36 protein-coding genes (2 of these 36 cut by a window edge) are annotated in these 57,671 nt (G+C 33.5%); 16 read left to right on the top strand and 20 right to left on the bottom strand.

The window, feature by feature from the left end:
* From GBH57_RS11840 to htpG, 4 genes are all read right to left on the bottom strand, one after another.
* Nucleotides 1–7,153, bottom strand: the 5' portion of a protein-coding gene (locus GBH57_RS11840) for a BspA family leucine-rich repeat surface protein (protein ID WP_151674700.1). It extends 908 nt beyond the left edge of the window; the window shows 7,153 of its 8,061 coding nt (coding positions 1–7,153); it begins with the start codon at nt 7,151–7,153; its stop codon lies beyond the left edge, outside the window.
* 147 nt (nt 7,154–7,300) lie between these two features.
* Complete coding sequence (locus GBH57_RS11835; protein ID WP_151674699.1) at nt 7,301–12,346, bottom strand: M36 family metallopeptidase; 5,046 nt, start codon at nt 12,344–12,346, stop codon at nt 7,301–7,303.
* 348 nt (nt 12,347–12,694) lie between these two features.
* Nucleotides 12,695–16,609, bottom strand: coding sequence for an HYR domain-containing protein (locus tag GBH57_RS11830; RefSeq protein ID WP_151674698.1), 3,915 nt, complete (start codon nt 16,607–16,609; stop codon nt 12,695–12,697).
* Between the two features lie 295 nt (nt 16,610–16,904).
* The gene (gene htpG, locus GBH57_RS11825; RefSeq protein WP_151674697.1) at nt 16,905–18,794 is read right to left on the bottom strand and encodes a molecular chaperone HtpG; all 1,890 of its coding nucleotides are present in this window, start codon (nt 18,792–18,794) and stop codon (nt 16,905–16,907) included.
* A gap of 480 nt (nt 18,795–19,274) precedes the next feature.
* On the opposite strand from htpG, the gene GBH57_RS11820 reads away from it, so the two are divergent.
* Entirely contained in the window at nt 19,275–20,282 is a 1,008-nt protein-coding gene (locus GBH57_RS11820) for a 3-oxoacyl-ACP synthase III family protein (RefSeq protein WP_151674696.1), read from the top strand.
* A gap of 677 nt (nt 20,283–20,959) precedes the next feature.
* Nucleotides 20,960–21,322, top strand: a complete 363-nt coding sequence (locus tag GBH57_RS11815; protein ID WP_151674695.1) for a CoA-binding protein — start codon at nt 20,960–20,962, stop codon at nt 21,320–21,322.
* On the opposite strand, the gene GBH57_RS11810 is transcribed toward GBH57_RS11815, so the two are convergent.
* Nucleotides 21,293–22,756 (bottom strand): sodium:solute symporter, encoded by a 1,464-nt coding sequence (locus GBH57_RS11810; protein WP_151674694.1) that lies wholly within the window; start codon nt 22,754–22,756, stop codon nt 21,293–21,295. The genes GBH57_RS11815 and GBH57_RS11810 overlap by 30 nt on opposite strands.
* A 192-nt stretch (nt 22,757–22,948) precedes the next feature.
* Here GBH57_RS11810 and recR point away from each other — a divergent pair, with 192 nt between their 5' ends.
* From recR to GBH57_RS11795, 3 genes are all read left to right on the top strand, one after another.
* Entirely contained in the window at nt 22,949–23,569 is a 621-nt protein-coding gene (gene recR / locus GBH57_RS11805) for a recombination mediator RecR (protein WP_151674693.1), read from the top strand.
* A gap of 4 nt (nt 23,570–23,573) precedes the next feature.
* The gene (locus GBH57_RS11800) at nt 23,574–24,692 is read left to right on the top strand and encodes a glycosyltransferase family 2 protein (RefSeq protein WP_151674692.1); all 1,119 of its coding nucleotides are present in this window, start codon (nt 23,574–23,576) and stop codon (nt 24,690–24,692) included.
* A 74-nt stretch (nt 24,693–24,766) separates the two neighbouring features.
* Nucleotides 24,767–26,080, top strand: a complete 1,314-nt coding sequence (locus GBH57_RS11795; protein ID WP_151674691.1) for a dihydrolipoamide acetyltransferase family protein — start codon at nt 24,767–24,769, stop codon at nt 26,078–26,080.
* Between the two features lie 77 nt (nt 26,081–26,157).
* Here GBH57_RS11795 and GBH57_RS11790 read toward each other — a convergent pair whose 3' ends face one another.
* The 6 genes from GBH57_RS11790 to GBH57_RS11765 form a co-directional block, all read right to left on the bottom strand.
* Nucleotides 26,158–26,724, bottom strand: a complete 567-nt coding sequence (locus GBH57_RS11790) for a hypothetical protein (RefSeq protein ID WP_151674734.1) — start codon at nt 26,722–26,724, stop codon at nt 26,158–26,160.
* A gap of 65 nt (nt 26,725–26,789) precedes the next feature.
* Nucleotides 26,790–28,793: an excinuclease ABC subunit UvrB gene (gene uvrB, locus GBH57_RS11785; protein WP_151674690.1), complete on the bottom strand. Its 2,004-nt coding sequence runs from the start codon at nt 28,791–28,793 to the stop codon at nt 26,790–26,792.
* A 92-nt stretch (nt 28,794–28,885) separates the two neighbouring features.
* Nucleotides 28,886–30,586 carry a phytoene desaturase family protein gene (locus tag GBH57_RS11780; RefSeq protein WP_151674689.1) on the bottom strand — a complete coding sequence of 567 codons (1,701 nt, stop codon included), beginning with the start codon at nt 30,584–30,586 and terminating at the stop codon, nt 28,886–28,888.
* 98 nt (nt 30,587–30,684) lie between these two features.
* Entirely contained in the window at nt 30,685–31,545 is an 861-nt protein-coding gene (locus GBH57_RS11775) for an OmpA family protein (RefSeq protein WP_151674688.1), read from the bottom strand.
* 116 nt (nt 31,546–31,661) lie between these two features.
* Nucleotides 31,662–32,660 (bottom strand): glycosyltransferase family 2 protein, encoded by a 999-nt coding sequence (locus tag GBH57_RS11770; RefSeq protein ID WP_151674687.1) that lies wholly within the window; start codon nt 32,658–32,660, stop codon nt 31,662–31,664.
* Nucleotides 32,661–32,663: 3 nt separating this feature from the next.
* Complete coding sequence (locus tag GBH57_RS11765; RefSeq protein ID WP_151674686.1) at nt 32,664–33,125, bottom strand: type I restriction enzyme HsdR N-terminal domain-containing protein; 462 nt, start codon at nt 33,123–33,125, stop codon at nt 32,664–32,666.
* Nucleotides 33,126–33,216: 91 nt separating this feature from the next.
* Here GBH57_RS11765 and holA point away from each other — a divergent pair, with 91 nt between their 5' ends.
* Nucleotides 33,217–34,218: a DNA polymerase III subunit delta gene (gene holA / locus GBH57_RS11760; protein WP_151674685.1), complete on the top strand. Its 1,002-nt coding sequence runs from the start codon at nt 33,217–33,219 to the stop codon at nt 34,216–34,218.
* Nucleotides 34,219–34,462: 244 nt separating this feature from the next.
* Here the strand turns inward: holA and GBH57_RS11755 are convergent, their stop codons facing one another.
* The gene (locus tag GBH57_RS11755) at nt 34,463–34,834 is read right to left on the bottom strand and encodes a DoxX family protein (RefSeq protein WP_151674684.1); all 372 of its coding nucleotides are present in this window, start codon (nt 34,832–34,834) and stop codon (nt 34,463–34,465) included.
* A gap of 282 nt (nt 34,835–35,116) precedes the next feature.
* Between GBH57_RS11755 and GBH57_RS11750 the strand changes: the two genes are divergently transcribed.
* The 9 genes from GBH57_RS11750 (at nt 35,117) to GBH57_RS11710 (ending at nt 51,525) form a co-directional block, all read left to right on the top strand.
* Complete coding sequence (locus GBH57_RS11750) at nt 35,117–38,470, top strand: choice-of-anchor I family protein (protein WP_151674683.1); 3,354 nt, start codon at nt 35,117–35,119, stop codon at nt 38,468–38,470.
* A gap of 220 nt (nt 38,471–38,690) precedes the next feature.
* Nucleotides 38,691–39,593 (top strand): 1,4-dihydroxy-2-naphthoate octaprenyltransferase, encoded by a 903-nt coding sequence (gene menA / locus GBH57_RS11745; protein WP_151674682.1) that lies wholly within the window; start codon nt 38,691–38,693, stop codon nt 39,591–39,593.
* A gap of 156 nt (nt 39,594–39,749) precedes the next feature.
* Complete coding sequence (locus tag GBH57_RS11740; RefSeq protein WP_151674681.1) at nt 39,750–40,430, top strand: metal-dependent hydrolase; 681 nt, start codon at nt 39,750–39,752, stop codon at nt 40,428–40,430.
* 12 nt (nt 40,431–40,442) lie between these two features.
* The gene (locus GBH57_RS11735; RefSeq protein ID WP_151674680.1) at nt 40,443–41,477 is read left to right on the top strand and encodes an o-succinylbenzoate synthase; all 1,035 of its coding nucleotides are present in this window, start codon (nt 40,443–40,445) and stop codon (nt 41,475–41,477) included.
* A gap of 3 nt (nt 41,478–41,480) precedes the next feature.
* On the top strand, nt 41,481–42,446 hold the full coding sequence (locus GBH57_RS11730) for a CPBP family intramembrane glutamic endopeptidase (RefSeq protein WP_151674679.1): 966 nt from the start codon (nt 41,481–41,483) through the stop codon (nt 42,444–42,446).
* A gap of 135 nt (nt 42,447–42,581) precedes the next feature.
* Nucleotides 42,582–43,658: an AMP-binding protein gene (locus tag GBH57_RS11725; protein WP_151674678.1), complete on the top strand. Its 1,077-nt coding sequence runs from the start codon at nt 42,582–42,584 to the stop codon at nt 43,656–43,658.
* A gap of 161 nt (nt 43,659–43,819) precedes the next feature.
* Nucleotides 43,820–47,260: a DUF2135 domain-containing protein gene (locus tag GBH57_RS11720; protein ID WP_151674677.1), complete on the top strand. Its 3,441-nt coding sequence runs from the start codon at nt 43,820–43,822 to the stop codon at nt 47,258–47,260.
* 207 nt (nt 47,261–47,467) lie between these two features.
* A complete protein-coding gene (locus GBH57_RS11715; RefSeq protein WP_151674676.1) occupies nt 47,468–49,417 on the top strand; it encodes a vWA domain-containing protein in 1,950 nt (649 codons plus the stop codon).
* Nucleotides 49,418–50,187: 770 nt separating this feature from the next.
* The gene (locus GBH57_RS11710; protein ID WP_151674675.1) at nt 50,188–51,525 is read left to right on the top strand and encodes a M24 family metallopeptidase; all 1,338 of its coding nucleotides are present in this window, start codon (nt 50,188–50,190) and stop codon (nt 51,523–51,525) included.
* A 44-nt stretch (nt 51,526–51,569) separates the two neighbouring features.
* Here GBH57_RS11710 and GBH57_RS11705 read toward each other — a convergent pair whose 3' ends face one another.
* Entirely contained in the window at nt 51,570–52,100 is a 531-nt protein-coding gene (locus GBH57_RS11705) for a sigma-70 family RNA polymerase sigma factor (protein ID WP_151674674.1), read from the bottom strand.
* 248 nt (nt 52,101–52,348) lie between these two features.
* The gene (locus tag GBH57_RS11700) at nt 52,349–52,861 is read right to left on the bottom strand and encodes a VOC family protein (protein ID WP_151674673.1); all 513 of its coding nucleotides are present in this window, start codon (nt 52,859–52,861) and stop codon (nt 52,349–52,351) included.
* Nucleotides 52,862–53,019: 158 nt separating this feature from the next.
* Here GBH57_RS11700 and GBH57_RS11695 point away from each other — a divergent pair, with 158 nt between their 5' ends.
* Nucleotides 53,020–53,295: a winged helix-turn-helix transcriptional regulator gene (locus GBH57_RS11695; protein WP_151674733.1), complete on the top strand. Its 276-nt coding sequence runs from the start codon at nt 53,020–53,022 to the stop codon at nt 53,293–53,295.
* A gap of 89 nt (nt 53,296–53,384) precedes the next feature.
* Here the strand turns inward: GBH57_RS11695 and GBH57_RS11690 are convergent, their stop codons facing one another.
* The 6 genes from GBH57_RS11690 to GBH57_RS11665 form a co-directional block, all read right to left on the bottom strand.
* On the bottom strand, nt 53,385–54,203 hold the full coding sequence (locus GBH57_RS11690; protein WP_151674672.1) for a DUF6503 family protein: 819 nt from the start codon (nt 54,201–54,203) through the stop codon (nt 53,385–53,387).
* 228 nt (nt 54,204–54,431) lie between these two features.
* Nucleotides 54,432–54,758, bottom strand: a complete 327-nt coding sequence (locus GBH57_RS11685) for a DMT family transporter (protein WP_151674671.1) — start codon at nt 54,756–54,758, stop codon at nt 54,432–54,434.
* A 31-nt stretch (nt 54,759–54,789) separates the two neighbouring features.
* Nucleotides 54,790–55,509, bottom strand: coding sequence for a 3-ketoacyl-ACP reductase (locus tag GBH57_RS11680; protein WP_151674670.1), 720 nt, complete (start codon nt 55,507–55,509; stop codon nt 54,790–54,792).
* A gap of 173 nt (nt 55,510–55,682) precedes the next feature.
* Nucleotides 55,683–56,741 (bottom strand): ACR3 family arsenite efflux transporter, encoded by a 1,059-nt coding sequence (gene arsB / locus GBH57_RS11675; RefSeq protein WP_151674669.1) that lies wholly within the window; start codon nt 56,739–56,741, stop codon nt 55,683–55,685.
* Nucleotides 56,742–56,743: 2 nt separating this feature from the next.
* Complete coding sequence (locus GBH57_RS11670; protein WP_151674668.1) at nt 56,744–57,376, bottom strand: arsenate-mycothiol transferase ArsC; 633 nt, start codon at nt 57,374–57,376, stop codon at nt 56,744–56,746.
* 18 nt (nt 57,377–57,394) lie between these two features.
* Nucleotides 57,395–57,671 carry the 3' portion of a DUF6428 family protein gene (locus tag GBH57_RS11665; RefSeq protein ID WP_151674667.1) on the bottom strand. The gene runs 191 nt beyond the window's last position, so only the last 277 of its 468 coding nucleotides appear in the window; its start codon lies beyond the right edge, outside the window — the gene reads right to left on this strand; the stop codon is at nt 57,395–57,397.

Raw genomic sequence — 57,671 nt, 5'->3', positions numbered from 1 at the left:
TGCTTCCGCCATCAATATCTAAGGCTGTTATTGCAGCCATACCGTTTTCATCTAATTCAATAGTAATATCTTGACAGTTAACGATAGGTGCTTCATTATCTTCTACAGTAACTATGGCAGTGCAAGTTGAAGACAATCCACTAGCATCAGTTACTGTTAGAATTACTTCATTTTCCCCTACATTACTGCAGTCAAATGTATTGATGTTTATTGTTGTTGTGACATTTCCGCAGTTATCTGTGCTACCGTTGTCAATGTCAGCAGGAGTTATTGAAATAACTCCAGTAGCATCCAATTGAACAGTTATATTTTGGCAATTAGCAACTGGTGCTATATCGTCAATAACTGTAACTGTAGCAATACACGTATTTGTATTTCCGAAATTATCTGTAACTGTAAGTGTAACTAGATTATCACCTACATTAGAACAATCAAAAGTTGCAACGTCAATTTCAAGTGTAGGAACACCACAATTATCTGTGCTTCCGTTGTCAATGTCAGCTGGAGTAATAGAAGCAACTCCTGTAGCATCTAATTGAACTGTTATGTTTTGGCATACTGCTTCTGGAATAAATATATCCTCCACCGTAACTATTGCGGTACAAATACTTTCTAATCCTGAATCATCAGTAACTGTAAGAGTGACTATATTATCACCAATATTTGAACAATCAAATGTTGAGATATCTATTGTTGTTGTAATATTTCCGCAGGAATCGATACTTCCTCCATCAATATCAGCAGCTTCAATAGTTGCTATTCCTGAAGCATCTAGTTGAACAGTGATATCTTGGCAATTAGCAGTTGGAGTAGTAACATCGTTAACTACTAAATTAAATGAGCAACTTACTTGGTTTGTGCCATCATTAGCGATTACAGTAATAACTGTAGTTCCGCTAGAAACAATTGCTCCTGCTACAGGAAATTGTGTAACAGTAAGTGTGCTGCAATTATCACTAGCAGTTACCATTGTAGTATAATCAGGAATAGTAAATGAACAGAAAGAATCTGCATCTACTATTTGCTCATCAATACAAGTTAGGGTAGGCGGAGTGTTATCAATAACTGTGATTGTAGTGGTACAACTACTGTTTAGTACGCCGTCACTTACCGTCAAAGTAACATCAGTTATTCCTAATGGATAAGGACCTTCAGGTAGTATTGTAAAAGTTAATGCTTCTCCTTCAGGGTCGGTAGAGCCACCATCAAAATCTAATGATACTGCTTCGCCCATACAGTCTGAATTTGCAGAAACAATAACCTCTTGGCATACTGCAACTGGAGGTGCATTACAGGCGAACAATGGATCTGTAACAGTAACTATTGTTGTACACATTGTTGTAAGTCCGTTTCCATCTGTAGCAGTTAACGTAACAGTATTGTCTCCTAGGTTATCACAGGTAAATTCTGTAATGTCAATCATAACACTAACGCCACAATTATCAGTAGCGCCTAAGTCAATATCAGCAATTATAATACTTGCCATTCCCGAAGCGTCTAATTCAACTGTAAAATTATCTGCGCAGTTTACTACTGGCGCAACAGTATCTAAAACTTCAATTTCAAATGTGCATGAAACTGGGTTTGTACCATCGGTTACATCAATAGTGACTTCAGTAATTCCAATTCCAACCAAAGTTCCAGCGGCTGGAGATTGAGTAATACTTGGGCTTGAGCAATTATCTGAAATGTTTGCTAAAGCAGTATAATCTGGTATTGTAAACATACAATCTGCTTGTATTTCTTCGGTTTGATTATCTAAGCAATCTATAATTGGCGCTACGTTATCTTCAACAGTTACGGTAGCTTGACAAGAAGCAATATTTCCTTCATTGTCCGTTACAGTAAGCGTTACAGTATTAGATCCAATATTCGAACAGTCAAAACTAGTTGTATCAATAGTTAATATAACTGGTCCATCTGGGTCTGAACTTCCGCCATCAATATTAGCAGGTGTAATCGTTACAGAACCACTTGCATCTAACTGAACTGTGATATCCATGCACATTGCAATAACATTTGAAGGTGTTTCAGTAGTGAAAGATTCTTCGGTACAACTAGCAGCATCGCCTACATTATTATAAGGAGTTATTCTCACATAATAAGTGCGGTCCTCATCAAGATCTGTGATAAAATCATACGTAGTAATGTTCTCTACGTCTATTGAATTCAAGACTTCAATACCTCCAGGAGTAGTACCTACAGATAGTAAATAACCAGTGGTATTAGGTACTGCCATCCACGTTAAGTTTGTATCTAAAGGAACATCCATAGTCCCATCAAGCGGGCTTGTTAAAGTTGTACAAATAGGAGGGACTGGTATTATTTCGGTTGTGAAACTTTCTTCTGTACAACTTGCTGCATCATCTACTTCATTAAAAGGAGTTATTGTAATATAAATAATGGAGTTTTCTGGGAGATCGTTTAATAAATCATAAGTTGTAACATTTCCAACATTAAAATTATCAAGAATATCAATACCTCCTGTTGTAGTACCTACTGAAATTTTATAACCGTCAGCATTGCTAATAGGATTCCAACTTAGGTCTGTGTCGACAGCAACATCTACAGCTCCATCCAAAGGACTTGTTAGTGAAGTACATGCTGGAATAGTGGGAGTAGGACTATTTATTATTGTGAATATTTCTGAAGTACAACCCATTGCTTCACCAGTATCGTTATAAGGAACAATAGTTACGGTAACTACTTCACCACCACTAAAGTCATTAATAAAATTATAAGATGTTTGGTCAACTAATACAATATCAACAACATTGTTAGTGTTTGTCGGTACTGAAGTAGCAGTAAGTCTATAGCCTCTTGCAAATACCGCTGGTTCCCAAGATAAGTTTGTATTTACAGGAACATCAATTTCTGTGTTAAACGGAGATATTAATTGTGTGCATTCTGGGATTGGACAATCTAAAACATCTCCAGAAAATGTCCATCCATAGTTTGCAATAATTGATTCACGTTCTTCAAAAGCATCACAATAAGGAACATTTAAAGCTCCTAATGTAAGTCCTAGAGGTACATCTTGTTCTGCCCAAGCAATAACTGTATTATCATAATTCATTCTAGACATCCCAGAATTATCAAGCATCTGGCTGAGGTTTGTAGTTTGTGACAAGTTCCAGTCACCCAAATATTGATCAAAAGCTGAAGCTAATCTAAACATAGCTCTCATTTCAACTTCTTCTAAATCCCATTCACTTAATTCTTGATTAAACATGGTTGCATTTTGAAACATTCTAGACATATTAGTCACGTTTCTAACACGCCAATTGTTTAATGGTTCATTAAAAGCAATTGCGTCTTCAAACATTTCCTCCATAGTTGTTACCTCTCTAGTATTCCAAGAGTTAATGTTTTGGTTAAATAAAGAAGCACCTTTAAACATTCGTTCCATAGTTTGAACAGAAGCTACATTCCAATCGTTCAATTCCTGATTATATGCAATAGCATCTTCAAACATCGATTCCATGTTAGTTACAAAAGATGTGTCCCAAGTATTTATAGGTTGATTAAAAGCACTTGCACCATTGAACATTTTTTCAGTTGTTAATATTTCGCCTGTATCCCAATCTCCAAGAGGTTGGTTGAAAACAGTGGAGTTTTCAAACATTGATCTAGTATTAGTTACGGAGGAAACGTCCCAATCATTAATATTTTGATTGAAAACTTGAGCGCTTTCAAACATAGATTCCATAATAGTAACAGAACTTACATTCCAGTTCTCTAATGGTTGATCAAATAATTGCGCACGTTCAAACATGGAAGTTGTATTAGCAACTGCGCTTACATCCCAGCCACCAATAGGCTGATTAAATGCTTGAGCGTCTTCAAACATCGAAGTCATATTCACTACAGAATTAACATTCCAAGGAGCTAAAGGTTGGTCAAATAAAAATGCATCCTCAAACATGGAGGTCATATTAGTAACTTGAGAAACATTCCAAGCACTTATATCTTGATTGAAAACCAAACTTGAATCAAACATATAGGACATATTTGTTACAGTAGCTACTTCCCAATTGTTTAAAGGTTGATCAAAAGCTACAGCATTTTGAAACATCGAACTCATATTAACACAAGAAAATGTGTTCCAGTCGTTAAGTGGTTGGTTAAAAACATTAGTACTTTGAAACATTGATCTCATTGTGAGAACATTTTCAACATTCCAAGAATTTAATGGTTCGTTAAATGCATCGGCATTTGAAAACATGGCATCCATGTTTGTTACATTTTCAACATTCCAAAAATCAATATTTTGATTAAAAGCAGTAGCGTTTTCAAACATACGGTTCATGGTTGTAACACTAGAAACATCCCATAAATCTAGGGGTTGATTGAAATTTGGGGTATATCTAAACATATATCCCATATCAATTACATTTTCAACATTCCAATCATTAAGTGGTTGGTTAAAAGCTTGAGGTTGACCGTTTCCATCAAACATTCTGTACATATTAGTAACACTACTAACATCCCAAGAATTAATAGGCTGATTAAAGTCTCGAGCAACTAAAAATAATCCACTCATATTAGTTACGTTTGACACATCCCAACTATTTAATGGGCTATTAAAAACAAATGCAGCCGCAAATAAATTAGACATGTTAGTCACGTTTGAAACATTCCAATTATTAATATCTGCATCAAAGAGAAAACATTGATAAAATGTAGATCTCATACTTTCAACCTGTGATAAATCGGGAACATCACTTGCGTTATATGTCATATTTTGACAATTGAGAAATGATTGATCCATACTTTGCCATTGTTGAGAACCCCATTGATCAATAGTTATTAATTTTATATTATCTGTATTTGAATAATTAAAATAATGTGCAGGGTAATCTCCTATAATCGATACAGTATATGTTCCAGGTGTATCGTAAGTGTGTGTAATAGTTTGTGTTACATTATTATTAAATTGATCATCACCCCAGTCAATAGAATAATTATAGGTGTAACTACTGTTTTTTGATATTTTAAGTTGATTTACAGGAGTAGTATTACTATCTGTTGTACTTGTATTATAAGTTAATTTAAAAGCTTCCGGACTATTGATCCAAGATTCAATAATAGTATAAGTTTCAGTAATACAATCCTCTGCCGCTCCTTCACCATTAAAAGGAACTACTTTTGCAGTAACAATATCTCCAGGAGTAAAATCTACAGGAAAATCGTATGTTGTAATTAAACCAACATTTACATTGTCTAATAGTGTTGTAACAGTACCGCCGGTATCTTTTGTTACAGTTAGGTAATATCCTGTTGCAGCAGTTACTTCCTCCCATACAAGATTAAAATTCTCTGGAACATTAATGTCACCGTCTTCTGGTGATATAATGTCTGTACACAAAACAAAGCTACAGTTAAATACGTCATCTAATATTGTCCAACCTTGATTGTCGATTAAATCTTGTCTAGCAAATCTACCATCACAATAAAGTAAAGTGTTCGCTCCAAGTGTTAATCCATCAACAACATCCTGTGCAGCCCAAGCAATTAAGGTATTATTATAATTAGTTTCTGAAAGGCCACTGTTATTTAGCATCTGCGATACGTTAGAAACAATAGTCATATTCCAAGAACCTAGATTTTGATCAAATGCAGAAGCATTTCTAAACATTCTAGTCAAGTTAATATTGGTGTTGAAAACCCAAGAATCTAATAATTGATTAAATGAGTTTGCATTTTGAAACATAGAGTTCATAGAACTTACATTAGCTACATTCCACGCATTAAGTGGTTGGTTAAAACTTACAGCTGAGTCAAACATCTCTGCCATATTTGTAACGCTTGATACATCCCATCCTTCAATAGGTTGGTTAAATGCACTTGATGTATCAAACATACCAGCCATAATTGTAACGCTTGATACATCCCAATCACCAATTGGTTGATTAAATGATGATGATTCAAACATATCACTCATATCTGTTACACTACTTACGTCCCAAATGTCTAATGGTTGATCAAATGCTGTTATACTAGAAAATATACCAGCAAACATATTAGACATATTAGTTACGCTCGATACATCCCAACCATTAAGAGGCTGGTTAAAACTGTAATTTCGTTCGAACATACTGGCCATATTGGTAACACTACTTACAATCCATATCTCAATATTTTGATTAAAAGGGGTACTTCTAAACATCCCACTCATATCAGTGACATTTCCTACCTGCCACAAGTCTAAAGGTTGGTTGAAAGGAGTACTGCCAAACATTTCGTTCATTAATGTTACTTGCGAAACATCCCAACTGTTTAGAGGGAAAGCCATGTCAGAAGCATAAAACATAGAACTCATATTAGTTACTTGCGATACATTCCAGTTGTTTATATTTTGATTAAAATCGTTAGCAGACCTAAACATAGAAGCCATTGTAGTAACAGATCCTGTATTCCAGTTATCTAAAGGTTCATTAAAATTATTCGCATCGTCAAATGTATATGACATATCAGTGATGCTATTTGTAGTCCAAGCATCTAAAGGTCTATTAAACGTATCACAGTCTTGAAACATACCAGAAATGTTTGTAATAGTACTAACATCCCATCCATTTAGAATACCATTAAATAAAGTGGCATTTCTAAACATATTTTTTAAACTTGTTACTTGAGATAAATCTGGTGCTGCAATAGCATCAAAATTAAGATTTTGACAACCATAAAATGCATTCTCCATACTCTGCCATTGTATGTTTCCCCAAGAAATAATTTCTATAATTTTTCTTCTATCTCCAGTTCCATTAAAATAGATAGCAGGGAATGTACCCGTAATGCTTACCGTGTAAGTATCTGGTGTTGCATATGTGTGAGTAATTGCTCCAGTTACACCTGTATCCATCATTCCATCACCCCAATCTATGGTATAGTTGTAGTTTGTAAATGCAGGATTTATTGGTATTGTTATTTGATTATCTGCTGAGGTTCCTATTTGTTCCGTGTCCCAAACACTAACAAATGGTATTGTTTGAGTTACAAGAACCTCATCAAGTGAAATGTGTACGTTTTTAGCTGAAATTTTAGTTTCATTTAATATTTCGGCTAAACTGAAATTAAGTGTTGTTGCTGAAATACTACTTGTAATAAATAGAAATAAAAATTGAAGGGAAGTTCTAAAGTAAAAAACTTTCATAGGGGGGGGATTGTAAAGGTTCGTTTTCAAAGTTATTAAAATTCTAAGCGACAGACTTTTCAAACAGAATGTTTCTATTAAAAAAGAAAATAATAAAAAAAAAATCCACCTCTTTCAAGGTGGATTTTAAATACTTAATAATAGATTTTATTCTTTAATCAATTGTTTAGTAATCTGTCCTATTTCACCTTCAATTAGAACAAGATATGTTCCTGATTGTAATGAAGCGATATCAATTGTTTTAGATTGACTAATTAACCCATTTTCTGAAATTACTAATCTTCCAGTAATATCGTAAATCGCAACTTTTTCCACTAGAGCATTTTGTGGGTTATCAATTGTAACTTTTTGATTTGCTGGGTTAGGGTAGAGAGTTATTGTATTTAATGCAACGGTATTTGTATCAGTTCCTAAAACAATTTCAACTGTTAACTCAAATGAACATTCTGCTTCAAAACCGTTATCATCTTGAACCGTGATTGTGATTATATGAGTTCCTGCATCAAGTAATGTTCCTGGAATAGGGTCTTGCTCATAAATTGTTATTGGATTGGTACAGTTGTCAGTAGCGATAGCTTCGCCTAAAGCAAAATAATCAGGAAGTTGGTAAGGACCATTTATAGAAGTGACTGTTTGATCTTCTGGGCAAACAACCTCTGGAGCTAAACCGTCAACTACATTTACAAATGCAACACAACTATCAGTATCTCCAGCAGCATTTGTAACTGTAAATAATACTTGGTTTGTTTCGCCTATATCATCACAATCAAATATATCCTGCGATATCGATAATCCGTCGAAACAACGTATTCCGGTAGATCCATTATCAAAATCTGAAGGTGTTACAATACCTGTTCCATCTTCACCTAATGTAACAGTTACGTTTTGACAAACTGCATTAGGAGCAAAAATACCTTCGGTAACAGTAACTATTGCTGTACATTCTGAAATGTTACCACTTCCATCTATTAAGGTTAAAACAACATTGTTATCACCTACATTAGAGCAATCGAATGTAGATACATCAATTTCCATCGAAACTATTTCACAATTGTCTGTGCTACCTCCATCAACTTCAAATGCTTCGATTTCCGCCATATAATCTTCATCGAGTGCAATCGTAATATTTGCACAAATAGCAACTGGAGCTACATTATCTATAATGGTAACCACAGCATCACATTCTGATGTATTTCCATTGTCATCTGTAACTAATAAAACAACATCATTAGTACCAATGTTATCGCAATTAAATGTAGTAACATCTATTTCAACTGTTACATTTCCGCAGTTATCAAAACTACCATTGTCAATCTCACTTGCTTCGATAGTTGCAATTCCATCAGCATCTAATTCTACTGTTATGTTTTGGCAAATTGCTGTAGGAATAATATTGTCTACTACAGTTACAGTAGTATCACAACTCGTACTGTTTCCATTTGCATCAGTAACTGTTAGTGTTACTGTATTGTCACCAACCATAGTGCAATCGAATGAAGTTACACTTGCGTCAAATGAAACAGTATCACAATTATCTGTACTTCCGCCATCAATCATATCACCAGTGATAGTAGCCATTCCCATTTCATCTAATTCTATTGTGATAGGAGCACAAATAGCTTCTGGAGCTATAACATCTTCAACAGTAACAACTGCCGTACAGCTATCTTCGTTTCCATCACTATCTACTACTGTAAGTACAACATTGTTATCTCCTATATTAGAACAATCGAAAGTATCAATATCAATAGTTGCGTTTGTGCTTGAGCATACAGTACCTGCGCCGCCTGTAACATCAACTGCTGTAATTGTTACCATACCTGATGCATCTAATTGCACTGTTATATTTTGGCAAATAGCTTCAGGGATAGTGGTGTTTTCAACAGTAACAGTAAATGAACATTCAGTTATATTTCCGCAGCCATCAACTATTTCTAATACGTTAGTTGTTGTTCCCACAGGGAAATCGCTACCTGATGGCAGACCACTAATTACATTAATAGTAATATCTCCGCAATCATCAGCCTCCATAAGATCGAAATTAACTAGTGCTGTACATTGACCAGCATCAGTATCTACCACTATGTTTTCAGGACAAACTACTGTTGGAGCTATAGTATCTACAGTAGTAATGATTTGAACACAAGAGTCAATATCATTTCCACAGCTATCTTCAGCAAACCAAGTACGAGTAATTATTTGAGTGTTACCGCAAGTATCCTCTACAGAATCTGAAAAAGTAATCATTGGATTAGGGTCACAATTTGAAACTGCTGTTGCGGTACCAGTGTTTGCAGGCGACGTATCTTCTCCACATTCAATAGTAACATCTTCTGGGCAAGTTATAGCTTGACCACCATCCATATTTTCAATTACGTTAACTACTGCAACACACGTTGCAGTTTGACCAGTATCACTAGTTACAAGTACATCTACGTTGTTTAATCCAATATCTGGTATTGTAAATGTAACAGTTGTTGCTAATGGTGTTCCTGCTGTAACTGTATAACCACCGCACTCAAGTAAAACACTTTCTAATAATTGATCTGCATTTATTGTAGCAGTTCCATTAACGTCTAAGGTAACATCCAGTGGTACTGAATTAATTTCAGAAAAATAATCTATTCTCCAATTGTTTAAAATTCCGGGGTCTCCATTAAATGTATCTTGAATAGTCAAAGTCCAAGTACCGAGTGTACTTTCGCCATTAAAACCAGCTAAAGCATTGCTAGGTATGTAATCAAGTTGGTTGTAAGCTATTGGGTTGCCACATATTAATGGGTTTGTTGATTCATCGTCTAATAATGTAATTAAATCATTACCACTACATCCATCAGCATTTCCATCAAAAATAACCACTGGAGTTAATGCTGGAGAAATTAGTGTTATAATCATATCTTCAACATAAGTGTGCTCTATATCTAAAGCAACGTTGAGGTCAGTAATATTAAAATCTTCAGTAATTTCGATTGTAGTTGAAACTGTTGTCAAATCTTCAATATTTAATGCTGGACTATTTTCTGCAGAACCATCAAGTACTGTAATTCCAGATCCTATACAAATAAGAACTGGCGGTTCATCAGTTACTAAAATGTCATCCATTAATATTCCAGGAGCACCTGTACAAAAGTCGATTGTGCTATAACTTACAGTAACATTTCCTGCTCCAGCGACACTAGGGTCAAATGTATAAGTAGTTCCGTTTCCATCATCTGTGATACCAGCACCACTATAAACTCCACCTGTAGGTGAACCACCACCTAATCCGGTTACTATACCACCAGCAAGGCAAATTTCATCGATAACCTCTAATGAGGAAAAAGAAGGAGGGAGGTCAAATGCTTCTGTACCATCACTTCTACTATTACTACTTCCTTGCGAGGCGCTAAAACCTAACCCTCTACGAGCGAATGCAGCCCATATTTCACAAGCGTGACTTCCTCCGTATAGTGCTTCGTCCGCAGCTAATATTGCATCACGACCATCAACAAAACCAGGAGAACAAGGTTGTAGCTTTAATCCTTCAGTAACGAGTGCTAATGCTGTATTGTTTCCGCCAGTACCATTATAAATATCTGGGTCAAAACCTTCAACGGCGATAATTTCCCAAGTCATTTCCCATAGCATTTCAGCCCAAACAGATCCAACTCCGTGAGGAATAGACTCTGTGTTAATATCATCGTATGTATGTGAGTTGATAGCAAAGTCAGTACTGTAAGGGAACGTTCTAATTCCGTTTCCATTAGGTCCTTCTCCTATTAGCCAAGTACCCATTGGTCTTGCATCAGTTGCTACATCAGCAGCGTCAATAGTTAACATTAAAGCATAATAGTCACTCCAACCTTCACCCATTTGTTCATCATTAAATAAACAATTGGCATTATTTGCTCCACCTGTTAATCTTGTTGTTACACCGTGAACATATTCGTGGACAATTACACCGTTATCTACATCTCCATCTCTGTCTCCACAAACATACATTTGCATAGTAGGCGATGCACCATCAGGCCCAGTTCCCATATTTGCGTTACAAGTTCCTGATCCATCCTGTGCTTCAGCATTTACAGAGTCATTTCCTAATCCTCCGTTGCCATATGTGTTTTCTTGAAAATTTCCAGATGCTGAATCAAAACCATATTGATAAGTTACATCGTGAATAATGTTATTCCAGTAAAATAAGTTTGTAATAATTCCAGATTCAGATTGGTCACCAACGGTATATGTAGGATTTATTGGAAAGTTGAAACTAAGTGCTGCTCCACCGTCAGGACTAAATCCTGCATTGTCGCCATCTTCGTAAGCAAATACATTATTTCCTCTTGTGATTGTAAATTCTGCTCCTGCAGTTCCATCTGTATCGTGCCAGCCAAAAGGAGAAGCAATGGCATTATCAGGATCTACTACCACACTTGCGGCTCCAAAGTTAGGAGACTCTATAGGCATTGGGTAAACGAAGTAGCTACCAACTAAAGCAGTTTCATCTTCTATTGTAATTGCGGTATTGTTTAAAGGTCCAACAAAAGCTGTTTCATTGTTATTGTGTGCGTGGTCCTCATGATTACCTAATATATTACACGAGAGTGTCCAGTTGTAGCTTGCTAAAATAGTTCCATTAGAGGCATCAACTATATAGTTGAACCAATTAGTACTTGATGTTTCGTAGATTGATAGATCCCAAGCTAAGTTGGTATTATTATTTTCATCTTTAAAATATACTAGTTTAGCAGGAATGTCAAGTTTTGAAATTCCAGCTTTAGAATAAAGGGATTTTCTATTTGTTCCTGTTGGAGTTTCAATTACACTTAAAGAATTTAAATTATATCCTTTATTCTGTGCTACAGCAGCAATTGCTTGTGAAGCAGTTAATGATGCTGAGGATGATTTTACTGTTGCTGTAATATTATCTACAAAACTATTATAAGTTTTTAATGCTGAACCATCTGCTCTAAGGTGAATACTAGATTCTGTGCCTAAAACTTCGATACCATTGATAGCTTGTCTAAGGTAAACATGTCTAATACCACTTGTAGAGCTTGTATTTTCTTTAGTGATAACAAACGAATTATCTTTTTTTTCAATTAATTGTTTGAGCGAGATATTAGAAATTCCTTGTTCGGCTTTGCTATGTTTTTGTGAAAAAGCACTGAAACAAACTAGGATTAATAATAGTGAGAGTAGTTTTCTTAATTTCATATATGGAATTTATAATGATCTAATATAGCATTTCCTAAAATTGCTATCTCACGAAAATAGAGATTATTGTCGTGTATAAAAAATTGTGGTTTAGATTAATAATTAATATTCAATTAATTACAATGTATTTTACTTCTAGATAAAGTTAATTAACTAATAGCTTTAAATGCATGAAAGGGATATTTTTATGAGAAAATTTTGCTGATTTTAATAGCATTTAGTGTAATATGTAGATGCCGAAATTTCATGTGCATTACTATTTCAGAATAGAAAAATATAAGTCATTAAAAAAAAAGCAATCACCCACGAATATGAGTGATTGCTTATAAATACTTTATGTTAAGGTTATTATTTTTTAATAAATTGTTTAGTAACCTGTCCAAACTTACCTTCAATAATAACTAAATAATTTCCTGATAATAATGATTCTATATTAATAGTTTTATTTGCTTCAATACGTCCTTTTTTAGAAATTACTAATCTTCCAGTTATGTCGTAAATAGTTACATTTTTAATTAGAGCTCCTTGTGGATTGCTAATTGTAATTTGTTGACTAGCTGGATTAGGGAAAAGCGTTAATGTGTTAAGTGCTATTTCATTTGTATCAGCACCTAGTACAATTTCTACTGTAATCTCGAATGAACATGCTGCTTCGAAACCATTTGCATCCTGAACAGTAATTGTTACGGTATGTACACCAGTATCTAATAAAGTGCCAGGTAGTGGATCTTGCTCGTATGTTGTAATAGGATCTGTACAATTATCTGTCGCGATGGCATCACCTATAGCAAAGTAATCTGGTAACTCAAATGGTCCATTTATAGAGGTTACTGTTTGATCTTCTGGACAAACAACTTCTGGAGCCAACCCATCGACTACATTTACTAATGCAACACAACTATCAGTGTCTCCAGCTGAATTAGTAACGGTAAATAATACTTGGATAGTCTCACCTATGTCATCACAGTCAAAAGTATCTTGGCTTATTGATAAACCATCGAAACAGCGAATACCAGTTGATCCGTTATCAAAATCTGAAGGAATTACCGTAGCAGTTCCATCTTCCATTAGCGTCACTGTAAGGTTTTGGCAAACTGCATTAGGAGCAAAAACACTTTCGATAACAGTAACTACAGCAGTACATTCTGAAATGTTACCACTTGAATCTGTAATCGTTAAAAGAACATCGTTATCACCAATGTTAGTACAGTCAAAAGATTCAACATCGATAGTCATTGATACAATTTCACAGTTATCAGAACTTCCACCATCTATATCTGAAGGTTGGATCGCAACAAAATTAGTGTCACCAAGTTCTACTGTAATATCTTGACAAACTATTAAAGGTGCTGTGTTGTCTTCAATAGTAACAGTAGCAATACATTGTGATACGTTTCCGTTGATATCAGTTACGGTAAGTGTAATATCGTTTTCTCCTACGTTGTCACAGTTGAAAGATGTTACATCTATTTCGACGGTAACATCTCCACAGTTGTCAAAACTTCCATTATTAATATCTGTCACATCAATTACAGCAAGACCGTCTGTATCCAGTTCAAGTGTTAAGTCCTGGCAAATAGCAGTAGGTAAAGTAGCATCAACAATAGTAACTGTTGTGTCACAAGTACTTGAATTTCCGTTAACATCAGTAACTATAACTGAAACTGCGTGTTCACCAACCATTGTACAGTCAAATGTTGTAGTAGGTGTCGTAATTACAATAGAATCAATAGCACAGTTGTCAGTACTTGCACCAGCTACCATTTCACCAGTTATTACAGCCATTCCATTTTCATCTAATTCAACCGTAATAGGTTCGCAAACCACCTCAGGAGCTAGATTATCTTCAATTGTCACAACTGCGATACAGCTTGCTGAATCTCCTTCATTGTCAATTACCGTTAGAACAACATCATTTTCTCCAATATTTGAGCAATCGAAAGTATCTATATCAATACTTGCATTGTCACTAACGCAAACTGTTCCAGTTCCACCATTAACATCTGCAGATGTAATTGTAGCTATTCCATTTATATCGAGTTCTACAGTAATATCTTGGCAAATTGCTTCTGGTATTACTGAATTTTCGACAGTAACGACAAAAGAACATATTGTAACATTTCCGCAGTCATCAGTAACTTCAAATTCATTGGTAGTATCACCAATTGGGAATTCACTTCCTGAAGGTAATCCGTTTACTTGAGTGATAGTCACATCTCCACAAGTGTCACTTCCTGTAACATCAAAAGTTACTACAGCAGTACATTGATCTGTATCATTGTCTATAATTATATTATCTGGACAAACTACTGTAGGGCCAGTAATATCTTGTGTGGTAATGGTTTGAATACAAGTTACTGAATCGTTTCCACAAGAATCTTCAGCAGTCCAAGTACGGGTAATTATTTGAGTGTTTCCACAAGTTGATTCTATAACGTCCTCAAATGAAACAGACGGGTTAGGGTCACAGTCAGATACTGCTGTAGCCATTCCTGTATTTGCAGGTGATGTATCATCCCCACAGTTAACAGTTATATCATTTGGACAAGTAATTTCTAATGGAATATCTGAAGCTAGTTTATAGGAGTAAACTCTCGATTTTCTATTGAACCCAGGGTCTCCTGAGTATTCTGATGTAACCCAAAAAGTTAAGTCATCTACAGGGTCAGTTACTCCTTGTCCGTAGTCACCATAACGATCATTGAATGTAACTGAAGTTGTACCTGCAATTGCTAACTCTTCAGGAACTGTCATAGTTCCTAAAGGATCGCCATCCATTCTACCTGTATAATAAAGAGAAGGAAAGGTGTTTGTTCCGGCTTTAGTGTATCCTAATCCTATATTTCCCTGACTATCCATTGAGATACAACCCATAAAAACAGATTCTTTTTCTGCAACAGTTGTAGCAGCTGGATCAGTAAATGTACCTTCTTGGTAGACACTCCAGGTGTTTCCTGCATTTGTACTTCTAAGTTCAACCCAACGAATTCCAGATTTCTGCGTTCCATCTTGGATTTCGACAACCCAGTTCAATAATATAGATTCGTGTGTTGGAAATTTATACCAGTGCGACATATTCATAACCGCCCCAACAATAGCATCGATTCGTTGTGTAGTTCCAGGTTGTGCAATGTTAGCAAAGCCACCAGCTATTGCTGCATCAAATGGTGCTGTAGGTATTTCAACTTTATCAGAAATGGTAGAGTTGTTAATAGTAGTGGCGTTTGTCCAATCCATGTCAATATTCCACATACCGATATGATCTGAATTAACACCGCCAAAAGCATCATCTTGATAATAGACAATCTTAATATCCCCTGTTGCAGCACCAGCGGCTTCAGAGTGAACTGGAATAGGAGCAGCAAAACCACCAACACCTAGGTTAGTTGGAGAGAACCCTACAATCTCAGCGGTAGGGTCACCGGCTAACATTTTATTTCTATTGAAAGTGTAAACTTTTTGAGCACCTGTAAAGTTACCAGCTGTTACATAACTATCACCCCAAACACCATAGTGCGGATAATCATTACCTGCTGGAAGTTCATATTCGTAAATATTGAAAGCACCTGTAGGATCTGGTGTAGTTGAAATTCCTATTAAAAATACATTGTCAGATAAATTTGCATTTCCAGATAATTGGAATTGTGATATAAACCATCTGTCTGCTTCTCTATCATACATTACAACTGGATCACCAGCGTTGTCTGCGTGATTAGGTCCTGAAAGAGGATCATTTAACGTTTTTGGGAAACCAGCAGCCATTGTACCAGTTTTATCATAAACTGCCCATACACCATTTTGCATTGTTACAATATGATTAGGACCAACAGCCATTGAAGGATCTGGTGGAGCAGAAGTATTACCTACATCATCAAAATTTACAATTGGCGCTCTGTTTAAACCAGATTCATCTGGAGCAATATCCATTTGCATTTTTGGGTCAATAGTCGTGCTACTTCTACCTGCAGCATTTAAATGAGCTAATTTTCTTTTTCTTTTCTCACTCATATCGTGACTTGTATTGGCACCGTCTTTAGGTACTATAAAACCATCAAAAGTGGATAAGTCATCACAAACAGGTAGGTCTCTGACCGCTGCTGAAACAAAAAAGTTAGTAGGAGTTAATACTAAAGTAGGATTGTCACTAGGAGTATAGTCTGAACTAGTAGTAGTTTCATCACTATTTTGCGCAACAATTGTTGAAGCAAAAAGCGCAACTGCAATAAATGCCACTTGTTTTTTTAATTTTAAAAGTAATTTCATCAGATAAAATGTAGGATTATATTCAATAATTAATAGGGTGTCAAGGTAATAAAAACCTAATTAATATCACATTCTCAATTAATTATGAATAATACATTTTATATCACAAAAGTGTAATTTATTTCAAATTCCCTGAAAATGAATAGTGTAAATGTGAAATCGATAATTTAATAGGCTAATTATAAATTATATATTTTCTGTTTTCATTGATTGTATTTGGAGCTTTAAAAATTTGGATAAAAAAATCCGCTCATTTCTGAACGGATTTTTAAACTTAATTGATATAGATTAAATATTATTTAATCATCTCGTAACTGCGTTTAATAAAGGCAGTCATTTCTTCACCTTTAAGAAGTCCTTTGCTAAGTTTAGCTAAATCTAAAGCTTGACTTACCAATCGTTCTTTTTTCTTAGCTGTCTTCGTGTTTAATATTTCAGCTACTAACTCATTATTAGTGTTAACGATAAGATTGTACATATCAGGCATGCCACCTAAACCAAACATTCCGCCACCTCCAGACTGTTGCATTTCTTTCATACGGCGCATAAATTCAGGCTCTGTAATCGTGAATGCATTTGCTGAACTGTCCATAGCTTCTAATTGTACTGTAAATTTATCTGAAGGAATAGTTTCAGTTAAAAAAGTTTTAAGCGTTTCTTTTTCCTCATCGTTAAGTTTAGAAATTGCTTCTTCGTCCTTTTTAATTAAATTATCAATATGATCTCCATCAACTCTAGCAAAGTTTACATCGTTATTAGTAGATTCCATTTTTTGCATTAAATGAGCAATAATAGGAGAGTCTAATAAGAGTACTTCGTACCCTTTGTCTTTAGCTGACTGAATATAACTGTGCTGATCTTCTGTATTGCTTGCATAAAGTAAAACTAGCTTACCATCCTTATCAGTTTGAGTTGTAGCTAATTTTTCTTTTAATTCAGCAAAAGTGTAATACTTACCATCAACAGTAGGATACAACATAAAGTCTTGTGCTTTGTCGAAGAATTTCTCTTCTGTAAGCATACCATATTCAATCACTATTTTAATGTCATTCCACTTTGCTTCAAAGTCTTCACGATTTCCGTTGAAAAGACTCTTTAATTTATCTCCTACTTTACGTGTAATATAACTAGAGATTTTCTTTACAGCTCCATCAGCTTGTAAATAACTACGAGAAACATTTAAAGGAATATCTGGTGAGTCAATCACCCCACGAAGCATCTGTAAAAATTCTGGAACGATCCCTTCAACATTATCTGTTACAAAAACTTGGTTTTGGTATAGTTGGATTTTGTCTTTTTGAATCTGCATATCCTGACTCATCTTAGGGAAGTATAAAATACCTGTTAAGTTGAAAGGATAATCTACATTTAAATGAATATTGAAAAGCGGTTCCTCAAATTGCATTGGATACATCTCACGATAGAAAGAAGAATAATCTTCATCCTTTAATTCCGTAGGTGCTTTTGTCCACGCTGGTGTAGGGTTGTTGATAATGTTGTCAACCTCTTGCGTAGGTGCAGGGTCTTCTTCTTTAGCATCTTCTGGCTTAGGAAGCGTTTCAGTTTTAGTTCCAAATTTGATTGGAATAGGCATAAACTTGTTATACTTTACTAAAAGCTCTGTGATTTTAGAGTCTTCAAGAAAGTCTTTTTCATCTTCCGAAATATGAAGAATGATTTCTGTTCCTCTTTCTGTTTTAGAAGCTTCTTCTAAAGTGTAATTTGGCGATCCATCACAGCTCCAGTGAGCAGCAGGTTCATCTTTAAAACTTTTTGTTATGATTTCAACTTTATCTGCAACCATAAAAGCAGAATAGAAACCAAGACCAAAATGACCAATAATTCCTGCGTCTTCTCCTTTAGTATCTTTGTATTTTTCAATAAACTCTTCAGCTCCAGAGAATGCAATTTGGTTAATGTACTTATCAACCTCTTCAAGTGTCATTCCAATACCTTGATCAATAATATGAAGTGTTTTTGCTTCTTTATCAATCTTAATTTCAATTTTAGGATTTCCGTATTCAACTTTAGCTTCACCTATATTAGTAAGGTGTTTTAATTTTAAAGTTGCATCAGTCGCGTTACTAACTAACTCACGTAAAAAAATCTCGTGATCACTGTATAAAAACTTTTTGATTAGCGGAAAAATATTTTCTACCGCTACATTAATTGTTCCTGTACTCATAATTATATTCCCTTATTTCGGGTTGATTTAATTAAACTTATATTTTGATACATTTTAGCTTACGCCAAAATATTAATGAATTAACATTTCAATCTATACATTCAAAACAAGTACCATTATAAATTTTGTGACAACATGTCATTTTTACTTCTGCTAACAAGACAAAAATTGGTAAACAAAAAGGTTGAGAATACTTTAACAAATTATTGTTTATCTAAATTACTTAAAGATTAAACAATATTATATATTTGAAGTCTATACTATAATAGAAGTTCTTTTTAAGTTGACTTTTATTTATTGGTTAGGTTGTTTAGAAAAAGGGAGCAAAGCTCCCTTTTTTGTTTTTTATATAAAACAATTCTAACACATTTCGAAAGAGTGAAGCTTATTTAAAGTGCTATGCATGCATATTAAATTAAAGCAATAAATAGGAATTCATTTTCCGAAATCCGTATCTTTCGAGCCTTAAAATTTCTAAATATGTATTCCTCTAAAATTACTGGTGTTGGGCATTATGTACCAGAAAATATTGTTACAAACGACGATCTTTCAAAATTGATGGACACAAATGACGCTTGGATTCAAGAACGAACTGGTATCAAAGAACGTCGTCATATAAAAAAAGGTGACGGAAACTCTACATCTGTAATGGGAGTAAAAGCTTCAAAAATAGCTATTGAACGTGCTGGATTGACTCCTGATGATATTGATATGATTGTATTTGCGACTTTAAGTCCAGATATGTATTTTCCTGGAGGTGGTGTTCAAGTTCAAGAAATGTTAGGTATGCGTACAATTCCTGCATTAGATGTTCGTAACCAATGTAGTGGGTTTGTTTATTCGGTTTCAGTTGCAGATCAATTTATTAAAACAGGAATGTACAAACACGTTTTAGTTATTGGTGCTGAAAACCATAGTGGTGGATTAGACATGACAACTAGAGGTAGAGGTGTTTCTGTAATTTTTGGTGACGGTGCAGGAGCAGTTGTTATTTCAAGAAACGAGAGTAATTCTGCGGGTATTTTATCTACTCACTTGCATAGTGAAGGAAAACATAAAGATGAGTTAGCACTTCAAGGACCAGCGACTGACCATTGGGTTCCAGAAATTATTGCAGAAAATGATCAAGAAAATATTCCGTACTATCCACATATGAATGGACAGTTTGTTTTTAAACACGCCGTTGTTCGTTTCTCTCAAGTTATAATGGAAGGTCTTGAAGCGAATGGACTAGCAACTACAGATATTGATATGTTTATACCACATCAAGCTAATTTGCGTATCTCTCAATATATACAGAAGAAAATGGGAGTGCCAGATGAAAAGGTGTTTAATAATATTCAAAAATATGGTAATACAACTGCAGCTTCAATTCCAATAGCTTTATCTGAAGCTTGGGAAGCTGGAAAAATTAAAGATAATGACCTTGTGGTACTTGCTGCTTTTGGTAGTGGATTTACTTGGGGTAGTGTAGTGATGCGGTGGTAATTTTTCACTGTATTATACAAAATAATAAAAAGCTGTTTTCTTAAAAGAAAGCAGCTTTTTTGCTAAAAAAATAATTTTCTATGTGTTTTAATTTTATTGAAATATTCAAAAAAAAACTGTAATGGTACTACACACAGTGGCTATTTTTCTTTTCATAGATAATTAATAAACGTAATTCAAAATTATCTGAAACTGCTAATTTCTGAAATACCCTTTATGGGGTATTTATATAAAAACAGATACCCTTCAATTTCTAGTAAATTGAAGGGCATCTTAACTTAAACAAACCTAAATATAAAGTCTTAAAATTGTAGAGGGCTAATTCAAATAATTATAATTCTTAATAAGGTATTTTTATATATAGACGACACACTTTAAGTAAACGTTTCATTTATTATCATATTTAACTTTTATATAACATTTCAGTTTTAATAAAAGAAAGGTTTAGTACAATGTCACTAATAAAAAACGCCTCCAAAATCTAGAATTTTGGAGGCGTAACTTCATTGCAATTATTAACACTAACCATCAACGTAAAATTTCTTGCAATAAAGTAGAAACGTTTCTATGTAATAGACGGTTTATTACCCATCCTGTTACACTTGTTTTTATATTTAACATTATTTAAGATAAATAATTAATTATCTGCTGTAATTTTCCCTTCTGAAATATTACATATGAAAAAGAAAACACTAGTTATTGGAGCGAGTTTAAAAACTGATAGATATTCTAATATTGCCATCAACAGACTGAAAAGTTATAATCACGAAGTTGTAGCAATAGGATTAAGAGAGGGTGAAGTTGCAGGCGTTTCAATTACTAAAGAAAAAGAACTCTTTACTGATATTGACACAGTAACTTTATATTTAAATCCAAAACGTCAGGGAGAATATTACGAATATATAATTTCATTAAAACCAAAGCGCGTTATATTTAATCCAGGAACAGAAAACCCAGAATTTTATTCCATCCTAAAAGAGAACAGCATTGAAAGTGAAGTTGCTTGTACGTTAGTGCTTCTTGGTACTAATCAATATTAGCCCAAGCGTTGTTAGGAATCCGTTTAGAATTAGAATGAAAAATCCAAATTCAAACTGAAATAATTCTTTACTAAAATAGCTTATAGCAAATCCTAAAACGGGTGCAATAATGGCAACCCAAGGAACTAATTTATCTTTTACTTTGGTTTCAGAAAACAAACCAAAAGCATATAATCCAAGTAGTGGCCCATACGTATAACCAGCAAAAGTAAAGAGTTTGGTAATAACTGAAGCATCACCAATAACATAGTTGAAAAATACAATCACAAAAAGCAATACAAAGGACATCACAATATGAACCTTCTTTCGAATTTTGATTTGTGTAGCTTCAGAGTGTTTTTTCTCTATATCTAAAATGTCAATACTAAACGATGTTGTTAATGAGGTAAGAGCGCTATCTGCACTAGAGTAGGCAGCAGCAATTAAACCAAGTAAAAAGAAAACGGCAAGCCCAATACCCAATCCTCCGTCTACGGCAATTGTAGAGAAAAGTTTGTCTTTTACTGCATCTATACCTTCTTGTTGCGCGTAAAGAGTCAATAATAACCCTAAGCCTAAGAAAATTATATTTACAATTGTTAAAACAATTGTAAACCAAAATACATTTTTTTTCGCGTCTTCTAAGTTACGACACGTCAAATTCTTTTGCATCATATCTTGGTCTAAACCAGTCATCACAATGGCAATAAAAGCACCACTAATAAATTGTTTGAAGAAATAATTACCGCTTTTATAGTCATCAAAAAAGAAAATTTGAGACATATTACTTTCGGCAATTTTATCGAAAATTCCCATTCCTGAAACACCTAGTCCCTCAGCAACGTAATAAATACCAACTCCTAATGCAACAAGCATAAATAGGGTTTGTAAAGTATCTGTCCATACAATAGTTTTAATTCCGCTTTTAAAAGTATATAGCCAAATAAGTAAAATTGTAATAGAAACAGTCACCCAAAAAGGCACACCATCCATCCCAAAAAAGGGTATTTTATCAAACACTAAATCTTGTAAAACTATAGCGACCAAATACAGTCTAAAACTAGCACCTACAATTCTTGAAAGTAAAAAAAATGAAGCTCCAGTTTTATAGGACGCAATACCAAAACGACCTTCCAAATAAGCATATATAGAGGTGAGGTTTAATCGATAATACAATGGGAGTAATACAAGTCCTATTACTGCATAACCTACGGTATATCCTAAAACAACTTGAAAATATCCAAAACTATTTGCAGCTACAGCACCAGGAACCGAAATAAATGTCACACCACTTAGGGATGCACCAATCATTCCAAAAGCAACTAAATACCAAGGTGATTCTTTGCCAGCCTTAAAAAAATCTGCATTGCTACCTCCTCGATTTGTTAAATAGGAGATAATTAGTAATAACCCGAAATAACCTGCGATGAGTCCAATAATTTGTAATGGTTGCATACGATTTAATAGTAGATTTATTTTATGAGCTGTAAATTTACATTTTAAAGCCAAATAGAATTAAACTAAGGAAATTTTATTTTGATTGACGATATTTTAGCAATTTTTAAAACTATTTTTTTTACTATTAATATTTCATTCTGAAAGTTTAATACCATTGTTTAATGGACACATTTTTTTATCTTGCAGGCAATGGATTTCTCTTCAAAATTATTAGAAAATGCAGTTAACGAAATGTCGCAACTCCCTGGAATTGGTAAGCGTACAGCTCTTCGATTAGTGCTTCATTTATTAAAGCAACCTGCACAACAAACCGAAAATTTAGCTACGGCAATACAACAAATGCGCGAGCTAGTTAATTTTTGTTCTAACTGCCATAATATTAGTGATACAGCCTTATGCGAAATTTGCGCAAGCCAAAACCGCAATGCTAAAATTGTATGTGTTGTAGAAGATATTCGCGATGTAATGGCTATTGAAGCTACTAGTCAGTATCGTGGGCACTACCACGTTTTAGGTGGCAAAATTTCACCAATGGATGGAATAGGACCACACGATCTTACCATAAACTCTCTAATTCAAAAAATTGAAGAAGGTAAAATTGAGGAGTTGATCTTTGCATTAAGTTCAACAATGGAAGGTGATACTACAAATTTCTATATCTTTAAGCAAATTGAAGGATTCAATATAATTACAACAACTATTGCCCGTGGAATCTCAGTAGGGGATGAGCTTGAATATGCAGATGAGGTGACCCTAGGTAGAAGTATTGTAAACAGAATTCCTTTTGAAAACTCTCTAAAAAACTCTTAGCCTTTTGAAAATATCTATCGTAATTCTTAATTACAATGTGCGCTATTTTCTAGAGCAATGCATCTTAACTTGTCAAAGAGCAATTACTAATATTGATGCCGAAATTTTAATTATTGACAACAACTCACCAGATGATAGTTGTGCGATGGTAAAAGAGAAGTTTCCAAAACTCACTTTAATTGAAAATAAAGAAAATGTTGGTTTTAGTAAAGCTAACAATCAAGCTGTTGATGTAGCTAAAGGAGAATACGTTCTTATATTAAATCCTGATACAGCAATAACTGAGTCGAGTATTAGAGAAGCATTAATTAAAGCCGAAAGTTTAAGTAATTTAGGAGCTTTAGGTTGTTATTTAATGGATGGTACTGGTGCCTTTCTACCAGAAAGTAAAAGAAACTTACCAACTCCTAAAGTTTCTGTTTTAAAGATGGCTGGATTCACAAAACAATATTACACCAGTCATATTTCCGAAGAAAACGAAGGAATGGTTTCTGTTTTGGTAGGTGCTTATATGTTGATGAAACGCTCCGTTTACCTTGAAGTGGGAGGCTTTGATGAAGACTACTTTATGTACGGAGAAGACATTGATCTTAGTTATAAATTAACTAAGGCTGGATACAACAACTATTACTATGGTAGTGTTAAAACATTACACTATAAAGGAGAAAGCACTACTAAAAATAAAGAATATTTAAAGCGTTTTTACGGCGCAATGAATATATTTTATAATAAGCATTTTCAAACAAATAAGCTGTTTGATGTTTTTGTACAGATTGGGATTAAGCTAGCATCTAACTCACACCGAACTGTAAGTGAGGCTAATATGGAGTATGCTGGTATTCAATCATCTTACGTACTTACGGAAAACTTAACTTTATTTGGTAAAATCTCTAAAGTTTTACCATTAGAACTTCACGCATCGTCTAAAAGTATGTTGCAGGATAGTTTATATGAAAAATCACTTTTTGTATTTGATACTGAGTATCTAAGCTATGATCAAATTTTTAAAGCAATGACCCAATTAAAGGGTAGAGGAAACATTTTTAGAATCCGCCCACCTGGTTGTAATTTTCTGTTAGGCAGTGATCGAAGTGATGAAAAAGGATCGGTTACGGTTTTTTGATAATTTTACATGTATTCAACATAAAAATTAGGTATTTTTGCACCGGAAAAAGAAAACGTTATATCGCATAAACTATGGCTAGATTTGAATTAAAACTACCCAAAATGGGAGAGAGTGTTGCTGAAGCTACAGTAACAAACTGGTTAAAAAGTGTTGGAGATACCATCGAAGCTGATGAGGCGGTTCTAGAAATCGCAACAGATAAAGTAGATAGTGAAGTTCCTAGTGAAGTAGATGGTGTGCTTGTAGAAATACTTTTTGAAGCAGACGCCGTTGTACAAGTAGGTGAAACTTTAGCCATCATAGAAACTGAAGGTGATGCTTCTTCTACACAAGCTCCAGTAGCAAGTGAAGAAAAAACAAGTGCTCCAGCTGATACAAATGTAGCTGCTGTTGAAAAAACAGTAACTGCAGCGAAAGATCAAGTTGCTCCTGTTGTAAGTTCAGGTGATCGTTTTTACTCTCCTTTAGTTAAAAAGATAGCAAGTGAAGAAGGAATTGATCAGGCCGAATTAGACGCTATTCCTGGTACAGGAAAAGATGGTCGAGTTTCAAAGAATGACATTCTAGATTACTTAAAAAATAGAGGTGCTACTCCAGCTCAAGCTGCTACTGAGTCTACAACTACATCAACTAAGCCGGCTACAGCTAAAGTTGCTGCTCCGGTTTCAGTAAATGGAGGAGATGAGGTTATCGAAATGACAAGAATGGGTAAATTAATTGCTCATCATATGGTAGAAAGCGTACAGACTAGCGCACACGTACAGTCATTTATTGAAGCAGATGTTACAAAAATATGGAACTGGCGTAAAAAAGTTAAAAACGAATTTGCTAAACGAGAAGGTGAGAACTTAACTTTCACTCCAATCTTTATGGAAGCCGTAGCAAAAGCCTTAAAAGAGTTTCCAATGATGAATATTGCTGTTGATGGCGATAAAATAATCAAACGTAAAAATATAAATCTTGGTATGGCTGCTGCTTTACCTGATGGAAATTTAATAGTACCGGTTATTAAAAATGCCGATCAGCTTAACCTTGTAGGGATGAGTAAAGCGGTAAATGATTTAGCTGGGCGTGCTAGAGGTGGGGCTTTAAAGCCTGATGATATTCAAGGTGGAACTTATACTGTTACTAATGTAGGTACTTTTGGTAGTATTATGGGAACTCCTATTATAAATCAACCACAAGTAGGTATTCTTGCTCTTGGTGCAATTAGAAAAGTGCCAGCGGTAATTGAAACTCCAGATGGTGATTTTATTGGTATTCGTTACAAGATGTTCTTATCTCACAGTTATGACCATAGAGTTGTAAATGGAGCTTTAGGAGGACAATTTGTTAAGAAAGTAGCAGATTACCTAGAAGGATGGGATGAAAATAGAGAAATTTAATTTTATATTAAATTCAGATTTATAAAAAACCCCAATCAACATTTGTTGATTGGGGTTTTTGCTTTACTTCAATATTTTTATTGATATTCCTCTAGCATATGCATTACCTCTTCAGGTGACATATATAGCTTACGAAGTTTTGCTTTATATGTTTCTGAAATATCAGCATGATCAAGAATGAAGTTTTTAGTTTTCAATATATAATTTCCCATACCGTGCTTTATCGCAAAGGTATCAGCAGATCTTTCAACTTCTTGTATATGTGATTTTGAGAATAAATATTTTGCTCCAAAAATCAACATTCCCATATTCGAGCGTGATCGATAATCCATTACATGTCCAAGTTCGTGACCAAGCCACCCAATCATTACCTCACTTGGTACGTCATCAATTGACATTTCCTCTGTATCAATTTGAATTTTTCGGCTTATTTTAATAACATAACTTCTGTTTTTTCTATTTCTAAAAAAACTTCCAAAAGTAGGTTGTGCTTGCATTGTTGACTTTTTGATATTGTCTTTAAATACAAATTCAATTTCACAATCTTTCAACTCTGGATAAAAGGATAATGCCTTTAAAGTTTCAGATTTAATTGATTCTGGAATTATTTTATTAGATAAATTGATTTCAGTTGCTGCTATCATAGTAAAGGGAAGATAAATAAACAAGAGTGCTATGTGTGTTAATGACTTTGTAAAATATCTCATTTCTAGCTTATTTCTTCTAAAGATTTTTGAAGTACCTTAATTTTATCTCTCAATTTAGCAGCCATCATAAAGTCTAATTCTTTCGCCGCTTTCTCCATGGCTTTACGAGTATCTCTAATTTTCTTTTCGGTTTGTGGTCTTGTTAAATATTGATCTTCTGGTTCAGCAGCAGATAATGTTTCGGCAGTTTCAAAAGTATATGCTTCCTGTTTAGATTTTGTTAGCGCATTGTCAAATGATTTTTTTATTGCTGTAGGAGTAATGTTGTTAGCTTTATTGTAGGCCATTTGTTTGCTTCTTCGATATTCAGTTCCATCGATTGTCATTTGCATACTTTTAGTGATTTTATCTGCATACATAATAGCTTTTCCATTTAAGTTTCGGGCTGCACGACCTACCGTTTGAGTAAGGGATCGGTTACTTCTTAGAAAACCTTCTTTGTCAGCGTCAAGTATTGCGACTAAGGAAACTTCGGGTAAATCGAGTCCTTCTCTTAATAGGTTTACACCTACAAGAACATCGAAAATTCCCATTCTTAAATCTTGCATAATTTCTACTCGCTCTAGCGTATCTACGTCGCTATGTATATATCTAGTTCGTACGTTGACACGTTCTAAATATTTAGTAAGTTCTTCAGCCATTCTTTTAGTAAGCGTTGTAACTAAAATACGTTCGTCGAGTTCAATACGTTGATGAATTTCTTCTAATAAATCATCTATTTGATTTAAACTAGGTCTCACTTCAATAGGTGGGTCTAATAAGCCTGTAGGTCGAATGATTTGCTCTACAAATACACCTCCGGTTTTTTCAAGTTCGTAATCTGCTGGAGTTGCACTCACATAAATTACTTGGTTTTGCATTGCTTCAAATTCCTCAAATTTTAACGGTCTATTATCCATTGCAGCGGGAAGTCTAAAACCATACTCAACTAGGTTTTCTTTTCGAGATCTATCTCCACCATACATTGCACCCACTTGTGGAACACTTACGTGACTTTCATCTACAATCATTAAATAGTCGTCAGGAAAAAAGTCTAACAAACAGAAAGGTCTAGTTCCTGGCATACGTCCATCAAGGTAACGAGAGTAATTTTCAATACCACTGCAATACCCTAATTCTCTAATCATTTCAAGATCAAAGTTTGTTCTTTCGTCAAGTCTTTTAGCTTCTAAGTGTTTTCCTATTTCTTTAAAATAATCTACTTGTTTTACCAAGTCATCTTGTATATTTCTAATAGCTCCTTGTAATACATCTGGCGAAGTAACGAACATATTTGCAGGGTAAATGCGAAGTTGTTCGTACTTTTCAATAACGCTATTATTTATTGGGTCGAAAGCTTCAATATCTTCAATTTCGTCTCCAAAAAAGTGAATTCTAAAAGCGTTATCGGCATATCCAGGAAATACATCTACTGTATCACCTTTAATACGGAAGCTACCGTGATTAAAATCGGCTTCAGTTCTAGAATATAATGCTTGTACTAATTGGTGAAGTAATTTGGTACGTGATATAATTTGACCTTTAGCAACTTCAATTACATTTTTCTGAAATTCTACCGGGTTACCAATTCCATATAAACAAGATACAGAAGCTACAACAATTACATCGCGACGTCCCGAAAGTAGGGAAGAAGTTGTGCTTAATCGCATCACTTCAATTTCCTCATTTATAGAAAGATCTTTTTCAATATAAGTTCCACTAGTTGGAATGAAAGCTTCTGGTTGGTAATAATCATAATAGGAAACAAAATATTCAACGGCATTGTTTGGAAAGAATGTTTTGAACTCCTGATACAGTTGGGCTGCTAATGTTTTATTATGAGCTAACACCAAAGTAGGTTTTTGTGTTCTTTCAATTACATTAGCTACTGTAAATGTTTTTCCACTACCTGTAACCCCTAAAAGCGTCTGGTATTTTTCGTTGTTGTTAATACCTTCAACTAAGGATTTAATTGCTGCAGGTTGATCACCCGTTGGGCTAAATTCTGATTCTACTTTGAATTTCATACAACTCAAAAATACGCATTATAAAAGCGTTCTTTTCTTAAAATATTCTCAAATAGTTAGAGTTTTAATATTCTAATATTTCAGAATTAAAATTATTCAAACTTATTTACTCCAGCAGTAAGTCTAGCTTTTTTTACTTCCATTTTTTTGAGAATATAATCAGGATAATGGCTAGGGTCTTCAGCGTCATAGGTACTTATGCGCTCGTTTGGATTGGGCTGTAATAGTTCATTTTGTTTTTTACCCAGAATAAGTCCTGCAGTTTGAACTCCGCTATAACTTGCGCCAGCAACACCATGTGCTGCGATACTTGCTCCACATAGATATAAATTTTCTATTTCACTTTTCGGCTTAAAGGCAAAAGGCCCAATGTGCTTCAACGTTTTCTCTGTACCGTAAACACCACCTTTAGTAGAATTTACATAATATTTATTTGTTATAGGGGTTCCAAGTTCTTTGTGTACAATATGTTCTCTAATATTTGGGATAGCTTTTTCTAGCGTTATTAACATTTTTTCCGTGCACATTTCTTTAAATTCTAAATACGCTTTAGAGCGTTTTAAATCTTCATTTTCAAAGCGTTTAAATGAATCATAACCTATGAACGTAATAACTTCAAAGGTGTGGTAGCGTCCATCAAAACTTGGAGGGTCTTTCAAAGTAGTGCAACTAATAAATATTCCTTTAAAATCTTTTATATCTTCGATGTTAGTTTCCTGCATTTCGCGGAAATTTTCATTCATATCACCATCGTCAAGCATCCAAATGTTTCCTGAATCGATTCCTGCAGCTCTCACATCCATATCAACCGTTAAAAACAACATTAATGAAGTACAAGAGTATGATGTTTTTTCTAGTTTTTTAAGTATTTTTTGCGATAGGTTTTCGCGCCCAACTAGTTTGTTATATGTGATTCCTGGATCTGCATTAGAGATTACTCTATGAGCTTTTATCTGTGTGCCATTATTTAGTTGAACTCCAATTGCTTTTTTAGTTTTACCAGAATTTTCAAGTAGAATGTGATCTACATAAGCTTTAGTTTTAACGGTGCTTCCGTATTTTTTAATGGCATTAGTCATTGCTTTTATAATAGCGCCACCACCGCCCATTGGGTAGTATCCACCTTTAAAATAATGATTCATTAAAGCAGCGTGTAAAATAAAACTCGCACGTTTAGGTTCAACACCATGGTCACCGTATTGAATGTTTAAAAAGTCTTTAAGTAATGGATCTTTTATATGCCAATCAATAACTCTTTGCAAACTAAATAAACCATATTTTCCCATATGTTTGGTGCGAAATGGAATTGTAACTTTGTCCCAAAAAGTTTTAACTTCAGGGATTAAGCTTAACTCATAGCTTACTTTTTTTACAAGGTCTAAGTATTTTTTGATGCCTTTGGCTTCGTGTGGGAATCGTTCTTGTAATCTTGTGATTAATTCTTCGTGAGTGGATGGATAGTCGAATCGTTCGTTACCAATCCAGCAATGCTCGTAAGCATCTTCTCGCATTTTGAAAAAAGTAAGTTCACTACCTATACCTAAACCTTCGTATAGATCGCTTGTAGAGTTTCCGGTGCCATCTGTACCACATAAACCTACGTAATGAACACCTGGTGTAAATCTATATCCATTTAAATAAAAACTATGACACCAACCGCCAGGAACGTCGTGCTGTTCAAGAACAAGTACTTTTTGTCCTTCGCGAGCTAAGCAAATTGCGGCAGATAACCCGCCTGCACCAGAGCCAATGATAATTGTATCGTAATGCTGGTCGTAAACATTTTTATTCATCGAAAAAGTATGAATCTCAAAGTTAGCGGTTATTTGTATAACAAAAAAAGCGCAACCTATATGGTTGCGCTTTTTACATCTAAATGTGTTACTAGTTTCTAGTTACCTTCTTCAGATAAGTTTTTCATTTCATCTTCAATCATTTCGTAGAATTGATCAATTTTAGGTAAAATTAAAATCTTAGTTCTACGGTTTGTTGAACGACTTTGTGCATCTGTGTTAGGTACAAGTGGAATGTACTCGCTACGTCCAGCAGCAATTAATTGTTCAGGCTTAACCCCTAATGCTTGTAGTTCACGTACAATTGAAGTAGCACGTTTGACACTTAAATCCCAGTTGTCAAGTAAAATACTTCCATTGTAAGGTACATTATCAGTATGACCTTCAACCATTGCTTCAAAATCTGGCTTACTGTTAATAACAGTTGCAACTTTTCCTAAAATTTCTTTAGCACGATCTGTAACTGTATAGCTTCCAGTTTTGAATAAAACTTTGTCACTTAATGAGATAAATACAACGCTCTTTTCAACATTGATTTCAATATCTGGATCATTAAGTCCAACCTCTTTTTTCAAGCTAGTTACTAAAGCTAGCGTTACACTATCTTTTTTAGTAAGTGCATCTTGTAAGCGGTTAATTTTAAGATCTTTTTCTTTTAAACTTTCTAAAGATTTTTCAAGATTAGTAGCTCCTTGCGAAGTAAGAACTGTCATATCCTTTGAAGTAGAAATTAAGTTTTCATTAGATAATTTTAAATCAGCAATACGCTCTTCTAACGATTTAATTCTTGTATTTGCCGAAGCACGATCTTGCTCACAGCTATTCAATTTTACAGTAGCTGTGTTGAGTAAATCTTTATTTTTTTGATAGTTAGCTTCCAATTCTTGGTATTTCTTTTTTGCTACACAAGAAGGAAATAGAAATGCGCCACAAAGGGCTAAAATCATCAGTTTTTTCATAATATTTATTGTTTTAAAAACGTGCTCAAAGCTATTAAAAGTGTTAACCAAATCAAACGGTTTAACAATAATTTAATAGATGAATTATTAATTAAATTATATTGATTATCAGTGTTTTAAAATTTCAATTCTTTAAATATACGGCGATTTTTCACAAAATACTGCCATACAATACTTCCTAATTTATTATACTGAAAGTTTCTAGATGAATTTTTTCTCTTTTTATAGAAAGACGGTGCCATACTGTAAAACATTACATGTGCTTTAAAAATAGCTCCAAAATGACCAAAGTCTCCTTTTGTTAAAAAACGAAATGCTGCAACACCATCGAGAAGCATTCTTATAAATAAAGTTGTAAAAACAGATGGCCCATTTATGTTTTTTAGCATTATTAGTAAGGAGTTCCTGAAATTAAAATAGGTTTTTTTAGGGTTTGAACTTGATAAAGTTGCTCCGCCTACGTGGTAAACGTTGCTAGTTCCAATATAGTTTACCTCACCTCCATTTTTTTGTAATCGCCAGCATAAATCTATTTCTTCTTGGTGAGCAAAAAGTGATTCGTCAAAACCATTTTGTTCTTTAAAGGATTTGTTTGTAATAAATAAACAGGCTCCAGTCGCCCAAAATATTTGTAGTATGTCATTATACTGTCCTTCATCCTTTTCCAAGGTATCAAATATTCTACCTCTACAAAATGGATAACCATATTTGTCTATAAATCCACCTGCTGCACCTGCATATTCAAAATAAGCTTTGTTTTTATAATCTAATACTTTTGGTTGAGCGGCAACTAGATTTTTGTTAGATTTAAATTGAGCTATAACAGGTGTTAGCCAATTCTTAGTCACCTCAACATCACTATTTAAAAGAACAAATAAATCTTCGGTTAAATCACTAAGTGCATCATTATAGCCTTTTGCATAGCCTCCATTTTCTTTATTCTTAATAATCTTGACGTCTGGAAAATTTCGGTTTAAAAAATTTAGGCTAGTATCTGTCGAGGCATTATCTGCAACGTAAATTGTCGCCTCTTTAGAAAATGCTATTACGCTTGGCAAAAACTTTGCAAGCAAGTCTACACCATTCCAATTTAAAATAACTACGGCTGTTGTCATAAATTAGTTTGTTGCGTTATTAAGAGTGTATTTTGGTAAGTTTTCTAAAAAAGCATAGCGCTGTTCTTCGTAGTCCATTCTGCAAAAGTAATGTTCTAGCCCGTTAGTAATCATTAAAAAGGATGATTGTAAAGCAAAGTTATAGCGTGCAATTTGGTCAAAAGTACTTTGGGTAATTTTTACTTTGGGTGCTTTACATTCCACTATAATATGAAGGCTTCCGTCGCTATTGTAGACTACTATGTCGTATCTCTTTATAGTGTCATGTACTTTTATTTGTTTTTCAACATTAATTAGAGATTGCGGAATGTTGAGTTCTTGTATAAGGTATTGTAAGGTATGCTGGCGAACCCATTCCTCAGGAGTGAGAACGAGAAACTTTTTTCGGATGACATCAAAAATCAGTGGTTTGTTTTCCCTATTTTTGAATCGAAACGAGTATTCTTTAAAGTTGAGTTCTTGCATTGCTGTAAAGGTAGGAAGAAAGAACGATTTTCTTGCTTTGGAATTGTTTATGAGTTTGATATTTCAGAATTAAAAAAATAGTGAAAAGCCCATGTCTTCAGTCGATACTAAAAAAATTATTACAAGCATAAAGCAAGGAGATCTTAAACCTATCTATTTTTTAATGGGTGAGGAGGCTTTTTTTATTGATACAATTTCAGATTATATTGAAGATACTGTGTTAACTGAAGAGGAGAAGGGGTTTAATCAAACGGTTTTTTATGGTCGTGATGTTACAATTGATGATATTGTAGGGAGTGCAAAGCGTTTTCCTATGATGGCTGAACGCCAGGTAATTATTGTGAAAGAAGCTCAGGATTTATCTCGAACTATTGAAAACTTAGTTAGTTATGTAGAAAACTTGCAACCAACTACAGTGCTAGTTTTGTGTTATAAATATAAGAAATTAGATGCTCGTAAAAAACTAGCCAAAGCCATTAAAAAGGTTGGTGTGTTAATGGAAAGCAAGAAAGTCTATGACAACCAAATTCCTAAATGGATTGAGAGTACGTTGTCAGTTCAGGGGCATAGTATTACCCCTAAAGCTTCAGCAATGCTTGCTGAATATTTAGGGACAGATTTAGGTAAAATCAATAATGAGCTCAATAAATTACGCTCTGTAATTGCAAAGGGTGCGCAAATTACGCCTGAGTTAGTGGAAGAGAATATTGGTATTAGTAAAGATTATAATAGCTTTGAGTTAATTAAAGCAATAGGGTCAAAGAATATTAAAAAAACATTTGCAATTGCGCAATATTTTGAACATAACCCAAAGAGCAATCCTTTAGTGATGACAATTGCGACCTTATATGGGTTTTTCTCTAAAATGCTAAAATATCACGCTGTTTCAAATAAAGACAATGCTGCAAAAGCTTTAGGAGTTAGTCCTTACTTTATTAACGATTATCATACTGCTGGACGTAACTTCAATATGAGAAAAGTGAGTATGATAATTACTTATCTACACGAAACGGATGTAAAAAGTAAAGGAGTGGGGTCAAATGCTAGTAACAGCGATTTGTTGAAAGAGTTATTAATCAAAATTTTTAGTTAGAAGAATCTCTTCGGAAATTTCAAAGGTTTTGCATTAGCTATTTAATAATATAGATAATAAATATAGAAAATAGCATAATGAATAAGAAGCCAATCCTTCCATTCCAATTTTGATCTAAGACTTCTTTCAAAGTGTACTTGTTTTTTAAAAATAGCCACCTTATAAAAGCATCAAGTTTAATGATGCTTTTAAAAAGTATTTCTTGTATAACTGTAGCGAAGAACTCCTCTATCAAAAGTCTAATCTACTTTCTATCTACACTATGTTTTCCAGGACCTAATAAAGCCACAGCAACAAAGCCAAATAAATAAAGTAATGCTTTCTCTTTTGTTCCAAGTGGATCTGCTCCGTGCACTATAAATGCAGCTACAGCCATTGTGATAATTACAGGAACACTTGCAAAACGAGTTCTATAACCTATAATAATTAGGAGTGGGCAAATTGCTTCGGCAATAACAGTTAAAATAAAAGAAGGAACAGAACCGATGCCAATAGGGTCACCAAATTCCATATTACCTTGTACTAGCTTCATTAATTTAGGAATACCGTGCGTAAGCATCATTCCGCTAAAAGCAACTCTTAAAAATAATAATCCAATGTGGTAGGTAGATGTCATGTGTGGGGAATTATAGTATTAGTTAGTTTAAAAAATAAAGAAACAAATAATATTGATAAGGAGCAAAAAATACCGTCCTATTTGATATTAGTAATTCTTAAATTTCAAGTTGTTTTGCTTCAATTAGCCCCTTTTTACATAAAGTTTACATTAAATTAAAAGTTAGGTAAATCCTGTTGTTGATAACCGCTTAAAGTTTCACATACACTTAAAGTTTAGCTAATACCGTGCAGAATAATTCGCTTTAATTTCGTGCCAACTTTAACCAACAAAAATCTTGAAATGAAGAAAATTACCTTTTTATGTGCACTATTTATAGGCGGTATGGCTTTTAGTCAATCTATTGAAATAGCAAGCACTAACTTTGAAGAGCCTGCATTAGGAACAAGTAACTACACAGATACTGGCGATGCCACAGTAGCTCACGACTTACTAAATAATGTAGATGAACCTTCAGTAAACTTTGCCGCTACTGCAACAGAAATTGGTTTTGCAGCAAGTTACATTCCTTATGATGTTCCAGGAGTAGGATTAACTGACGGAGATTATGTAGGAGTTACAGATTTTACAGGAGATGTAACAACCTTCACAAGTGGAACACAAGGATATCAATTATCAGATTTAGATGGAACAATGACCGTTGTTTTTGATGCTGTAGATTTTACAGGTTACGAAAATAACACAGTGTCTATAGATTATTTTATCAATGATACAGGATACGAAGGTAACGGTACTACAAATGACGAAGGCAATGATTTGTTTAGAATTTTTGTTAGAGATTTAACAAACAATACAGAAACGGATATTTTAAATACGCTTGGAAGTGATATAAATGATTTAATGATTGAAAACTCTTGGATTACAGGAACTGCAACTATCGCAAATGGTGCAAACGTTGAGTTAGTGGTACAAGCAAGAACAAATAGTGGTTCTGAAACTTTAATGATCGATACAATTTCATTTGAAGGAGAAGTAGCTACAGTGGTATTACCACAACTAGAAATTACCGAAATATTTTCAGGTCAAAGCGGAGATGATTTAACTGCAGATTGGTTTGAAATTAAAAATACAGGAACAACCGATTGGATTTCAGGAGTTGATGGAGATTTATATTATGATGACGAAAGTGCAGATGAAACCACAGCAGATATCATTTCAGGAGTAACTACAATTCCTGCTGGTGAAACTGCAATTGTTTTAGTTACAGGAGATATAGCAGACGTTGATGTATTTACATCAATCTGGGGTTCTGTAATAGACTTATCATCAACAGAAGTAGGTTTCACTGACGGAGCTGGATTAGGTGGCGGTGGCGATGCTGTTAACTTATGGATTGGATTACCAACTTCAATTAATACACCAGTTAATACAGGAGTTTATCCAGATACTAGTGTTAACGATGGGCAATCGTTTGATGTTGAATTGAGTGCTTTTAGTGTAGTTGGAAATGTAAATGGCGCAGTGGAAACTATTGCAACGGCAGGTTCTGCTGGCGATGTGCCCAATATTGGATCTCCAGGTAATGGAGTGCCAGTAACTATATCTCAAGTAGCTTTTAATACATCTTATATTTCAGTAAATGAAAATGATGGAGCAGTTAACATCGCTATTGAAATTTCTGAAATGCCAACAATAAATACAACTGTAGATGTTTCATTAGTAGGTGCAGGAACGGCAGTTGATGGGGCAGATTTTACATTTGGAACTACTCAAACCGTAAATTTCTCAGCTGGAAATATGGATGATCAAATAGTTACAATCAATATAACAGACAATACAATAGATAATAGTGACAAGTTTTTTGTTTTACAAATTGAAAACCCAACAAATGCTGAGTTAGGAATTAAGCAACTTTTTACGGTTTACATTTTAGATGATGATACACAAATACCTGCTGAAGACACAACACCATTAGATGCTAGCTTACTTTCAAGTTACTTAGTAGATGCAGACGGTACTGCTGAAATCGTAGCTTACGATAACGATAATCAGCAATTATTTGTTGTGAATGATTCTAAAATAAATGTATTAGATTTTACAGATCCAGCAAATATTACCGAAACTAGTTTTATTGATGTAACGTCCATTGGCGCATCTGCACAAAGTGTTGCGGTACAAAATGGTTTAGTAGCAATCGCTGTTGCAAATAACGATCCTGTTGCAAACGGTTTTGTAGTATTTAGAGATGCGTTGGGAGTTGAAACTCCTGTAGTTGTAGAAATAGGAGTATTACCAGATATGTTAGTTTTCTCACCTGATGGAACTAAATTATTAGTAGCTAATGAAGGACAGCCTAACGACGATTATTCAGTAGATCCAGAAGGTTCAGTAGCAATTATTGATGTTACAGGTGGACTTTCTGCTATCGATCAAGCTGATGTTACTTTAGTAAATTTTAATAATTATGATGGTCAAGAAACTTCATTAAATGCAAGTGGAATTAGAATATATGGTCCAGGTGCAACTGCATCTCAAGATTTTGAACCAGAATACATTGCAGTCTCAAACAACTCAGAAACGGCTTATGTGGTCTTACAAGAAAACAATGCATATGCTATTATTGATATAGCTTCAGGAACGGTTACCGATGTAAAATCATTTGGTTTAAAAGATCATTCACTTCCACAAAATTCAATTGATGTTAGTAATGATACTGATTTTGTTTTCAATGCAAATTGGCCTATAAAAGGTATGTATATGCCAGATGCAATCTCTTATTACAGTGTAGGTGGTGTAGATTATATTGTAACTGCAAACGAGGGTGATGCTAGAGAATATGATGCATTTGAAGAAGAAGTTAAAATAGGAGATTCAAACTATACTCTAGACCCAACAGTATTTAATGATTTAGATATTCTTGAATTAGAAGCTAACTTAGGTTCTATTAATGTAACTAGTGCTTCAGGAGATGCAGACAACAATGGTTTGTTTGAGGAGATTCACATATTTGGAGGTCGTTCTTTCTCAATATTTGAAGCAGCAACAGGAACTTTGGTTTATGATAGTGCAAACGACTTTGAAGTAATAACGGCTAACCACCCAGTGTACGGTGCTATTTTCAATGCAAGTAATAGTAATAACAATCTAAAAAACCGAAGTGACAATAAAGGACCAGAACCAGAAGGTGTTTTAGTTAAGGAAATTGAAGGTCAGTTTTACGCTTTTGTATTATTAGAGCGTATAGGTGGTGTCATGATTTACAATATTACAGATCCAACTTCTCCACAATTTTTACAATACTTAAACAATAGAGATGTTACTCCAGGTGGTGATGAAATGGGCGATCTTGGACCAGAAGGACTTGCTTTTGTAAGTGCAGAAGAAAGTGCTACAGGAATAGCATATATCGTTGTTGCTAATGAGGTGAGTGCAACTTTATCTGTGTACGCATTAAATAATGTAATCCTTGGGTTGAATAACTTTACTACTTCAGAAAATAATTTTGCTTTATATCCAAACCCTGCAAATGGCGATGTGTTTTTTAGTGCTCCTGGAAATTATAAAGTGTACGATATGTTAGGCCGAAATATGCTTTCGGTAACTAATGCAGCTTCATTAAACATTGCTTCATTGCCTACAGGGACTTATGTTGTGCAAAATGAAAATGGAGTTTCACAAAAGCTTATAGTTGAGTAATTAGTCAAATTAGTCTCTTTCTTAAACCCGTTCTTTGGTAGAATTTACCTTAGGGCGGGTTTTGTTTTATTCAAAAATAAAATATACAGTATAGATGAAAATGTACAAACTGTTGCTTTTGAAGCGGAGTGTAAGATATAGAATGAGTTAATTAATTAAGTCATATTTCGGCAATGTAAAATTTATTTAATAGTATTTTTGCAGCTATAACAACCTTTCAATGACAAAATTAAAAGCTTGGATTTCAGCTGCTAGATTGCGCACATTGCCTTTATCAATTTCAGGAATACTTGTCGCAAGTGCAGCGGCTTTATTTGAAAATGTTTTCAGTTTACATATTTGTATTCTAGCAATACTAACAACTGTTGGCTTTCAGGTATTGTCTAATTTTGCAAATGATTATGGTGATGGTGTAAAAGGGACTGATAATGCAGATAGAGTAGGGCCTAAACGTGCAATGCAAAGCGGACTATTAAAAGCGAAAGAGCTTAAAAAAGGAATGATTGTTACTGCCGCGATAACATTATTTCTTGCAAGTTTATTAATCTTTAGTGCCTTTGGTAACGAGCAATTTCTACTTTCTTTTATTTTCTTTAATTTAGGTATTGCAGCAGTAATTGCAGCAGTAAAATATACTGTGGGAAAAAGTGCTTACGGGTACAGAGCGATGGGAGATATTTTTGTTTTTATCTTTTTTGGACTTGTAGGTGTCATGGGCTGTTATTTTTTATTCAGTCAATCACTTTCAAATTATATTTTACTTCCAGCAATCACAATAGGGTTATTAAGTGTAGCGGTACTCAACTTAAATAATATGAGAGATCGTGTTCAGGACGAAAAAGTTAATAAACGTACGTTAGCAGTAGTGTTAGGTGCTGAAAAAGTAAAAATGTATCATACACTATTAATAATAGTAGCATTTATTGCTGCTGCCACATACTTGTATGTAACACAAAATAATTACTTGGCATTTATACCATTAATTGCTTTTATACCACTTTTTTTAAACATTGTAAAAGTTTATAAAACAACTAATCCAGAGTTATTAGATCCTGAATTGAAGAAGGTAGCTTTAAGCACATTTTTGTTTAGTATATTATTGTTAGCGACCGCTTTTATATAAACAATTTGGTACTACTTGAAGTGTATCTTTCGCAGTCAAAGCGAACTAATTATTGCTTCAAGATTATTCAGTAGCGATTCACTTTTTTTCCTTAATTTAGAATTCTCAAAACAGTTGATAATTCAGCTGAAAACCTATAAAAACAAACTGATACTGATGAAAATCACTTTTTTTGGACAGAATACACTTCAGATAGCACTTGTAGAAAAAACGATTCTGGTTGACCCTTTTATAACGGGGAACGATGCTGCTAAAAACAAAGTTGATATAATGGACCTTAAGGCCGATTATATTCTTTTAACGCACGCTCATCAAGATCACGTACTTGATGCTGAAGCTATTGCAAAAAACACAGGAGCTACTATTGTTAGTAATTATGAAATTGCAATGCATTATCAAGAAAAAGGATTTAACGTTCATCCTATGAATCATGGTGGTGCTTGGGAGTTTGATTTTGGCCATTTAAAACTTGTTAATGCTATACATTCAAGCACTTTTGCAGATGGAAGTAATGGAGGGTTACCTGCGGGTTTTATCCTTAAAGCAGATGATAAAACTATTTATATAGCAGGAGACACAGCGCTCACAATGGATATGAAGTTAATACCATTACATTACAAACTTGATTTAGCGATTTTACCTATTGGAGATAATTTTACTATGGGAATTGATGATGCAGTAATTGCGAGTGATTTTATTGAATGTTCTAATATACTAGGTGTTCATTATGATACTTTTGGTTACATTGAAATTGATCACGAAAAAGCTTATCGAACATTTAACGATGCTAAAAAGAAATTACATCTACTTGAAATAGGAGCCTCTTTAACAGTATAAATTATAGCATATTTGAAAGCTACATTCAAAAAACATACGCTAATTTTTAAAAGGCCTAGCGGTACTTCAAGAGGGGTTCTCAAAACAAAGGACACCTATTTTATCTTAATTAAGGATGAGGTGAATAAAGGCGTGGGAGAATGTGGCTTACTTCGTGGATTAAGTATTGATGATCGTCCAGATTATGAAGAAAAACTGCAATGGGTTTGTGATAATATTCATTTAGGAGAAAAAAAAATATTAAAGGAACTTGAGGAATTTCCTTCAATACAGATAGGTGTTGAAACGGCTTTTCTTTCTTTAGTTTCAAAAGATATGTTTTCCATTTTTCCTTCCGATTTTTCCCTCGGAAATGCTCCAATAGAAATTAATGGGTTAATATGGATGGGAGATGCGGCTTTTATGAAAAGTCAGATTTCAGAAAAATTAGAGCAAGGATTTAATTGTATCAAAATGAAAATAGGTGCAATTGATTTTAATACTGAAATTTCGGTTCTTGAAGATATTAGAAAACACTTTTCTAAAAACCAAATTGAATTACGGGTTGATGCAAATGGAGCTTTTAAAATTTCAGAAGCATTAGAAAAGCTAAAAACCCTTTCGGCTTTAGATATTCATTCAATTGAACAGCCTATAAAACAAGGTAATTGGATTGATATGGCTAAGCTATGTGAGCAAACGCCTTTACCAATTGCTCTTGATGAAGAACTTATAGGGATTTTTAAAATTTCAGAAAAACGAAAATTATTAGAAATTATTAACCCGCAATATATTATTTTAAAACCTTCATTTGTTGGTGGTTTTGCTGGGACTGATGAGTGGATTTCACTTGCAGATAGTCTTGGGATAGGATGGTGGATTACATCGGCGCTTGAAAGTAATATTGGTTTAAATGCTATTTCGCAATATACATTCACAAAAAATAGTAATTTGCCACAGGGTTTAGGTACTGGTAGCCTTTACACGAATAACGTGCCTTCACCTTTAACGGTTGAAAATGGCACAATCTTTTACGATACAACTAAAAACTGGGACTTCAATTTTTAAATTATGAATTACATACAGCAAGTTTACAAGGGTAAAAATGAAACGTGGATGTTTCTAATTACTGTAATTATTACTGCCGGACTTTTTATTGCAAACCTTATTTATTTTCTTTTTTTTAGTGAAGGAATTGATGTGATGGAAGAGCAACGAAAATTAATGGAGCTTATTCCAAGTAAAAATTTCTGGTTAGCTGTAAATTTATTACCGTTTGCTGTTTTATTAGGACTTTTATTTTTACTTGTAAAGTTTCTACATCAACGCAGTATTCTTTCGTTAACAACCTCACGTAGTAAAGTTGACTGGAAGCGTGTGTTTTTCTCATTCTCACTTATTGTAATTATTACAATTTCGACTTTTGCATTATCTTATTATTCAGATCCAAGTCAAGTAGTATGGCAGTTTGACCCTGTTAAGTTTAGTATTTTACTGATAATTAGCTTGTTGCTTTTTCCTTTACAAATAGGTCTAGAAGAGTATTTGTTTAGAGGGTATATCATGCAGCACCTAGGTGTTTTTGTTAAAAATAGATGGTTCCCATTGATATTGACTTCTGTGTTATTCGGAGTTTTTCATGGAGCAAATCCTGAAGTAGCAGAAATGGGATGGATTATTATGATTTTTTATATTGGTACAGGTTTACTTCTAGGAATTATGACTTTGATGGATGAAGGTTTAGAGTTGGCTTTAGGCTTTCACTTTGGTAATAATTTAATGGCTGCAATTTTAGTAACATCTAGTTGGTCTGCTTTGCAAACGGATGCATTATTTATATACACAGCAGAAGAAGCAACTAGCGAAGTGTTAGAAATTATTGTTCCAGTATTAGTTGTATATCCTGTTATATTATTGATAATGGCTAAAAAATATAAGTGGAAAAACTGGAAAGAGAAATTATTTGGAAAAGTAGTACCTCCTGAAATGATTGAAAACACTCAAACTAATAATGACGATTCATTAATTGTACATTAGAAAGATAAAAAACCTTAAATTATCATTAAATGAGACTATGGTCTATATTATAGTCTCATTATCGATTAAAAAAAACGTGTGTTAATTAGGTGTTTATTTTAGTATCTTAGTAGAATCTAAAAGGAAAAACCACCATTGGATACTTCAAAAAATCTCCATCCTCAATTTAAATTCAACGGTCTTACTTTTGAGTCTTCTCAAGACCTAGTTGACTTTGGCAATAAGTTAAAGAAAAATGGCGCTTTATACGAACGTCAAATAGCCAAGTTTATACTTAAATGGTTTGATGATAATGACTATATAAAAGTAAAAACATCTGGTTCTACTGGAAAGCCTAAAAAAATTAGACTACTTAAAGAGCACATGGTTAATAGCGCAAGTGCAACAGGTGTCTTCTTTAAAATGGGGGCAGGTAATACGGCTTTGTTATGTTTGCCAGCTAAATATATTGCGGGCAAGATGATGTTAGTTAGAGCTTTAACTATGGGCTGGGATTTACACGTAGTTGCTCCAGAAAAAGATGCGATTACTCATTACGATAATACGTATGATTTTGCAGCAATGGTACCTTATCAAGTATATCATTCTATTGATGCTTTAGATAAAATCAAAAAACTTATTATAGGCGGTGGGGCTGTGTCAAATGAATTAGATGCGCTGTTACAAAACAAAAAAACAGAAGCATTTGCAACATATGGAATGACTGAAAGTGTTACACATATTGCTGTTCGCCGTATTAATGGCGCTGGTAAAACGTCCTCCTATTCAGCAATGCCAGATGTTACTTTTAAAACAGATAGTCGTGGTTGTTTAGTTATTGACGCTTTTAAAGTAAGCGAAAAACCTATTATTACAAATGATCTTGTAACGATTAATAGCGCTCGATCTTTTGAGTGGTTAGGTCGTATTGATAATGTTGTAAATAGTGGAGGAGTTAAATTATTTCCTGAGCAAATAGAAAAAAAAATAGGCTCGCAAATAGATGTGCCTTTTGTAATTTCATCTGAAAAGGATGATGCGTTGGGCGAACGTTTAATTTTAGTTTTAGAAACTACGGATAAATTTGCGCTTAAAAATCATCCAGAAATTTTCAATACATTAGATGCATTTGAACGTCCTAAAAAAATTTATACAATGTCTAAACTTCCAATAACTGAAAACGGAAAAATTAGACGTGGTGAAATACAAAAACTTTTAAAAGGCTATCGTTAAAATATTTAGTAAAGGTTTTACTGCTGAAATTTTAAAAGTATAATTCTTTTACGAAGTTATATGACTCTTTCCCTCATTTTAAAGAACCGTTCCCTCAAGTGTCCTGTAGCAGGATGAGGTATCGTTGTAGTTTTGATTAAACAATTTAAAACCACACCGATATGAAAACATTACTACATATTTTAATAGCACTACTAATAACTAGCACCTGTTTTTCTCAAAAGGTTCCATTGATAAAAGTAGGAGAAAAGGAATTAGGGATTAAAAAACTTGACGTCAACGTAGAAGTCGTTGGAGCAGTTTCTACTACAACGTACGATATGTATTTCTATAACCCAACTACATCAATATTAGAAGGAGAGCTTGTATTCCCTTTAGGAGAAAATCAATCAGTTTCCAGATTTGCTTTGGACGTAAATGGAAATTTAAGAGAAGCAGTTGTTGTAGAAAAAGAACAAGGCCGAATTGCTTTTGAAGCAGTAGTTAGGCGGCGTGTAGATCCTGCTCTATTAGAAAAGGGAACAGGAAATACCTATAGAGCTCGTATTTACCCAATACCTGCAAATGGTTACAAACGAGTTGTATTGGCCTATCAAGAAACGCTACAAGTAACAGAAGGTGCTCATCAAGTTAAAGTTCCTTTAGATTTTGAAACTCCTCTAGAGCGTTTCTCAATGTCAATAAACTTAGTAGGACAACAAAAGAAACCTATAATAATTTCAGGAAGAAGTAAAGGCAGTGATATAGTTCAATCTAAGGTTGGTTATACTTATAATTATCAAAAACAGCATGTCACTCCAAAAAATGATTTTGCTGTAAAAATTCCAATAGATACAGGATATAAAGTTCTTAGAAATGATGATTATTTATACGCCTATACTTCTTTAGATACTACTAAAGTTGAAAGAGAGAAGAATACGAATGTAACCTTGTTTTGGGATATCTCTTATTCTATGAAAGATAGAGATCTAGATAAGGAATTAGCTTATATAGATTCGTATTTAGGTAAATTAAAAAACTTAAAATTAGAAGTAATTACGTTTAGTAATGTTTTGGTAAGTAAAAGGAAATTTAAAATTCGTGATGCTAATACTGTAACACTTAAAAACTATTTGAGTGCGCAAGTTTACGATGGAGCAACTTCATATAAAAATCTATTTAAAGATATAAAGGAATCAGGAGATGTGTTGTTGTTTACAGATGGTATGCTCACTTTAAGTGAGTTTCCTAAAACAATAAATGGGAATGTATTTGTGGTAAATAGTATTCAAAAAGCTAACCATGCGAAGAATAAACAACTAAGTGAGAACTCGGCTGGTAATTACATAAACCTTCAGAATAATAGTATTTCAGAAGCTATTGAAAAAACATTTTTTATTCCTTTTAAATATTTAGGTCATTCAAGTTTGAATAAAAATTTAGAGGTTTATCCTGCCGAAAACACAACAGTTTTTAATGATTTTTCTTTTACAGCTAAAGGGGTTAAGCAAAATGAAGAGATTATATTAAATTTTGGTTATGGCTCAAAAATTACAGAACAAGTTAGTTTAAAAGTGCCACAAATACAATCCGAAACAGGTATGATAGCTTCGTTATGGGCTATAAAAAAAGTAGCTCAATTAGAAAAAGATAGTGATACTAATAGAAATGATATTGTAAAAGTAGGTATGGATTATAACCTAATTACAGATCATACATCATTGATTGTTCTTGAAACAGCACAAGATTATTTAAGGTATAATATTACACCGCCAGAGGAATTATTAGAAGAATACAAAAGATTACAAAACCGTTTAAAGTTAAGTAAAAACAAAGTTGCAGGAACAAATGCAAATAGGAGGGTATTTGAAACTACAAATGATGAGCAAGAAGCAACAAAAATTGAGTCAGTTGAAAATGAACAACATATTATAGCCGCTCCCACTGGAAGTCAAGTTACAGTAACAGGTACTGTTACAGATAAAAGTGGTTTGCCATTACCTGGAGTTAATATAATTATTAGAGGCACAACAATTGGGACACAATCAGATTTTGACGGAAATTACAGAATCAATGTATCTACTGGTCAAGATTTAGTGTACAGTTATGTTGGCTTTGATTCACTAGAAACAACAGTTCAAGGAGGCGGTACAATAAACATTGCGATGGAAGAAGGGGATACGCTTAACGAAGTTGTTGTTACAGGTTATGGTGGTATCTCAAAAGAACGAAAATCTTTAGGCTATGCAGTAACGACTCTTGAATCTGAAGAACTTTCGAATACACCAGAAAGTGATGTTGTAAGATCTTTAAACGGTAAAATTGCTGGGGTTCAAATTACAGGAAATAGTGGAGCAACAGGTTCTGGAACAAATTTCATCATTCGAGGTAAAAGTTCGATTAATGGAAATAACCAACCATTGTTTATTGTGGACGGTGTTCCTTTTGATAATGGAACAAATGCACAAACTGGATTTGCTGGAGGTAATACAGTTACTAGTAATAGATCATTGGATATAGATCCAAACAATATTAAAGAAGTAAAAGTTTTAAAAGGACTTAGTGCTTCAGTTTTATTTGGTACTCAAGGTAGAAATGGGGTTGTAATAATTACTACAAAAAATACAGGAAGTTCTATTAATTATGGGAATAGGTATTCAGCAAGACGAGTTGCAGAATTCATTGCTCAACAACAAGAAAGAACCAAGCTAGCTGGTGAACGTACGTGGAATGAAAAAGAATGGACCACTACATACTTAACAAAACTCAAGGAAGTAACTTCAAAGGATCTGTATAATTTCTATTTGAGTCAGCGTGATAGTTTTATTGGGCAACCAGCGTATTTTGTTGATGTGTATGACTTTATGAAAGGGAAAAATAGAATTTTAGCAAATCGAATTCTTTCAAATATTGCTGAGATAGATATCGATAATTATGAATTACTTAAAGCTTTAGCTTATAAGTACGAGGAACAGGGTGATTTTGTAAATGCAGTTTTTATTTATCGTCAAGTGTTAAAATTGCGATCTGAAGACACACAGTCATATAGAGATTTAGCACTAGCTTTGATAGAGATTGAAGAATTCGATGAAGCATATTCTTTATTAGACAATGTAGCTAATGGAAACTTAACAGAAGGGACACAAAGAAGAGTGTTTGAGGGAATCAATGAAATTGCAGCAAATGAAGTTGGAAATTTACTGTCAATAAGTAATGAGTTAAATAAAAAGCATAGTAGCGATTATCAATCTAAAAAAATGGACTTTCGAGTTGTTATTGATTGGAACCATAATGATACAGATATTGATTTACATATAATAGATCCTAACTTAGAAAAATGCTTTTATTCTCATCCTAATACAATTATTGGTGGAAAGATATCTGAAGATATGACCCAAGGTTTTGGTCCGGAGGAATTTACACTACCTAAAATGATATCAGGTTCTTACTATATTAAAGTTAAGTATTTTGGAGACCGTTATCAAAAAATTGAAAACCCAACATTTTTAAAAATCACAATTTTTAAAAATTATGGAAGTGAAAATGAATCTAAAGAGGTTAAGGTTGTTAGGTTACAAGGGAAAAATGAGCTTCAATTAATTGATAGGGTAGCAAATTTATAAAAAGTAGTTTATTGTAGAAATTTAAAGCAATCCACTTTATGCGGGTTGCTTTTTTTTATTATAATCATCGCTGAAATTTTAAAACTCAAAAATTTTCCCTAGACCATAATACCTGTTCCCTCATTTTAAGGAACCGTTCCCTCAAGTGTCCTTTATTAGGAGAATGTATCGCTGTAGTTTTGAGTGAACAAATAAAACCACAACGATATGAAAAATTTAATTTACACTTTAGTATTGCTGCTATGCGCAACTATAGTACAAGCACAAGAAGTACAAGTAACAGGAACAATTACAGACGAATCTGGATTACCATTACCAGGAGTGAATATTTTAGAGAAAGGTACTAGCAATGGAACACAATCAGATTTTGATGGTAATTACAAATTGCTTGTACATGAAGGAACAAAGCTTGTTTATTCTTATATAGGCTACATTAGTAAAGAAATCACTATTACTAAAACAAGTAAGATAATAGACGTTCAATTACAAATTGGAGCAGATTTAGATGAGGTTGTAATAAGGGGATATTCAGGAGTGAGAAAAGAAAGCAAATCTTTAGGTTATGCCGTAACACCACTAAACGCTGAATCCCTTTCAAGAAGAGATAGAAAACGTTTAAATACTAATGAATCATCAGTAGTGAGATCTTTAAATGGAAAAGTAGCTGGTTTGAAAATTACAAATTCTACTGGATCAACTGGACCAGGAAGTCATTTTACAGTTAATGATGCAGACTTAATAGAAACAGAAAGTTATAGTCGTATTCAAGAAAACATCTTTAAAAATGTAGCGACAGCACCTTTGTCAACCTTTTCAATTGATGTTGATAAAGCAGGATATAGCAATGTTCGTAGAATGATAAATAACGGACAAGAAATTCCTAGCGATGCAGTAAAAATTGAAGAAATGATTAATTACTTCAATTACGCATACCCGGAGCCAGAAGAAAACGAACCATTTTCTATAAGTACACAAGTGTCAAATGCACCTTGGAATAAAGATGCTCAATTGGTTAGAATAGGATTAAAAGGAAAAGACATTACAAGGAACACGAATACTATTCCGGCATCTAATTTAGTTTTTCTATTAGACGTATCAGGATCTATGAACAACGAAAATAAATTACCATTATTAAAATCGGCTTTACGTGTATTGGTTAATAACCTTCGTCAAGAGGATAAAGTTTCAATAGTAGTATATGCAGGAGCAGCAGGGTTAGTGTTGCCGGCAACTTCAGGTTCAAATAAAGAACAAATTTTAAATGCTATCGAGCGATTAAATGCTGGAGGATCCACTGCGGGAGGAGCAGGGATAGATTTGGCTTATAAAATTGCTTCAGAAAATTTCATTAACAATGGAAACAATAGAGTGATTTTAGCAACTGATGGCGATTTTAACGTAGGCGCTTCTAGCAATCGTTCAATGGAAGATTTAATTGTAGCGAAAAGAGAAAGCGGTGTGTTTTTAACAACCTTAGGTTTTGGAATGGGAAATTACAGAGATTCTAAAATGGAAACACTTGCAGATAAAGGAAACGGTAATTATGCCTACATAGACACTATGCAGGAGGCTAGAAAAGTACTTGGTACTGAGTTTTTTGGAACCATGTACACCATCGCTAAAGATGTAAAAATCCAGGTAGAATTTAATCCTAGTATTGTGCAAGCATATAGATTAATAGGCTATGAAAACAGATTGCTAAATGATGAGGATTTTAAAGACGACACTAAGGATGCAGGAGAATTAGGAAGTGGCCATACCGTAACAGCATTGTATGAAGTAATTCCAGTGGGTGTGAAGAGTATGTATGTAAAAGATATTTCAGATTTAAAATATACGACTCCAGTTTTAAGCGGAAATTCTAACGATTTATTAACGGTTAAGTTTAGATACAAAGAGCCACAAGGTTCTAAAAGTAAACTAATCGAAAAAGTATTACCAAATACTATAATACCAATAGATCAAATGAATGAAGATTTTAAGTTTTCTGCAGCGGTTGCTTTGTTTGGAATGCAATTACGTAAATCATTATTTACAAATACTTTTAAAAGAGAAACAGTAATAGCATTAGCCGAATCTGGAAAAGGAATAGATAAAGACGGTTATAGAGCAGAGTTTATAAGATTAGTTAAAAGTGCACAATACTCAAATTTATAATATAATGAGGTTTTCAATGAAGAAGTAGAGTGGTAGTTTGTTTAAAGGAGTCTCAGAAATGAGACTCTTTTTTATGCTTTTTATTTAAAGTATACGAATATTTTACTGTGTTACTATACAGCTTAAATTAATGAAAACTAAATTGTGTAGTAGGTACATTCCGTTTAAAAGTAAATATATTCTTTGTTTTAAATTTTTCACGTAGTATTACCTAGGAAAAATATTACAGTATAAACTATTGATAAACAATAATTTAAACTAAATTTATGAGGCTATCTAATCTTTGAGTTTTAATGCTATGAAAACAAAGTAAATATACGCACCATAACAATTGTTGTACAATACATTCAACAATTGTAAAATATAGTCAAGCTATAATTTTATAAAGTGCCAACTCAAAAGATCAAGTAGCCATCCCCCCCCAAAAAAACTTTATAATTTATTTATGTACTTATTCAATTTGGTAAAACTAATGTGTTTAATAGATACTTTAATAATTACTGATAATGTTTTATATACTTGTTCGAAGCGTTGCAAAAAAATGTCATTTTCAAGTTTCGAATAAACAGCAGCTTTAAATTGGAGGAGAGATGGATTACTTAATATTAAGAATATTTATACTTAACATGTTATGGCGATTAAGTAGAAAATGATGTGTACTAGTATGCTATTTATTGAGTAGTTAGTTTTGATTTGAGCTCCGCAGGATAACTGCGGAGCTCTTTTTTGGTACTCTTGTTTTTAATATCTTTATGAAAAAAGGATTACTTATGAAAAATCACTTACTTATTACTGTACTCTGCTTCTGTAGTTTTTTTCTGAAATTTTCAACAACCAATGCACAGGTACTTCCAGAGAGAGATCGTGCTGAAATGCGAGATGCCATTTTAAAAGATCGATTTGAAAATGTATTGCCAAAAATTATGGACGATACAAATATCGATATGTGGTTAGTGATAGCAAGAGAATATAATGAAGACCCAGTAATGCGAACCATGTTACCAGGAACTTGGCTTAATGCTAGACGAAGAACCATTTTAGTTTTTTACAGAGATAAACAAGCTAATACCATTGAACGACTTGCTGTAGCTAGGTATGATGTTGGTGAAAATATAACCTCTTCCTGGGATAAAGAGAAGCAACCAGATCAATGGGCTCGTCTACTAGAACTAATTGAGGAGCGCAACCCTAAAAAGATAGGGATAAATGTTTCTAAACATTTTGGGATTGTAGATGGTTTAGTAAAAACTGATTATGATGAGCTAATGGAAGTATTACCTCCAAAGTATGAAGAACGTATCGTTTCAGCAGAAAAACTTGCTATAGGATGGATTGAAACGCGTACTCAAATAGAGATGAAATTGTATAATCAATTAGTTGATATTACAAGCTCAATTATTGATGAAGCTTTTAGTAAAAATGTAATTACTCCTGGAATAACAACTACGGAAGATGTGGTATGGTGGATGCGACAAAAGGTTACTGATTTAGGATTAGAAACTTGGTTCCACCCAACAATCGATGTACAGCGAAATAATGAAGAATTAAAGAGTCATATCTATTCATTTACAAAAGGTGAAAAGGAAAAGGTGATTATCCCAGGCGATCTTCTGCATTGCGATTTTGGGATCACTTATATAACTTTAAATACTGATTGCCAGCGACACGCCTATGTTTTGAAAGATGGTGAAACAGAAGTGCCTTCATTTTTAAAAGAAGCTTTTGCTAAAGGAAATAGAGTTCAAGATATATTTACAGGAAATTTTAAAACGGGAAGAACTGGAAATGAAGTTTTAGCAATGTCCCTAGCACAAGGAAAAACTGAAGGAATGCGACCAGCAATTTACACACATCCTCTGGGGACTTATGGACATAGTTCAGGGACAACCCTTGGTATGTGGGATTCTCAAGGTGGAGTACCTGTTAGTGGTGATTACCCATTACATGAAAACACAGTTTATGCTATTGAACTTAATACTACCGTAACAATTCCCGAATGGAAAAAAGACATTCGAATTATGCTTGAAGAAGCAGGTTTCTGGAGTCCAAATGGTTTTAGATACGTAAACGGTAGACAGGAGTCAATTAAAGCAATAGAGTGGAAATAATCACTCTAATATAGCTAATTATGAATGATAAGGAAAGTTAATTGTTAGTCATATACCTTGCACTTAGCACAGTTAGACTCACCAATTAACGTTCCTTTTTTGTTAAATTGATAGTTACAGCATTCATTAAATTTCACTTTTAAAACATCCTTAGCTTTTCGTATTCTCGCTTTAACATTATCAAGACTAATTTCTAGCTTAATAGCAACGTCTTTTTGTTTTATACCGTCAATATAAACTAGTTCAATTACTTGTTTATAGTTTTTAGGTAGCTCATTTATAAATGTTTCAAAACAGCAGAACTCTTCTACTTTTTCAGCTTGTACGATAGTTTTATTGTCAAATTTTTCAACGTAAATCGATTCGTTGTTGTAGTAGTTAGCAATTTCATTTCTAGCTATTTGAAAAACCCAAGGTTTCGTTTTATCGTCACTTTTAAGGTGAGTGATGTTTTTATGAATTTTAAAAAATGTGTTCTGAAAAACATCATTAGCAATGTTTTTGTCATTTGTTTTTCTTAGAATGAAAAAATAAAGTTCCTCATTGTATTTCTCCCAAATATTTTGCGTTTTCATAATATAGAACTATTAAAGGTTAGCCTTTCAACTAACCTTTATAAAATTTAACAGCAAGTACAATTAGTACACTCGCATTTTGTGCAAGTACAATTTGATTTTTGACAATCGTTACAACTACAGTTTTTACAATTACAGTTTGTGCATTTACAAGTATTCATATTTATATATTTTAATGTTCAATAAGTAGACTATAAAAGATTAAAAAGGATACTTTTTTTTAAAGTTTATTTTAAAAACAACAACAGCTATCTTGAATAAGCACCTGACGAGTATGTTAATTCGTAACTATGTGTGTATATCTCAAAAACGATTCCAAAAGGGTCTTCAACATAACACATTTTAAAAGGTTTTTCATTAGGGTAATATTCTCTAATGGGCATCCTCTGTTTACCACCTTTAGCCACTATTTTATCAATTAAATCTTCAATATTTGGATCTTGAATACAGAAGTGAAAAAGCCCAGTATTGAAAGGGTTAAATTCTGGGGCTTCTTTAATTCCATTTGGGAAAGAAAATAATTCAATTCCAACACCGTCGGAAGTTGCTAAATGTGCTATTTCAAATTCCGTCCAATCTTCTCCGAAAACATCAATGCACATCTGCCCAATAGCTGTTTCTTTTTCTTTTTTTACAGTGGATGGTTCCATAATAATGTACCAACCCATAACTTCAGAATAAAAAGTTACAGCTTCTTTAATATTGGGAACTGTAATTCCAATATGAGAAAATGATTTGGGATAATTTTTAGTTTCTTTCATATTATAAATTTAGAATGTAAAATTAAATTATATTTGCTTTATTAGCAATAACTTACAAAAAAGTACTATAGTTACTTAAACGAGTAAATTGCTGATTATTAATAAAATATAACTAAATTAATTTGAATAAAGATATAGTTTGTCCATTAAATTATACTATGAGTTTAATAGGGACTAAGTGGAAACCATTAATATTGTTTCACCTTCTCAACGGAGGTGTACGTTCTGGTGTTTTGCAAAAGAAAATCCCTGGAATATCTAATAAAATGTTTACACAAACAGTTAGGGAATTAGAGAAAGATGGACTTGTTATTAGAAAAATTTTTCCGGTTGTTCCTCCTAAAGTAGAGTATAAGTTAAGTGAAAGAGGCTTTTCGCTTGAAGGTATTTTAAGAAGCCTTGATTCTTGGGGATTAGAGGATAGCAAGCACTAATGTTATTTACATTTTAACTAATAAAACACTAAAACCTGATTATCTAATCAAGTTTAGTGTTTTGAAGCAATATTAGTTAAGGTTATGTTTTACATGTTAGTAAAATCAGTTTTAGATAAATTGTTATTAAACTTAATATCTGACCAGTTTACTTTTATCCAGGGACCTTCGAGTACGTCTGCTTCCCAATTAGATTTCTTGTAAAGACGCTTAGAAGGAATCCATAAGTCATCTATTTCTTCATATTTAAGTATCATTAAAAATGGTGTTTCTACAACACCGTAATCTGCCACAGTAAAGAGAAATTGGTCTATAAATAATGTTTCTTTATTAATATAGAGTTGATAGATATCAGTAGGCTTATTATCCTTAGAAGTAAAACTGATTTTTACAATTTCATAATTAGTATTGTTTATTTTTTTCTCTCCTAAATAGTCATATATCAAACCTGGATCTAGCAATTTCTGCATCATAGCGAACCAATAAAAATTGGTAGGTCTATTAAAAGCTACTCTTTTTAATCGCGTAGTATCATTTAAGGTTTCTCCGTTATGTCTAAGCCAAAATGTTTCACCATCATAACCTTGTTCAATCTGTCCTGTTAAATCAGGGAATGTTCGTTCATGTTTATCATATAATCCATACGATAACTCTCCATCGAAAAGATATTTTTCTGTAGAAATGTCTTTTTTTCCATCAGGTGTTTGGTAACTATAAGTGTAAACAACATCCTTTCTCTCAAGTAAATCATTATAGATTCCAAGCTTATCTAATGTTTTAGAAACCAATTCGCGACCCTTGTTTTGGTAAGTGGCATTACTTTCTATAACCTCTTGTTTTGTAATTTCACTTTTACAAGAAATTAGCACAATACTTAAAATAAAGATGGAAGTTAATTTTAGTTTCATAGATTTTTAATTTAGTTAATAGACAAACCTAACTAATCGTTTAGTTATTGCAAACAATTTTAACTTTTTTAATATTTCAGAAATAGTATTCACCTATTTTAAACGAATTTGATACTATAGAAACAGCGCTAAAGAGTGTTCAGTTTAGCGCTGTTGTATAAATTAGTTATAGAAAAAGCTATTATTCTAGTTAATTAATGCTGTTTAGTCATATTAAAATAACTAACATTAATGTGAGGCAACTTTCAAACCCACAATTGAAATTATCAAAGTAGAAATAAAGAATAAACGCCAGAAAGTAGCTGGTTCTTTAAATATAAAAATACCAACTAACACGGTGCCAATAGCACCAATACCTGTCCATACAGCATACGCTGTGCCAATAGGTAATTCCTGTGTTGCCTTTACTAATAAAAGCATACTTACAGCTAAACAAACAATAAAACCTATATACCAGTAGGTGGTTTCAATTCCCGTAGTTTCTTTTGCCTTTCCTAAGCAAGCAGCAAAAGCTACTTCAAATAGCCCTGCGATTATTAGAAGTATCCAATTCATATGAATATAAATTAAGTGGTAATGGAGTAAATTATGGATTTGTAGACCATAATGAAGCACTCTTAAGCATTGCTCTTCTTGGCAATGTAAGTCCTGCTACTATTAATTCGGCAAAATCTTCAGGTTGTAACACACTGTCTTCAGAATCTTTATCTGCAATACCTAAACCTATAGACATATCTGAAGCGATGGTGCTAGGAGTTAAAGTACACACTCTAATATTATTTTTTCGAACCTCTTTCATTAAAGATTCAGACATCCCAATTACGGCAAATTTTGAAGCTGAATAAGCTGATGTAGTAGCATTTCCGCTTAAACCTGCAGTAGATGATATATTAATAATATCACCTTCGTTTTGGTTTATTAAATGTGGTAAAACTTCTTTAGTTACATAATACATACCCATTACGTTGGTTTGGATTATTTGACTCCATTGGCTAACTTCCATTTCGTTTAAAGTCCCAAAAGCTGCTATACCTGCATTATTGACTAAAATATCAATCGATCCTAATTTTTCAATAATACTTTTAATACTCGTTTGTACCTCTTCGTAATTTCCAACGTCAAATACTGAGTAGATAGCTTTTACGCCATAGCCTTCAATTTCCGAAACGGTCTCTTTTAAAACGGTTTCATTTCTTCCTGTGATAGCAACATCAATTCCTTCTTTTGCAAATGCAATTGCTGTGGCTTTTCCTAAACCTCTTCCGCCACCAGTAATTATAGCTTTTTTATTTTTCAACATCTTTATATATAATTTACTTTTTCTTAATCGTTAAATGTATACTTAGCTTTAGCTGCCTCCGTCATACACGAAAGTAATGAGATTATTATTGATTATATAGCTAATAATGCAATTGATTTTTTAATAATCATAATCAAAAGAATCGTAAAATTATCACTTCGGAAATGCTAGATTTGTGGCTAATTGTTAATTTTATGAGCAGGTTTTCCGTAATATTTTTTCCGAAGCCAAAACGAAACCCTTACTAATAAAATTAAAGCTGGTACTTCAACTAAGGGCCCAATAACTCCCGCAAATGCTTGTCCTGAATTTAAACCAAATACTGCGATAGCTACTGCAATTGCTAATTCAAAATTGTTTCCAGCTGCTGTAAATGCAACCGCTGCAGTCTTGTCATATTCTGCTCCCATTGCTTTTGTAAAGAAAAAGCCAATGATAAACATTAATGTAAAATAGATAAGTAATGGAACAGCAATAATTAATACATCCATTGGGATTTTTACAATTAATTCTCCTTTTAAAGAGAACATTATGACTATGGTAAATAACAATGCAATGAGTGTTATTGGAGAAATTGCGGGAATAAACGTGTTAGTGTACCATTCTTCACCTTTCAACTTTACTAATATTAAACGACTTAATATTCCTAAGACAAACGGAATACCTAAATAAATGGCGACACTTTCGGCAATAGTACTTATTGAAATATCAACAATAGCACCTTCAAACCCAAAGTAGGGAGGGAGTACTGTGATAAAAAGCCAGGCATAAAAACTGTATGCAAAAACCTGGAAAATACTATTTAATGCTACTAAACCTGCACCGTATTCACTACTTCCTTCCGCAAGATCGTTCCATACTAAAACCATTGCAATACATCGAGCTAGGCCTATTAAAATAAGTCCTACCATATATTCTGGGTAATCTCGTAAAAAAGTAATTGCTAAAATAAACATTAAAACTGGGCCAATAATCCAGTTAAGAATCAATGATACTGAAAGTATTTTAGTGTTGCGAAATACTTTTGGTAATAAAGAGTAATTCACTTTAGCTAACGGTGGATACATCATTAAAATTAACCCAATAGCGATTGGGATATTTGTTGTACCACTATTAAAGGTATTAATGATGCTTGGGAAAGATGGGATAAAATAACCGAGTCCAACACCTATTGCCATTGCAACAAATATCCAAAGGGTTAAATTTCTATCGAGAAAACTTAGTTTTTTTGTTGCCATTTTTAAGAATTGATTTGTGAGAAAACGTACAGTAATTCTGTTGCAATTTGGATGCTTCGTTCGTAGTATTTTTCAGCTTGTTGTGGTGTATTGTCAAATGCTTTTGGATCTTCAAAGGTAATTGGGATTCGTTTTTCAGCTCCCGGAACAAAAGGACAAGCTTCATTAGCGGAGTCACAAGTTAATATAGCTGCAAATTCAGATTTTGGGTTAAAATCGTCGTCTAGCTTTTTTGAAAATCCAATAATAGGATGTTCGTTTTCGCTAAATTTAATACTGTAAATAGGGTTGTTTCCTTCTGAAATTTTACTCACTTCAAAACCTGAGTTTTGAAGTGTTTCTGCAGCCATAGGAAAAAGTGCTGTGCTTTCCGTTCCACCAGAATAACAGTACACATTTTCAATGCCAAAACCATGTGCCATAGTTTGTGCCCAAACTTGCGATAAATGACTTCTTCGCGAATTATGCGTACAGATAAAATTGATCCTAATTTTTTGTTTGCTTGAAACTTTAGATTGAATAAACTCAGTTAGTGGCCTTAAAGTTTCTTTTCTCGTTTCCGATATAGTTTCAAGTTCTAAGCTTTTAATTACGCGCTCAATTTTCGGAAATAAATTAGTATGTTTTAGTGTCATAATTTTAGTTTTGAAGTTTTAGCAACAACCACTTCCTGGTTCGCAGGAGTTTCCGGTTGGCATTTCAGAAAATTTTAGCTTTGGTTTTTCAGCAGGAATTCCACAATTATCTTTTGCTAGACAATCAGTTTGCTTATTCGTTAATAAGAAAAATTCTCCGTCAAATTCAAGTCCGAATTTCCCAATAGTATCTGCTTGATACTCGACTTCGATTTCTAAATCTTCAATGCCTAAAACTTTTTCAGAAAGTTCAATAATGCTTAATAATTTTTCGGGGTGTAATCGATGGTCATAG

Origin of the sequence: Patiriisocius marinus (assembly GCF_008974325.1) — a bacterium.
Lineage (GTDB): Bacteria > Bacteroidota > Bacteroidia > Flavobacteriales > Flavobacteriaceae > Patiriisocius > Patiriisocius marinus.
Note: the sequence above shows the minus strand (reverse complement) of the source record. Positions and strands in the feature narration are given on the sequence as shown.

Excerpts from the sequence above, each read along its gene's own strand:
- GBH57_RS11835 (WP_151674699.1), bottom strand. The coding sequence starts at position 12,346 with ATGAAATTAAGAAAACTACTCTCACTATTATTAATCCTAGTTTGTTTC.
- GBH57_RS11830 (WP_151674698.1), bottom strand. The coding sequence starts at position 16,609 with ATGAAATTACTTTTAAAATTAAAAAAACAAGTGGCATTTATTGCAGTT.
- htpG (WP_151674697.1), bottom strand. The coding sequence starts at position 18,794 with ATGAGTACAGGAACAATTAATGTAGCGGTAGAAAATATTTTTCCGCTA.
- GBH57_RS11820 (WP_151674696.1), top strand. The coding sequence starts at position 19,275 with ATGTATTCCTCTAAAATTACTGGTGTTGGGCATTATGTACCAGAAAAT.
- GBH57_RS11815 (WP_151674695.1), top strand. The coding sequence starts at position 20,960 with ATGAAAAAGAAAACACTAGTTATTGGAGCGAGTTTAAAAACTGATAGA.
- GBH57_RS11810 (WP_151674694.1), bottom strand. The coding sequence starts at position 22,756 with ATGCAACCATTACAAATTATTGGACTCATCGCAGGTTATTTCGGGTTA.
- recR (WP_151674693.1), top strand. The coding sequence starts at position 22,949 with ATGGATTTCTCTTCAAAATTATTAGAAAATGCAGTTAACGAAATGTCG.
- GBH57_RS11795 (WP_151674691.1), top strand. The coding sequence starts at position 24,767 with ATGGCTAGATTTGAATTAAAACTACCCAAAATGGGAGAGAGTGTTGCT.
- GBH57_RS11790 (WP_151674734.1), bottom strand. The coding sequence starts at position 26,724 with ATGATAGCAGCAACTGAAATCAATTTATCTAATAAAATAATTCCAGAA.
- uvrB (WP_151674690.1), bottom strand. The coding sequence starts at position 28,793 with ATGAAATTCAAAGTAGAATCAGAATTTAGCCCAACGGGTGATCAACCT.
- GBH57_RS11780 (WP_151674689.1), bottom strand. The coding sequence starts at position 30,586 with ATGAATAAAAATGTTTACGACCAGCATTACGATACAATTATCATTGGC.
- GBH57_RS11775 (WP_151674688.1), bottom strand. The coding sequence starts at position 31,545 with ATGAAAAAACTGATGATTTTAGCCCTTTGTGGCGCATTTCTATTTCCT.
- GBH57_RS11770 (WP_151674687.1), bottom strand. The coding sequence starts at position 32,660 with ATGACAACAGCCGTAGTTATTTTAAATTGGAATGGTGTAGACTTGCTT.
- GBH57_RS11765 (WP_151674686.1), bottom strand. The coding sequence starts at position 33,125 with ATGCAAGAACTCAACTTTAAAGAATACTCGTTTCGATTCAAAAATAGG.
- holA (WP_151674685.1), top strand. The coding sequence starts at position 33,217 with ATGTCTTCAGTCGATACTAAAAAAATTATTACAAGCATAAAGCAAGGA.
- GBH57_RS11755 (WP_151674684.1), bottom strand. The coding sequence starts at position 34,834 with ATGACATCTACCTACCACATTGGATTATTATTTTTAAGAGTTGCTTTT.
- GBH57_RS11750 (WP_151674683.1), top strand. The coding sequence starts at position 35,117 with ATGAAGAAAATTACCTTTTTATGTGCACTATTTATAGGCGGTATGGCT.
- menA (WP_151674682.1), top strand. The coding sequence starts at position 38,691 with ATGACAAAATTAAAAGCTTGGATTTCAGCTGCTAGATTGCGCACATTG.
- GBH57_RS11740 (WP_151674681.1), top strand. The coding sequence starts at position 39,750 with ATGAAAATCACTTTTTTTGGACAGAATACACTTCAGATAGCACTTGTA.
- GBH57_RS11730 (WP_151674679.1), top strand. The coding sequence starts at position 41,481 with ATGAATTACATACAGCAAGTTTACAAGGGTAAAAATGAAACGTGGATG.
- GBH57_RS11720 (WP_151674677.1), top strand. The coding sequence starts at position 43,820 with ATGAAAACATTACTACATATTTTAATAGCACTACTAATAACTAGCACC.
- GBH57_RS11715 (WP_151674676.1), top strand. The coding sequence starts at position 47,468 with ATGAAAAATTTAATTTACACTTTAGTATTGCTGCTATGCGCAACTATA.
- GBH57_RS11710 (WP_151674675.1), top strand. The coding sequence starts at position 50,188 with ATGAAAAATCACTTACTTATTACTGTACTCTGCTTCTGTAGTTTTTTT.
- GBH57_RS11705 (WP_151674674.1), bottom strand. The coding sequence starts at position 52,100 with ATGAAAACGCAAAATATTTGGGAGAAATACAATGAGGAACTTTATTTT.
- GBH57_RS11700 (WP_151674673.1), bottom strand. The coding sequence starts at position 52,861 with ATGAAAGAAACTAAAAATTATCCCAAATCATTTTCTCATATTGGAATT.
- GBH57_RS11695 (WP_151674733.1), top strand. The coding sequence starts at position 53,020 with ATGAGTTTAATAGGGACTAAGTGGAAACCATTAATATTGTTTCACCTT.
- GBH57_RS11690 (WP_151674672.1), bottom strand. The coding sequence starts at position 54,203 with ATGAAACTAAAATTAACTTCCATCTTTATTTTAAGTATTGTGCTAATT.
- GBH57_RS11685 (WP_151674671.1), bottom strand. The coding sequence starts at position 54,758 with ATGAATTGGATACTTCTAATAATCGCAGGGCTATTTGAAGTAGCTTTT.
- arsB (WP_151674669.1), bottom strand. The coding sequence starts at position 56,741 with ATGGCAACAAAAAAACTAAGTTTTCTCGATAGAAATTTAACCCTTTGG.
- GBH57_RS11670 (WP_151674668.1), bottom strand. The coding sequence starts at position 57,376 with ATGACACTAAAACATACTAATTTATTTCCGAAAATTGAGCGCGTAATT.